General features: G+C 69.3%; 56 protein-coding genes (2 of these 56 only partly in view). 13 read left to right on the top strand and 43 right to left on the bottom strand.

The window, feature by feature from the left end:
• The 3 genes in view from PQI23_RS07430 to PQI23_RS07420 are tightly spaced (each overlapping or abutting the next) and all read left to right on the top strand, a layout consistent with a single transcriptional unit that may run on beyond the window.
• Positions 1–946, top strand: partial view of a magnesium transporter MgtE N-terminal domain-containing protein gene (locus PQI23_RS07430; RefSeq protein WP_339973074.1) — the 3' portion only. It extends 353 nt beyond the left edge of the window; only the last 946 of its 1,299 coding nucleotides appear in the window; its start codon lies off the left edge, out of view; its stop codon occupies positions 944–946.
• Complete coding sequence (locus tag PQI23_RS07425) at positions 943–1,533, top strand: DUF1003 domain-containing protein (RefSeq protein WP_339973072.1); 591 nt, start codon at positions 943–945, stop codon at positions 1,531–1,533. Before PQI23_RS07430 ends, PQI23_RS07425 begins: the two co-directional genes overlap by 4 nt.
• Positions 1,526–2,689, top strand: a complete 1,164-nt coding sequence (locus PQI23_RS07420; protein ID WP_339973070.1) for an Mrp/NBP35 family ATP-binding protein — start codon at positions 1,526–1,528, stop codon at positions 2,687–2,689. Before PQI23_RS07425 ends, PQI23_RS07420 begins: the two co-directional genes overlap by 8 nt.
• On the opposite strand, the gene PQI23_RS07415 is transcribed toward PQI23_RS07420, so the two are convergent.
• Positions 2,676–4,511: a putative bifunctional diguanylate cyclase/phosphodiesterase gene (locus PQI23_RS07415; RefSeq protein ID WP_339973069.1), complete on the bottom strand. Its 1,836-nt coding sequence runs from the start codon at positions 4,509–4,511 to the stop codon at positions 2,676–2,678. The two genes, PQI23_RS07420 and PQI23_RS07415, sit on opposite strands and share 14 nt — an antisense overlap.
• 16 nt (positions 4,512–4,527) lie before the next feature.
• On the bottom strand, positions 4,528–4,902 hold the full coding sequence (locus tag PQI23_RS07410) for a twin-arginine translocase TatA/TatE family subunit (protein ID WP_339973067.1): 375 nt from the start codon (positions 4,900–4,902) through the stop codon (positions 4,528–4,530).
• Between the two features lie 185 nt (positions 4,903–5,087).
• On the opposite strand from PQI23_RS07410, the gene PQI23_RS07405 reads away from it, so the two are divergent.
• The gene (locus tag PQI23_RS07405; protein WP_339973065.1) at positions 5,088–5,753 is read left to right on the top strand and encodes an O-methyltransferase; all 666 of its coding nucleotides are present in this window, start codon (positions 5,088–5,090) and stop codon (positions 5,751–5,753) included.
• Positions 5,754–5,805: 52 nt separating this feature from the next.
• On the opposite strand, the gene PQI23_RS07400 is transcribed toward PQI23_RS07405, so the two are convergent.
• Both PQI23_RS07400 and dapE read right to left on the bottom strand, forming a co-directional pair.
• Complete coding sequence (locus PQI23_RS07400) at positions 5,806–5,976, bottom strand: DUF3117 domain-containing protein (protein ID WP_075201434.1); 171 nt, start codon at positions 5,974–5,976, stop codon at positions 5,806–5,808.
• A gap of 107 nt (positions 5,977–6,083) precedes the next feature.
• Complete coding sequence (gene dapE / locus PQI23_RS07395; RefSeq protein ID WP_445238412.1) at positions 6,084–7,229, bottom strand: succinyl-diaminopimelate desuccinylase; 1,146 nt, start codon at positions 7,227–7,229, stop codon at positions 6,084–6,086.
• A gap of 68 nt (positions 7,230–7,297) precedes the next feature.
• On the opposite strand from dapE, the gene dapD reads away from it, so the two are divergent.
• Entirely contained in the window at positions 7,298–8,254 is a 957-nt protein-coding gene (dapD, locus tag PQI23_RS07390) for a 2,3,4,5-tetrahydropyridine-2,6-dicarboxylate N-succinyltransferase (protein WP_339973059.1), read from the top strand.
• Positions 8,255–8,478: 224 nt separating this feature from the next.
• On the top strand, positions 8,479–9,714 hold the full coding sequence (locus PQI23_RS07385) for an MFS transporter (protein WP_339973057.1): 1,236 nt from the start codon (positions 8,479–8,481) through the stop codon (positions 9,712–9,714).
• A gap of 34 nt (positions 9,715–9,748) precedes the next feature.
• On the opposite strand, the gene PQI23_RS07380 is transcribed toward PQI23_RS07385, so the two are convergent.
• The 14 genes from PQI23_RS07380 to argC form a co-directional block, all read right to left on the bottom strand.
• Positions 9,749–11,383 carry a transporter gene (locus PQI23_RS07380; RefSeq protein WP_339973055.1) on the bottom strand — a complete coding sequence of 545 codons (1,635 nt, stop codon included), beginning with the start codon at positions 11,381–11,383 and terminating at the stop codon, positions 9,749–9,751.
• Entirely contained in the window at positions 11,365–12,135 is a 771-nt protein-coding gene (locus PQI23_RS07375) for an ABC transporter ATP-binding protein (protein ID WP_339973053.1), read from the bottom strand. The genes PQI23_RS07380 and PQI23_RS07375 overlap by 19 nt, the downstream gene beginning before the upstream one ends.
• Before the next feature lie 45 nt (positions 12,136–12,180).
• Complete coding sequence (locus tag PQI23_RS07370) at positions 12,181–13,473, bottom strand: citrate synthase (protein ID WP_339973051.1); 1,293 nt, start codon at positions 13,471–13,473, stop codon at positions 12,181–12,183.
• Positions 13,474–13,634: 161 nt separating this feature from the next.
• A complete protein-coding gene (gene dapC / locus PQI23_RS07365; protein ID WP_339973049.1) occupies positions 13,635–14,750 on the bottom strand; it encodes a succinyldiaminopimelate transaminase in 1,116 nt (371 codons plus the stop codon).
• Positions 14,751–14,757: 7 nt separating this feature from the next.
• Positions 14,758–15,078, bottom strand: coding sequence for a ferredoxin (gene fdxA, locus PQI23_RS07360; RefSeq protein WP_339973047.1), 321 nt, complete (start codon positions 15,076–15,078; stop codon positions 14,758–14,760).
• A gap of 92 nt (positions 15,079–15,170) precedes the next feature.
• Positions 15,171–17,720, bottom strand: coding sequence for a glycoside hydrolase family 65 protein (locus PQI23_RS07355; protein WP_339973045.1), 2,550 nt, complete (start codon positions 17,718–17,720; stop codon positions 15,171–15,173).
• Entirely contained in the window at positions 17,717–18,421 is a 705-nt protein-coding gene (locus PQI23_RS07350) for an HAD family hydrolase (RefSeq protein WP_339973043.1), read from the bottom strand. Before PQI23_RS07350 ends, PQI23_RS07355 begins: the two co-directional genes overlap by 4 nt.
• A 20-nt stretch (positions 18,422–18,441) precedes the next feature.
• Positions 18,442–19,380 (bottom strand): carbohydrate ABC transporter permease, encoded by a 939-nt coding sequence (locus tag PQI23_RS07345; protein ID WP_339973041.1) that lies wholly within the window; start codon positions 19,378–19,380, stop codon positions 18,442–18,444.
• On the bottom strand, positions 19,377–20,726 hold the full coding sequence (locus PQI23_RS07340) for an ABC transporter permease (RefSeq protein ID WP_339973039.1): 1,350 nt from the start codon (positions 20,724–20,726) through the stop codon (positions 19,377–19,379). Before PQI23_RS07340 ends, PQI23_RS07345 begins: the two co-directional genes overlap by 4 nt.
• A 6-nt stretch (positions 20,727–20,732) precedes the next feature.
• A complete protein-coding gene (locus PQI23_RS07335) occupies positions 20,733–22,067 on the bottom strand; it encodes an ABC transporter substrate-binding protein (protein ID WP_339973037.1) in 1,335 nt (444 codons plus the stop codon).
• A 148-nt stretch (positions 22,068–22,215) separates the two neighbouring features.
• Positions 22,216–22,812, bottom strand: a complete 597-nt coding sequence (locus PQI23_RS07330) for a prepilin peptidase (protein WP_339973035.1) — start codon at positions 22,810–22,812, stop codon at positions 22,216–22,218.
• A gap of 32 nt (positions 22,813–22,844) precedes the next feature.
• Complete coding sequence (argB, locus tag PQI23_RS07325; RefSeq protein ID WP_339973033.1) at positions 22,845–23,747, bottom strand: acetylglutamate kinase; 903 nt, start codon at positions 23,745–23,747, stop codon at positions 22,845–22,847.
• A 7-nt stretch (positions 23,748–23,754) separates the two neighbouring features.
• The gene (gene argJ, locus PQI23_RS07320) at positions 23,755–24,912 is read right to left on the bottom strand and encodes a bifunctional glutamate N-acetyltransferase/amino-acid acetyltransferase ArgJ (protein ID WP_339973031.1); all 1,158 of its coding nucleotides are present in this window, start codon (positions 24,910–24,912) and stop codon (positions 23,755–23,757) included.
• On the bottom strand, positions 24,909–25,970 hold the full coding sequence (gene argC / locus PQI23_RS07315; protein WP_339973029.1) for an N-acetyl-gamma-glutamyl-phosphate reductase: 1,062 nt from the start codon (positions 25,968–25,970) through the stop codon (positions 24,909–24,911). Before argC ends, argJ begins: the two co-directional genes overlap by 4 nt.
• A gap of 96 nt (positions 25,971–26,066) precedes the next feature.
• Between argC and PQI23_RS07310 the strand changes: the two genes are divergently transcribed.
• On the top strand, positions 26,067–26,390 hold the full coding sequence (locus PQI23_RS07310; RefSeq protein WP_339973027.1) for a putative quinol monooxygenase: 324 nt from the start codon (positions 26,067–26,069) through the stop codon (positions 26,388–26,390).
• A gap of 28 nt (positions 26,391–26,418) precedes the next feature.
• Here the strand turns inward: PQI23_RS07310 and PQI23_RS07305 are convergent, their stop codons facing one another.
• From PQI23_RS07305 to PQI23_RS07270, 8 genes are all read right to left on the bottom strand, one after another.
• Positions 26,419–27,195 carry an enoyl-CoA hydratase gene (locus PQI23_RS07305; protein ID WP_339973025.1) on the bottom strand — a complete coding sequence of 259 codons (777 nt, stop codon included), beginning with the start codon at positions 27,193–27,195 and terminating at the stop codon, positions 26,419–26,421.
• Positions 27,192–28,331 (bottom strand): bifunctional 2-methylcitrate synthase/citrate synthase, encoded by a 1,140-nt coding sequence (locus tag PQI23_RS07300; protein WP_339973023.1) that lies wholly within the window; start codon positions 28,329–28,331, stop codon positions 27,192–27,194. The genes PQI23_RS07305 and PQI23_RS07300 overlap by 4 nt, the downstream gene beginning before the upstream one ends.
• A 50-nt stretch (positions 28,332–28,381) precedes the next feature.
• Positions 28,382–29,281: a methylisocitrate lyase gene (gene prpB / locus PQI23_RS07295; protein WP_339973022.1), complete on the bottom strand. Its 900-nt coding sequence runs from the start codon at positions 29,279–29,281 to the stop codon at positions 28,382–28,384.
• Positions 29,281–30,819, bottom strand: coding sequence for an MmgE/PrpD family protein (locus PQI23_RS07290; protein ID WP_339973020.1), 1,539 nt, complete (start codon positions 30,817–30,819; stop codon positions 29,281–29,283). The genes prpB and PQI23_RS07290 overlap by 1 nt, the downstream gene beginning before the upstream one ends.
• Positions 30,816–31,496, bottom strand: a complete 681-nt coding sequence (locus PQI23_RS07285; RefSeq protein WP_339973018.1) for a GntR family transcriptional regulator — start codon at positions 31,494–31,496, stop codon at positions 30,816–30,818. The genes PQI23_RS07290 and PQI23_RS07285 overlap by 4 nt, the downstream gene beginning before the upstream one ends.
• Before the next feature lie 73 nt (positions 31,497–31,569).
• Positions 31,570–33,465 carry a YhgE/Pip domain-containing protein gene (locus PQI23_RS07280; RefSeq protein ID WP_339973016.1) on the bottom strand — a complete coding sequence of 632 codons (1,896 nt, stop codon included), beginning with the start codon at positions 33,463–33,465 and terminating at the stop codon, positions 31,570–31,572.
• Positions 33,462–34,163, bottom strand: coding sequence for a hypothetical protein (locus PQI23_RS07275; protein WP_339973014.1), 702 nt, complete (start codon positions 34,161–34,163; stop codon positions 33,462–33,464). The genes PQI23_RS07280 and PQI23_RS07275 overlap by 4 nt, the downstream gene beginning before the upstream one ends.
• Before the next feature lie 89 nt (positions 34,164–34,252).
• Complete coding sequence (locus PQI23_RS07270) at positions 34,253–35,158, bottom strand: VOC family protein (RefSeq protein ID WP_339973012.1); 906 nt, start codon at positions 35,156–35,158, stop codon at positions 34,253–34,255.
• Positions 35,159–35,355: 197 nt separating this feature from the next.
• On the opposite strand from PQI23_RS07270, the gene PQI23_RS07265 reads away from it, so the two are divergent.
• On the top strand, positions 35,356–35,799 hold the full coding sequence (locus tag PQI23_RS07265) for a VOC family protein (protein WP_339973009.1): 444 nt from the start codon (positions 35,356–35,358) through the stop codon (positions 35,797–35,799).
• A 1-nt stretch (position 35,800) separates the two neighbouring features.
• On the opposite strand, the gene PQI23_RS07260 is transcribed toward PQI23_RS07265, so the two are convergent.
• A complete protein-coding gene (locus PQI23_RS07260) occupies positions 35,801–36,541 on the bottom strand; it encodes an SDR family oxidoreductase (RefSeq protein ID WP_339973007.1) in 741 nt (246 codons plus the stop codon).
• A gap of 129 nt (positions 36,542–36,670) precedes the next feature.
• On the opposite strand from PQI23_RS07260, the gene sigJ reads away from it, so the two are divergent.
• Positions 36,671–37,639, top strand: coding sequence for an RNA polymerase sigma factor SigJ (gene sigJ / locus PQI23_RS07255; protein WP_339973005.1), 969 nt, complete (start codon positions 36,671–36,673; stop codon positions 37,637–37,639).
• 51 nt (positions 37,640–37,690) lie between these two features.
• Here the strand turns inward: sigJ and pheT are convergent, their stop codons facing one another.
• The 8 genes from pheT to infC form a co-directional block, all read right to left on the bottom strand.
• Positions 37,691–40,315, bottom strand: a complete 2,625-nt coding sequence (gene pheT / locus PQI23_RS07250) for a phenylalanine--tRNA ligase subunit beta (RefSeq protein WP_339973003.1) — start codon at positions 40,313–40,315, stop codon at positions 37,691–37,693.
• Positions 40,315–41,367, bottom strand: a complete 1,053-nt coding sequence (pheS, locus tag PQI23_RS07245) for a phenylalanine--tRNA ligase subunit alpha (RefSeq protein ID WP_339973001.1) — start codon at positions 41,365–41,367, stop codon at positions 40,315–40,317. Before pheS ends, pheT begins: the two co-directional genes overlap by 1 nt.
• Before the next feature lie 11 nt (positions 41,368–41,378).
• Entirely contained in the window at positions 41,379–43,250 is a 1,872-nt protein-coding gene (locus PQI23_RS07240; protein WP_339972998.1) for a 5-oxoprolinase subunit B/C family protein, read from the bottom strand.
• Positions 43,251–44,006 (bottom strand): LamB/YcsF family protein, encoded by a 756-nt coding sequence (locus PQI23_RS07235; protein ID WP_339972996.1) that lies wholly within the window; start codon positions 44,004–44,006, stop codon positions 43,251–43,253.
• Positions 44,007–44,043: 37 nt separating this feature from the next.
• A complete protein-coding gene (locus tag PQI23_RS07230; protein ID WP_339972994.1) occupies positions 44,044–44,856 on the bottom strand; it encodes a TrmH family RNA methyltransferase in 813 nt (270 codons plus the stop codon).
• A gap of 104 nt (positions 44,857–44,960) precedes the next feature.
• Entirely contained in the window at positions 44,961–45,344 is a 384-nt protein-coding gene (rplT, locus tag PQI23_RS07225) for a 50S ribosomal protein L20 (protein WP_010156663.1), read from the bottom strand.
• A 51-nt stretch (positions 45,345–45,395) separates the two neighbouring features.
• Positions 45,396–45,590: a 50S ribosomal protein L35 gene (gene rpmI / locus PQI23_RS07220; protein ID WP_010156662.1), complete on the bottom strand. Its 195-nt coding sequence runs from the start codon at positions 45,588–45,590 to the stop codon at positions 45,396–45,398.
• A 76-nt stretch (positions 45,591–45,666) separates the two neighbouring features.
• Positions 45,667–46,293 (bottom strand): translation initiation factor IF-3, encoded by a 627-nt coding sequence (gene infC / locus PQI23_RS07215; RefSeq protein WP_339972986.1) that lies wholly within the window; start codon positions 46,291–46,293, stop codon positions 45,667–45,669.
• A 219-nt stretch (positions 46,294–46,512) separates the two neighbouring features.
• Here infC and PQI23_RS07210 point away from each other — a divergent pair, with 219 nt between their 5' ends.
• Genes PQI23_RS07210 through PQI23_RS07200 form a run of 3 tightly spaced genes read left to right on the top strand, consistent with a single transcriptional unit; the run spans position 46,513 to position 47,980 of the window.
• Positions 46,513–46,902: a DUF1844 domain-containing protein gene (locus PQI23_RS07210; protein WP_339972984.1), complete on the top strand. Its 390-nt coding sequence runs from the start codon at positions 46,513–46,515 to the stop codon at positions 46,900–46,902.
• A gap of 9 nt (positions 46,903–46,911) precedes the next feature.
• The gene (locus tag PQI23_RS07205; RefSeq protein WP_339972982.1) at positions 46,912–47,661 is read left to right on the top strand and encodes an AzlC family ABC transporter permease; all 750 of its coding nucleotides are present in this window, start codon (positions 46,912–46,914) and stop codon (positions 47,659–47,661) included.
• Positions 47,654–47,980: a branched-chain amino acid transporter permease gene (locus tag PQI23_RS07200; RefSeq protein WP_339972981.1), complete on the top strand. Its 327-nt coding sequence runs from the start codon at positions 47,654–47,656 to the stop codon at positions 47,978–47,980. The genes PQI23_RS07205 and PQI23_RS07200 overlap by 8 nt, the downstream gene beginning before the upstream one ends.
• Positions 47,981–48,023: 43 nt before the next feature.
• Here the strand turns inward: PQI23_RS07200 and PQI23_RS07195 are convergent, their stop codons facing one another.
• The 6 genes from PQI23_RS07195 to PQI23_RS07170 all read right to left on the bottom strand — a co-directional run bounded on the left by PQI23_RS07195 (position 48,024) and on the right by PQI23_RS07170 (position 52,628).
• Positions 48,024–48,917: an SseB family protein gene (locus PQI23_RS07195; RefSeq protein WP_339972979.1), complete on the bottom strand. Its 894-nt coding sequence runs from the start codon at positions 48,915–48,917 to the stop codon at positions 48,024–48,026.
• Positions 48,918–48,933: 16 nt separating this feature from the next.
• Positions 48,934–49,680 carry a bifunctional 1-(5-phosphoribosyl)-5-((5-phosphoribosylamino)methylideneamino)imidazole-4-carboxamide isomerase/phosphoribosylanthranilate isomerase PriA gene (gene priA / locus PQI23_RS07190; RefSeq protein ID WP_339972977.1) on the bottom strand — a complete coding sequence of 249 codons (747 nt, stop codon included), beginning with the start codon at positions 49,678–49,680 and terminating at the stop codon, positions 48,934–48,936.
• Between the two features lie 109 nt (positions 49,681–49,789).
• Positions 49,790–50,440, bottom strand: a complete 651-nt coding sequence (gene hisH, locus PQI23_RS07185; RefSeq protein WP_339972975.1) for an imidazole glycerol phosphate synthase subunit HisH — start codon at positions 50,438–50,440, stop codon at positions 49,790–49,792.
• A complete protein-coding gene (hisB, locus tag PQI23_RS07180) occupies positions 50,437–51,045 on the bottom strand; it encodes an imidazoleglycerol-phosphate dehydratase HisB (RefSeq protein WP_339972973.1) in 609 nt (202 codons plus the stop codon). Before hisB ends, hisH begins: the two co-directional genes overlap by 4 nt.
• 45 nt (positions 51,046–51,090) lie before the next feature.
• Positions 51,091–52,179: a histidinol-phosphate transaminase gene (locus PQI23_RS07175; protein ID WP_339972971.1), complete on the bottom strand. Its 1,089-nt coding sequence runs from the start codon at positions 52,177–52,179 to the stop codon at positions 51,091–51,093.
• A 44-nt stretch (positions 52,180–52,223) separates the two neighbouring features.
• Complete coding sequence (locus PQI23_RS07170) at positions 52,224–52,628, bottom strand: hypothetical protein (protein ID WP_339972969.1); 405 nt, start codon at positions 52,626–52,628, stop codon at positions 52,224–52,226.
• A gap of 262 nt (positions 52,629–52,890) precedes the next feature.
• Here PQI23_RS07170 and lexA point away from each other — a divergent pair, with 262 nt between their 5' ends.
• Entirely contained in the window at positions 52,891–53,556 is a 666-nt protein-coding gene (gene lexA, locus PQI23_RS07165; RefSeq protein WP_339972967.1) for a transcriptional repressor LexA, read from the top strand.
• 45 nt (positions 53,557–53,601) lie between these two features.
• Here the strand turns inward: lexA and PQI23_RS07160 are convergent, their stop codons facing one another.
• Both PQI23_RS07160 and PQI23_RS07155 read right to left on the bottom strand, forming a co-directional pair.
• Positions 53,602–54,507: a methylenetetrahydrofolate reductase gene (locus tag PQI23_RS07160; RefSeq protein ID WP_339972965.1), complete on the bottom strand. Its 906-nt coding sequence runs from the start codon at positions 54,505–54,507 to the stop codon at positions 53,602–53,604.
• Positions 54,504–55,312, bottom strand: partial view of a hypothetical protein gene (locus PQI23_RS07155; protein ID WP_339972964.1) — the 3' portion only. The gene runs 400 nt beyond the window's last position; 809 of the gene's 1,209 nt are visible here — the last part of the coding sequence; its start codon lies beyond the right edge, outside the window — the gene reads right to left on this strand; it ends in the stop codon at positions 54,504–54,506. Before PQI23_RS07155 ends, PQI23_RS07160 begins: the two co-directional genes overlap by 4 nt.

The raw sequence follows: 55,312 nt of genomic DNA, 5'->3' as shown, positions 1-55,312 counted from the left end.
GATCGAGCGCAGCCGCACGGGCGAGTGGCTCGTGACCGAAGTGTTCGTGCGCCTTCCGAAGCCGGCGGCGCCGTTCAGTCGAGGCGACGCGCGCATCGTGAGCTGGGGCGAGCTGCGTCTTCCCAGTTCCTCGGAGGGGACGCGCACCGCCGAACTGCTCATCCAGACGCTGGTCGATCTCAAGCCCGCCGACCTGGCGGAGGCCCTGCTCGAGCTCCCCCAGCCGCGCATGATCGAGGTGATCGAGGAGCTGCCCGACGAGCGCGTGGCCGATGCGCTCGAGGAGATGAGCGAACAGGATCAGCTCGCGCTGCTCGCGCAGCTGCCGTCCGGCCGCACGGCCGACGTGCTCGACCGCATGGAGGCGGACGATGCGGCCGACCTCATCTCGGCGCTTCCGGCTGCTCAGGGCGCCGAGCTGCTCGACCTCATGGAGCCGGAGGAGGCGGAGGACGTGCGACGGCTCCTCGAGTACGACGCCGATACCGCCGGTGGCCTGATGAGTCCGGCGCCCATCGTGCTCGCAGCCGAGTCGAGCGTCGCCGAAGGGCTCGCGATGATCCGTCGCGCAGAGATCTCGCCGGCGATGGCTTCGGCGGTCTACGTGACCCACCCGCCCTACGAGACGCCGACGGGCGAGTACATCGGTCTCGCGCACTTCCAGCGCATGCTCCGCTTCCCCCCGCACGAGCGCATGGCGTCGCTGCTCGACGCCGAGATCGAGCCGGTGACCGTCCACGCGAGCGCAGCGGAGGTGTCGCGCCGCCTCGCGAGCTACAACCTCGTCGCCCTGCCCGTCGTCGACGAGCAGAACCGCCTCGTCGGGGTGGTGACCGTCGACGACGTACTCGACCACCTGCTCCCCGACGACTGGCGGCACGCCGACGACGACGCCCCGCTCCCCACCGAGAGCGGAACCCCTGCCGGAAGCGGGGTGCGCGGATGAGCCCCTTCCGACGCGGCAGCGGCCTCGACGCCCCGCGTGCGGCGAGCGGGCGGGGCGCCGGGCGCGGGGACGGCCGCTCCGGCAAGAGCGAGCGATTCGGGCGGTGGACGGAGAGCATCGCACGCGGCATGGGGACGCCGTGGTTCCTGTTCGCGCTCACGATCGTCTGCGTCGCCTGGCTGATCTGGAACACCTACGGCCCCGAGCCGTTCCGTTTCGATTCCGCGGCGCTCGGGTTCACTGCGCTCACCCTGATCCTCTCCCTGCAGGCCTCCTACGCAGCGCCCCTCCTGCTGCTCGCGCAGAACCGGCAGGACGACCGCGACCGCGTGCAGATCGAGCAGGATCGCCAGCGCGCCGAGCGCAATCTCGCCGATACGGAGTTCCTCGCTCGCGAGGTCGTCGCGTTGCGGCTCGCTCTGAAGGAGCTTCCCGACCGCGATTTCGTGCGATCCGAGCTCCGATCCCTGCTCGCGGAACTGGCAGAGGATGAGCCCGAGAGCGATGCGGCGCGGGAGCAGGCGCCGCGTGTTCCGACGCGACGCGATCCGGCGCCCGACCGAACCGCGAGCCGGCAGCATGACTGATCGGCCCGCCTCCGGTGCGGAGCGGGCCGTGTGGGATGCCCTCGATCGAGTCTCCGATCCCGAGATCCTCCGCCCGATCACCGAGCTCGGCATGGTGCGCGAAGTGGCCGTCGACCAGGCGGGGCGCGCTGAGGTGTCGATCCTGCTCACCATCGCCGGGTGCCCGGCAGCGCGGCGGATCGAGGCCGACGTGCGGTCAGCGACGGAAGCGGCCCCGGGCGTCACCGAAGCGGAGGTCGTCGTCGGCGTGATGTCGCCCCGGGAGCGGCAGAGCTTCATCGAGCGGGTGCGCGGAGAGCGAGGCTCGCGACCGCAGCAGTTCGGGCCCGACTCCCTCACCCGCGTCATCGCCGTGACGAGCGGAAAGGGAGGCGTCGGCAAGTCGTCGCTCACGGCCGGCCTCGCCGTCGCGCTCGCGCAGCAGGGCCTGTCCGTCGGCCTCATCGACGCCGACGTCTTCGGATTCTCGATCCCGGGCCTGCTCGGCCTGAGCCGAGACGGTCGAACGGAGCAGCCCACGCGCCTGGACGACATGATTCTGCCGCCCGTCGCATACGGCGTGAAGGTCATCTCGATCGGCATGTTCCTCGGGGACGCGGATCCGAGAAGCACCGCGGTGTCGTGGCGCGGGCCGATGCTGCACCGGACGATCGAGCAGTTCCTGCGCGACGTGTGGTTCGGCGACCTCGATGTCCTGCTGCTCGATCTGCCTCCGGGCACGGGGGACATCGCGATCAGCATCGGGCAGCTGCTCCCCCAGGCGGAGGTGCTGGTCGTCACCACGCCGCAGGAGGCCGCCGCCGATGTGGCCGTGCGCAGCGCGCTCGTCGCACGGCAGACCGGTCAGAGCGTGATCGGCGTCGTGGAGAACATGGCGGGTCTTGCGAGGCCGGATGGGAGCGTCCTCGATCTCTTCGGGTCGGGAGGGGGCGCGCTCGTGGCGGAGCGCCTGAGCGACGCCGAGCACGGTGCGGTTGCCCTTCTGGGCAGCGTCCCGCTGAGTCCGGCGTTCCGAGAGGGCGGCGATCGCGGAGCGCCCACCGTTCTCACCGACCCCGCAGACCCCGCGGCCGCCGAGGTGATCCGCATCGCGGCCTCGCTGGCGCAGCACGGCCGCGGGCTCGCCGGTCGGCCGCTCGGACTCACGGTGCGGTAGGCGCCGCCGGCCGTCGCTCGATCGGCTCGGGGCGTCCGAAGAGATACCCCTGGAACGCGTCCACGCCCATCTCGCGCAGGCGTGCGAACTGCTCCTCCGTTTCGACTCCCTCGCCCACGACCTGCAGCCCGAAGATGCGAGCGAGCCGCACGATCGTCTCGGCGACGGCGGCCCCCTGCGCGTCGCCGACGATCGACGACACGAACGAGCGGTCGATCTTCAACTGCTGCACCGGGAGCTGCCGCAGGTAGCTGAGCGACGAGTAGCCGGTGCCGAAGTCGTCGAGCGAGGCGTGCACGCCGTCTGCGCGGAGGCTCTCGAGCAGGGTGGTCGTGCGCGCGAGGTCGCTGTGCAGCATGCTCTCCGTGAGCTCGAGGTGCAGTCGACCCGGAGCGACCCCGTAGCGCGCGATCGCCTCGCGCACGCGCTCCGCGAAATCGCAGGCCTGCAGCTGACGCTCGCTCAGATTCACCGAGAGCGTCAGCTCGGCGGTCGCCTCATCGTCCGCCCACTCCGCGAGCACCCGGCAGGCCTCTTCGAGCACCCAGTCGCCGACCTGCACGATCACGCCGGTCTGCTCGGCGACCGGGATGAACTCGTCGGGGAGTACCACCCCTCGCGCGCCGTGCTGCCACCGGAGCAGCGCTTCCTTTCCGATCACACGACGATCTCGATCGACGATGGGCTGCGCGTAGAGACGCAGCTCGCCGCGCGCGATCCCCGCGCGCAACTCTGAGACCAGCGTCATCCGGTCGTGCACCTCGTCGAGCATGCGCTGCTCGAACCGCTGAGCGCGCCGCTGCCCGCTCTCGCGCTTCGCCCGCTTGCGGGCGATCTCGGAGCACTTGAGGATCTCGCCTGCGTCGCGCGACACGATGCACCGATGCGCATCGGCGCTCTCCGGAATCGCCGTGCCTGGAGCGTCGCCGTACGACGGCGAGGTCCAGAGCACATGCCCGAGACTCACCCCCGCGCTGATGGTGATGCCGGATTCGAGCTCGCTCGCACCGACGAGCGCTTCGAATACCCGATCGATCGTGCGCTGCACCGCTGCTTCTGCGGCAGCGAGGTCCGCGCCGATGTCGGGAAGCAGCACGCCGTACGTGTTCGATCCGATCCTTCCGACGCGGGCCCGGGCCTCGGCGACGCTGCGCAGCCTTCGTCCCGCATCGAGCAGCAGTCGGTCGCCCGCCTCGAACCCGAAGGCGTCGTTCACGACGGAGAGCTGGTCGACGCTCAGCGTGAGGAAGGCCGAGAAGCGCGCGGTCGCCGCGGCACTTCCGGTGACCTCCTCGATCGCTCGCAGCATCGCGGCGCGATTGTCGAGACCGGTGACCGGATCGATGAAGGCGAGGCGTCGCACGGCTGCCTCCGCCTCGTGCCGCTGCGTCTCCTCGGTGCGGAGCGCGACGTAGTTCTTCGGCCGCCCATCGCCTCCGATCAGAGGAATGATCGTGGTGTTCACCCAGTACTCCGACCCGTCTCGGGCGCGATTGCAGATCTCGCTCTGCCACACGCGACCGTCGGAGATCGTGCTCCAGAGATCCGCGAAGAACGCCGGCGGATGGTGACCGGAGTTCACGATGCGGTGCGTGCGCCCCACGAGCTCTTCGCGCGGAAACTGCGAGATCTCGCAGAAGCGGTCGTTGACGTACGTGATGCGGCCGAGTGCATCGGTGACCGCGACGATCGAATGCTCGTTGAGCGCGATCAAGATCTTGTCGTAGGCGTGCTGCGGCCGCGCGAGCCGCTCCTGCATCAGGCGCTGTTCGTTCGAGATTCCCCCGACCGCCTCATTGCGGTCGATCTCGTCGCCGGTCACCCGATGATCCCGTCCATCACGTCGCTTCCTCGTCGAAGTGCAGCACCCGTTCCGAGCCGCCGCCCGCTTCTGGTCTGATCCCTCGTCTCGCCTCGGCCTCTGCCATGCTGGCGCGCCGCGTCGCCGCTCGGGCCTCGCGCTCATCCTCGAGCAGAGCGTCCCTGATGATGCGGCGGGGATCGTACTGGCGAGGATCGAGCTGGCGCCAGTCGACGTCGTCGAACTCGGGCCCCATCTCGTCGCGCAGGCGATCCTTCGCGCCGTCCGCCATGCGCTTCACGTTGCGCACCAGCTCGCCGAGCTTCTGAGCATAGATCGGGAGGCGCTGCGGACCCAGCACGAACATGGCGATCACAAGGATCACCAGGATCTTGTCGATCGTCAGGCCCATGATGGCTATCGTAGCGCTCGCTCGGCGCGGGTGACGTGAAATCGGCACCATGCGCGGCACCGCTTTCCCTGCGATCAGCGTGTGCGATGATGCGTCCGGGCCCGCGGCTCTACGCTGGTGATCTAGGATCGCTCCGCCGCGTCTGCAACTCGGCGCCGCGCAGCGGAACATCACCGGAGGAGATCGTGAGCAAGCTCGAACGCAACTGGCAGTATGCCGAGCAGTACCCCGGCGAAACGGATGCGCTCGTGCGCGCCCGTCGCCTGTCGCTCGAGCTCGGCGTCGAACCCGTCAGCCGTTCGGTCGGCGCGCAGCTCTCCGGCCTGACCGTGCTCGCGCGCGCGCAGGCCATCTGCGAGGTGGGCACCGGGGTCGGCGTCAGCGGCCTCTCGCTGCTGCGACACGCCCCCGATGCGACGCTCACATCCATCGAGATCGAGCCGGAGCATCTGCGAGAGGCGCGCAGCGTGTTCTCGGATGCCGGAATCGTCGCGTCGCGCCTGCGCCTCATCGAGGGCGACGCTCGTCACGTCATGCCGCGGATGAACCTCGCCGCTTACGACCTCGTGCTGCTCGACGCCGAGCCTGCCCAGCTGCTCGAGCATTTCGAGAACGCGCTCGGCATCGTGCGCCCGGGCGGATGCATCGTGGTGCCCGGCGCCTTCGCTCACGGGCGAGTCCCCGATCCGGCGTCCCGCGGTGACGACGTTCAGGCGATGCGCGACCTGCTCGCACTGGTCGCGGAGTCCCCCGCGATCGCACCGATGCTCTCCCCCGCCGGCGATGGGCTGCTGACGCTGGTGCGTCTCGACGGCGACGCGCCGGAAGCAGCGAACCCCCCGCGTCGATAGGCGCAGGGGGTTCGCCCCAGGAATCGGCCGTCACGGCCGAGGAACCGGAGCTTCAGCCGTCGAGAACACCCGCGAGGACGTCGCGCAGCTCCGCGGCCTCCTGATCGTTCACCGACACCACCAGACGTCCGCCGCCCTCGAGCGGTACACGGACCACGATCAAGCGGCTTTCACGCACCGCTTCCATGGGCCCGTCCCCGGTCCTCGGTTTCATTGCAGCCATGACGCCTCCTTGCAGGTTTGATGCACGGATTCCATTTTATCGGTATCCACCCAGGCGAGGCTAATTTCCCGAACGCGTCGTGAGCGGGCCTGAGCGGAATACGACGATCATGCGAGACCGCGGGAGAGCCACGCTCGAAGCGCTGCAGTGCTCGATTCGATCTGCGAGACCGGCACCCGCTCGTCATCCGCATGGGCGAGGAGCGGATCCCCGGGCCCGAAGTTCACCGCTGGAATTCCCAGGGCCGAGAAGCGCGAAACGTCGGTCCACCCGAACTTCGCCTTCGGCTCCCGGCCGACGGCTTCGACGAAGCGCTTCGCCAACGGCGCGTCGAGGCCCGGTCGTGCGCCCGGAGCGAGGTCGGTGATCTCGACCTCGTCCGCGTCCTCGAAGAACGCGCGCACGAACGCGGCCGCCTCTTCGCCGCTGCGACTCGGAGCGAACCGGTAGTTCACCTCGAACGAGCAGTGGTCCGGAATGACGTTTCCGGCGACGCCGCCCTCAATGCGCACGGCGTTCAATCCCTCGCGGTACTCCAGGCCGTCGACCCACACGCGTTCCGGTTCGTACGCGGAGAGACGATCGAGCAGCTCTCCGGCGCGATGGATCGCGTTCACCCCCATCCAGCTCCGCGCGGAATGCGCCCGCTTCCCGCTCATGCTGACGCGCGCACGAAGCGTCCCGTTGCAGCCCCCCTCGATGGTACCGTTCGACGGTTCCCCGAGGATCGCGAAATCAGCCTCGAACAGGCTCGGATGATGGCGCATCGCACGCCCGAGACCGCTGAGGTCGGAAGCGACCTCCTCGTGGTCGTACCAGATCCAGGTCAGGTCGACCGACGGCTCGACCAGCTCGATCGCGAGGGCGAGCTGCACCGCGACACCCGCCTTCATGTCGACCGTCCCGCGGCCCCAGATCATCGGCTCGCCGGAGCGGCCGTCGACCAGGTCGCGGACCGGGAGGTTCTCGTTGATGGGCACGGTATCGAGATGCCCCGCGATGGCGACCCGCCTTTCCCGCCCGAGTTCCGTGCGAGCGATCAGCGTGTCGCCGTCGCGCACCACGCTGAGGTGCGGCGCGTGCGTGCGAAGCGCCGCCTCCACGGCGTCGGCGATCGCTCGCTCGTCACCGGAGACCGATGGGATGTTGCAGAGCTGCCGCGTGAGCTCCACGGGGCCGAGCGCGGGATCGAGCACGGCGCTGACCGCGGAGTCGGAGGAGGGAGGGGGCGTCGGGATCGAATCACTGCTCACCCGAACCACACTATTGCCTGGTCGAGCCGCTCCGCATGCGCGGGCGCCGCGGCGATACGATGGAACCCATGACTGCATCTCGCTCCGCATGGGCCGCCGGTATCGCCACGATCGCGACCGACGGGATCGTTCTCGACGCCTGGTTCCCCGCTCCCGCTCTCGGTTCGCGCCCCGACGACCGCGAGCCCTGGATTGCCCCTGCCGAACTCGCCGGCCTCACCGGAGCGGACGAACTGCGCGGCGTCGAACTGCGCTTCGTGAATGTCGAGATCGATCTCGACAGCGCACCTGCGTCGACCGAAGACGCGTATCTGCGGCTCCATCTGCTCTCCCACTGCCTCGTGCGCCCCAATGCGCTCAACCTCGACGGCATCTTCGGCCAGCTCCCCAACATCGCCTGGACGACCGCGGGCCCGATGCTCCCCGAGGAGTACGCCGCGCGGCTGCCGCAGCTCAAGCGCGCCGGCATCACCGCGGTGGGCGTCGACAAGTTCCCACGACTCACGGACTACGTCGTTCCGGCGGGGGTGCGCATCGCAGACGCCTCGCGCGTCCGCCTCGGCGCGCACCTCGCACCGGGCACGACCGTGATGCACGAGGGGTTCGTGAACTTCAACGCGGGCACCCTCGGCGCGTCGATGGTGGAGGGCCGCATCTCGCAGGGCGTCGTCGTCGGCGATGGCTCTGACATCGGAGGCGGCGCGTCCATCATGGGCACGCTCTCGGGCGGAGGCACCGAGCGCATCTCGGTCGGTGAACGCGCGCTGCTCGGCGCGAACTCGGGCATCGGCATCTCCGTCGGCGACGACTGCGTCGTCGAGGCGGGCCTCTACGTCACCGCCGGCACGAAGGTCGTGCTGCCGCACGGCACCGCGGAGGCCCCCGACACGGCTGTAGAGGTGAAAGCTGTCGAGCTCTCGGGTATTCCGAAGCTGCTCTTCCGTCGGAATTCGCGAACGGGCGCGGTCGAGGTGCTCCCCAGAGAGGGCAGCGGCATCGAGCTCAACGCAGCGCTGCACGCGTAACCCGCTCAGATCGATCGCAGTCAGCCGCGCTCCTCCGCAACGGAGGGGCGCGGCTGCTTCATTTGACCGAGAGCACTACCGGTGCGCACGAGCGGGAACACCCAATCGGCGGAGAACGCTCATGAGGGCGGCCGCGCACGCGCAACACTGGATCGGAGCCCTCGCCCAGTCGCAGGAGACTGCCGCCTGCCCAGCTTCCCTCTCACCACACAACGGAGTGCACCTTGAGAACTTCATCACGCCGATGGATCATCGGTCTGTGCTGGCTCACCGTCATGTTCGACGGATTCGACATCGTCGCCCTCGGCGCCACGATTCCCGTCATGACCAGCGATGCGCATGGTCATCTCGGCGTCACGGTCGAAGATATGACCTTCATCTCCACGATCTCGCTCGTGGGCGTCGGGCTCGGCGCCGCGCTCGTCGGGCCCGTGTCCGATCGCCTGGGCCGCCGTCTCGCGCTGATGCTCTGCATTCTGGTCTTCTCGACCTGCACGCTGCTGTTCCCCCTCATGCCGAGCGTCGCCCTCATGGCCGTCTCGCGACTGGTGGCGGGAATCGGTCTCGGAGGGTGCATGCCGATCGCCCTCACGATCATGCAGGAGACCGCGCCGGGCGGCAGGAGGGCCGGCGCGTCGACCTTCACCATGACCGGCTACCACGTGGGCGCCGTGCTCGCCTCGCTCACCGCCTTCTGGGCGCACGAGCACTGGGCGTGGCTGTTCATCATGGGAGGCGGTCTCGGGCTCGCGACGCTCCCGCTCATGTGGTTCAAGCTGCCGGAGACGCATCACTCTCCGCATCCGCAGGCCTCCGCAGCGCCCGAGCGCCGCTACGGGGTCCGCGACCTCTTCACCGAGGGTCGCGCCCGCGCCACGATCGGGCTCTGGATCGCAGCATTCATGGGCCTGCTCCTCGTATACGGCCTGAACACCTGGATGCCGAAGATCATGGAGCTCGCCGGCTACAACATCTCCAGTTCGCTCATCATGCTCCTCATACTCAACGTGGGTGCGGTCCTCGGACTGCTCATCGGCGGGCGGGTGGGCGATGCGCGCGGCATCAAGGGGACGACGCTGGTCTGGTTCGCCGCTGCGGCTGCGCTCCTCGCGCTGCTCAGCGTCAAGATGACTCAGGTTCTCGCACTCAACCTCGTGATCCTCGTCACGGGCGTCTTCGTGTTCTGCGCACAGGTGCTCGTCTACGCCTTCGTCGGATACACCTACCCGCGGGCGCTCGTCGCCACCGGCATGGGGTTCACGGCCGGCGTCGGTCGGCTCGGCGCGATCGCGGGGCCCTGGATCACCGGTGCACTGGTCTCGGCGGGCCTCGCCTACCCGGGCGGCTTCTACCTGTTCGCGGGCGTCGCCGTGATCGGCCTCCTCGCGGCCGCCATGATTCCGAAGCCGGAACCGACCGTCGCCCGCCCCGCGTCCGAACCCGCGGGAGTCACGCTCTGACGGCGGCCCCCCGCTGCCGCACACATGCGCGTGCTCACGCCTGAGCCGTCACGCGCGCGTACAGCTCCGGCGCCCTCCGATCGAAGATTCTCGCTCCCCACCGGACCCCGCCCCAGCAGGCGGCGATGCCGGACACGACGCCGACGGCGAGAGTGACCCATGCCCAGAGCGGTCGTCCCGTAACCCCCGCCGCGATGGTGCAGGCGATCGTCGGGAGCGCGAGCACCGTCAGCGCACCGTAGGATCCGGCCATACCGACGAGGCTCAGCATCCCCGCGCCCGGCTTCGACGAGAAGGGGTTCTCCCCGGCCTGAGGAACCGGCATGACGAAGATCGCCGAGCAGACGCTCGCAACGCCGAAGCCTCCGAGCGTGATCACGGCCGTCAGGCCCGCCAGCGTCGGCAGCTGATCGAAGCGATCGACGAGCGCTGTCGTCACGACCGCGACGATGACGATGAGCGGCACGGCCACGATCGCATTCGCCCACACGCGTCCGAGACGATCATCGATTCCCCGAACGCCGCGCAGCACGTGGACGCTGAAGGCAGTGCCGTCGTAGGAGACGTCCGTGAAGGTTCCGAGCGAGAGGAGCGCGGCGACGAGCACGGTGGATCCCGGAAGCATGATCGGAAGGCTCGACGATGCCGCGACGAACCCGAACACGATGGGCATGACGAGCACCACGATGAGGCTCTGCAGATACCGCGGATCGCGCAACCAGTAGATGAGCGCTCGCGCCGCGACGGCTCCGCGGGGCGTCGCCGGAAAGCGACCGAGCCACCCCAGGCCGGCTTGTGCGCTCGTGCGGGATCCAGCGCCCGCCGCTCCCCGATTCGCGCGGTAGAGGGCGGCCCAGGCGCAGAACAGGGCGACCGGTGTCGCCAGGGCGATCAGCGCTTTCGCGACCGCCGCGAGTCCGGCTCCGGCCGCGATCTCCGCGGGCACAGCCCAGACGGCGCCGAGCGGTGACCACGACACGCCTTCGGCGAGCGCCGGGAGCCGGTCGGCGATCGAGGCGACGCCCTCGCTGGCGACGGAGATCAACGGGCCGACGAGCACGAGCACGAGCAGCACCAGCGCGCCGATGATCTCTCGGAAGCGACGGTGTCCCGCCGCGCGCGAGAGCGCAGTCACGGTCACCTGGCACGCGAGCACGCACGTGGCCGCGGCGACGGGTGCGAGCGCGACCGCGGCGACCAGCGCAGCCGGCGTTCGGAACCAGGCGATCGAGGTACCCGCGGAGAGGAGCAGAGTCACGATCCCGGGAATGCCGAGCAGACTCGCGATCGAGATGCCGGCGAGCTGCACGGCCGTGCGCATCGGCACCGCCACCAGCCGGGCGGGGTCGAGTGTGCGGTCCATGCCCGTCGAGACGATCGGTGCGAGCGCCCACCCGACGATGAGCCCGGCCCCGGCGAGGATCAGCACCGTTCTCGCGAGCTCCGGGCTTCCGAAGGCGAGGGCGACGAGTCCGATCGACACGAGCCCGAGCACGCCGAGTCCGTAGAGCGCGCCGATGATCGCGCCGACGAGCTGCCAGGGGTGGCGGCGCAGCGTGTTCCACATCACCAGGAACCTCAGCTGCACGAGCGCGCGGATGCGCGGAACCGCCCCAGTGGTTGCGGTCGCGGCGGGCGGCGCGGCCGGCGTCAGGAGCGACTCAGCCACGACGGGCCCTCCACGTGCGCACGCCCGCCGACGAGCTCGACGAAGCGCTCCTCGAGCGTTGATGATCCGCGTACGTCGCTGACGCTGCCGGCTGCGAGCACCCGTCCGCCGGCGATGACCGCGACGTGGTCGCACATGCGCTCGACCAGGTCCATGGAATGACTCGAGACGATCACCGTGCCGCCGCCGCGCACGAAACTCTGCAGAATGTCGCGGATATTGGCTGCCGATACCGGGTCGACGGATTCGAACGGCTCGTCGAGCACGAGCAGCCGCGGCGCGTGCACCAGGGCGCACGCGAGCGCGATCTTCTTCGTCATGCCTGCCGAGTAATCGACGACCAGGGTCTGCGCTGCGGAGTTCAGATCGAGCATCGTGAGGAGGTCGGCCGCGCGCCGCGCCACCGTCTCTCTGTCGAGCCCGCCGAGCAGGCCGGTGTAGGTGATCAACTGCTCGCCGGTCAGACGGTCGAACAGCTTCACGCCGTCGGCAAGCACGCCGACGAGCTGCTTCGCCTCGGTGGGGTTCTCCCACACATCGACGCCGCCGATCCGCACCTGGCCCGCATCCGGCCGAAGCAGTCCCGTCGCCATCGACAGCGTCGTGGTCTTGCCCGCTCCGTTCGGCCCGACGAGCCCGAAGCAGGATCCCGTGGGGATGTCGAGCGATACACCGTTGACGGCGATCTTCTCGCCGAATCGCTTGGCGAGTGCGCGGATCTCGAGGGCGGGCGCGGTCGTGGTCGAGTCCATAGGGCAAGCCTATCGAAGTGCCCCGGCAGGCCGGGAGTCCTCGCCTTAGCGATCGAGGTGGCGTTCCCCGGATCCCACGTAGAGCTGCTGCGGGCGCCCGATCTTCGTCTGGCTGTCCTCGCGAGCCTCGCGCCACTGCGCGATCCAGCCGGGCAGGCGCCCGATCGCGAAGAGCACCGTGAACATGCGAGTCGGGAAGCCCATGGCCTTGTAGATCACGCCCGTGTAGAAATCCACGTTCGGGTAGAGCTTGCGCTCCTTGAAGTAGTCGTCCTCGAGCGCGATCTGCTCGAGTTCCTGGGCGAGACCGAGGAGCGGGTCGTTCACACCGAGCTCTTCGAGCACGCGCGCGGCGCTCTCCTTCACGATGCGGGCGCGCGGGTCGTAGTTCTTGTAGACGCGGTGGCCGAAGCCCATGAGCTTCACCCCGTCCTCCTTGTTCTTGACCTTCTCGACGAAGGTCTCCACGCTCTGACCCGAGTCGCGGATGCGCGCGAGCATGTCGAGCACGGCCTCGTTCGCTCCGCCGTGGAGGGGTCCGGAGAGCGCGTTGATGCCCGCCGAGACGGAGGAGAACATGTTGGCGCCGGTGGATCCCACCAGGCGCACCGTCGACGTCGACGCGTTCTGCTCGTGGTCGGCGTGCAGAATGAGAAGCTTGTCGAGCGCATCGACGAGCACCGGGTTCATGTCGTACTTCTCCGCCTTGTTGCCGAAGTTGAGGCGGAGGAAGTTCTCGACGAAGTTGAGATTGTTATCGGGGTAGAGGAACGCCTGACCGATGGACTTCTTGTGCGCGTACGCGGCGAGCACCGGAAGCTTCGCGAGCAGCCGGATCGTGTTCACCTCTACGAACTCGGGAACCGCGGTGTCGAGCGACGACTCGTAGTACGTCGACATCGTCTGCAGACCGCCCGAGAGCACCGCCATCGGGTGAGCGGTGTGCGGCACGCCCTCGAAGTAGTACCGCATGTCCTCGTGGAGCAGCGTGTGGCGACGGATCTCCTCGTCGAAGGCGCCGAGCTGGTCCGCGGTCGGCAGTTCGCCGTAGATGAGCAGGTAGGCGACCTCGAGGAACGTGGAATGCCGCGCGAGCTCCTCGATCGGGTAGCCGCGATACCGCAGGATGCCCTCGTCACCATCGATGTAGGTGATCTTCGACTTCGTCGACGCGGTGTTCACGAACCCGTAGTCGAGCGCCGTGTGTCCGCTCTGCTTCGTGAAGGTGCTGACGTCGATAGCCGGGTGCCCGTCGACCGCGTCGACGATCGGGAATTCGGCGGAGCCTCCGGGGAAGGTCAGCTTGGCGGTGGCCGGGCCCTGCGTCGATTCGGTCACGTCGTCTCCTCGTGAGGTCTCAATGCTGGCGCTGCGTCGGGTATGACACGGCCATTCCTATCACCCTATCGGCTCTCCGGAGAACCGTGGGCCGCGGCGCGCACGCGCCGCGCTCGGCTCAGAATATCTCGATGTGAAGCGAAATGTCGATTCGGGCGGCGTCACTTCCCGGCGACCGGAGCGCTGCCGATACGGGCCGCGGCGGCAGCGATTTCCGCGTCCGGAGCCGTCAGTGCGAGACGTACGTGGCGCGGTGAGACGTCGCCGTAGAAGTGACCGGGGCCGACGATGATGCCGAGTTCGGCGAACTGCGCCACCGCTTCCCAGGCATCCACCCCCCGCGTCGCCCAGAGGTAGAGGCCCGCTTCACTGCCGTGGATCTCGAATCCGGCGGCCTGGAGCGCGGGCCGCAGCACATCTCGCCGTCGTCGGTAGCGGGCGCGCTGCTCGGCGACGTGCGACTCATCGGCGAGGGCGATCCGCATCGCCGCCTGAACCGGCGCCGGCAGCATCAACCCGGCGTGCTTGCGCACGGTCAGCAGTTGCGCCACCAGGTCGGGGTCGCCCGCGAGGAACGCCGCACGATACCCCGCGAGGTTCGACTGCTTGCTCAACGAATACACGCTGAGCACACCGCGGTGATCGTCGCCGACCACGCGCGGGTCGAGAATGGACGGGATCGGCCGCTCGTCCCAGGGCGCATCCCACCCGAACTCGGCGTAGCACTCGTCTCCCGCGATCACGGCGCCCAGCTCCCGGGCCCGATCCACCGCGGCTCGCAGGGAGTCGACGTCGAGCACCCGGCCATCCGGGTTCGAGGGCGAGTTGATCCAGACCAGCTTCGTGTGCTCGGGCCAGTCCGCCGGCTCGTCGGAGGCGACTGCATCGGCGCCGACCAGCGCCGCTCCCATGGCGTAGCTCGGGTACGCGATCGTCGGGAAGACGACGGCCTCGCCCGCACCGATCCCGAGCAGGAACGGCAGGAGCGCGACGAGCTCTTTCGACCCCACCGTGGGCAGCACCGCTTCCGGCGCGACGGTGACGCCGCGCCGACGTTCGAACCACTCGGCGATGGACTCGCGCAATGCGGCCGAACCAGCCGTCGCCGGATAGGCGTGCGCGTCGGTCGCCGAGGCGAGCGCGTCGCGCACCGCAGCCGGGGTCGGATCCACCGGCGAGCCGACCGAGAGGTTCAGCGCGCCCTCCGGGTGCTGCGCAGCCAGAGCCGCATACGGCTCCATCGCGTCCCAGGGATACTCGGGAAGTGCCTGTCGCATGCGCGCGCTAGTCGGCCTGCGGCGGCAGCGCGGCGATGATCGGATGATCGAAATCGTACGCGCCCGTCTTCGCGGCACCGCCCGGAGAGCCGATCTCGTCGAAGAACTCGACATTGGCCTTGTAATAGTCCGCCCATTCCTCCGGGAGGTCGTCCTCGTAGTAGATCGCCTCGACCGGGCACACCGGTTCGCAGGCTCCGCAGTCGACGCACTCATCCGGATGGATGTAGAGGGACCGTTCGCCCTCGTAGATGCAGTCGACAGGGCACTCGTCCACGCACGCGCGATCTTTCACGTCGACGCACGGAAGAGCGATCACGTACGTCACGGGAACCGCCTTTCGCTCGGGAGGAACCGGGAAGAACCGGCTTCCCCCATCCTACTCGCGCTCGCGGAGGAGAACCGGTCGGCGCGCTGCCGTCAGCCCTCGAACGGACGAGTGGGAATCGATGTCGTGACGACCGGGACCTCGGCGGAGAGTTCGGGGACCACGCCGCTGTCGCCCTCGCGGGGAAGCATGCCTGCCGAGAGGCCGGTGAACGATCCGAGATCCGGCCCCTGATCCGCCAGCGCCACCTCGACGGGCTCTCCGGCGACGATGCGCACGTCCTGCTCCCGCACGCGCACGACGACGGGGCCCTCGCCCTCCAGGAGTTCGAAGCGGATCCGTTCGCGCTCCAGGCGCACCTCGAAGCGCTGCCCCCTCCACTCGAGGCGGAACTCCAGCGACCCCCAGTGATCGGGGAGCCGCGGGTCGAAGGTGAGCTGCCGACCCACATCGCGCATCCCGGCGAAGCCCTGCACCAGCATCATCCACACCCCGCCGGTGGAGGCGATGTGCACGCCGTCGGCCGCGTTCCCGTGGAGGTCGTCGAGATCGACCCGAAGCGCATGATCGAAGTACCGGTAGGCGAGGTCGCGATATCCGACCTCGGCGGCGATGATCGACTGCACGACGGCTGACAGCGTCGAGTCCCCCGTGGTGAGGGCGTCGTAGTAGTCGAAGTCCCGTCGCTTCTCATCCTGCGAGAACTCGTTGCTCGCGAGCAGCAGTGCCAGCACGACGTCCGCCTGCTTGAGCACCTGGAAGCGGTAGATCACCAGCGGATGGAAGTGCAGCAGCAGCGGCTTCTGCTCCGGAGGCGTCGCCGCGAGATCCCAGACCTCGCGGTCGAGGAAGTGCGCGTCCTGCGGGTGGATGCCGAGCTCGGAGGAGTACGGCACGGTCATCCCTTCGGCGGCCCGCTCCCACGCATCGATCTCGTCCGAGGTAAGGCCCAGACGATCGACGAGCACCCCGTAGTGCGTGGGCGCCTCCGCCTGGAGACGGCGGGCCACCTCGACGGCGAACCGGAGGTTGAAGCGCGCCATCACATTGGTGAACAGATTGTCGTTCACGACCGTCGTGTACTCGTCCGGCCCGGTGACGCCGTGGATGTGGAAGCGCTCCACACCCTCGGCATCGCGTCGCCAGAATCCGAGGCTCGCCCAGAGACGCGCCGTCTCCACGGCGATGTCGGAGGCGCCCGAGAGCACGTATTCGAGGTCACCCGTCGCTGCGACGTATCGAGCGAGCGCGTACGTGATGTCGGCGTTGATGTGATAGCCGGCGGTTCCGGCGGCGTAGTACGCGCTCGCCTCCTCGCCGTTGATGGTGCGCCAGGGGAAGAGCGCCCCGTCCTCGTTCAGCATCGCGGCTCGCATCCGCGCCTGCGGCAGCATCCGCTCCCGAGCCCGCAGCGCATTGCGCGCCCACAGCGGCGACGTGTAGGTCAGGAACGGCAGCACGTAGATCTCGGTGTCCCAGAAGTAGTGGCCGCCGTACCCCGAGCCGGTCAGGCCCTTCGCCGCGATACCGCGACCGTCGGCGCGCGCCGATGCCTGCGCGACCTGGAACAGGTTCCAGCGGATCGCCTGCTGCACGCCCGGGTCGGCGTCGACGCGCACGTCGCTCCGCGCCCAGAACGCCTCGAGGTACTCGCGCTGCTTCTCCCAGCGCGCGTCGCGCGGTTCCGCGTTCGCGCTGTTGAGCGAGTGCATGCAGCGGTCGATCATCTCGGAGAGCACCGCGGTCGACGAGTAGTGGTACGCGACCGTCTTCACGACGTGCACGGTGCGCCCCTCTCGCGCGGTGCCCTGATAGACGTGACGCACGCGATCCTGCGACTTGTCGATCCGGTGCCGCCAGTCGCCGCCCTCGTTCGCCTCGCCGTCACCGCCGTCGAAGTGGTGGTCGACCCCGACGCCGAGCGTCATCTGCGAGTCCCGCACGCGATAGGTGAGCACGGAGCGGCCCCCGTCGTGAAGGGTCTGGCCCGGGTCGAGAATGCGATCGGTGAACTGCTCGGCTCGACGGGGATCCGCAGTGCCCTTCCCCCGCGCCGGCGTCTCGGTGTGCACGCGCCCGAGATCCTGCCGATTCACGACGAGGCTGCTGACCGTGAGGTCGGCGTCCGCGTCGAGCACGGTGACGCGCATCTCGACGGTCGCGAGGTGACGAGCGGCGAACGACACCATGCGGCGCGTCTCCACCCGCACGCGCTTGCCGGTCGGCGTCAGCCACAGCAGCGAGCGCGTGAGCGTTCCCGTCTTGAGGTCCAGGATCCGCCGCACATCGAGGATGTCGGAGGACTCCAGATTGAGGCGCTCGTCGTCGACGTAGATGCGAATCGTCTTCGCGTCGGGCACATTGACGATCGTCTGCCCGTGCTCCGCGAACCCGTACGCGTTCTCGGCGTGCCTGATCTGCCAGGTCTCGTGCAGGCCGTTCAAGAACGTGCCGTGGCTGCCGAGGGGCAGCCCCTCCTCGTGGTTGCCGCGCATGCCGAGGTAGCCGTTGCCGAGCGAGAACACCGTCTCGTCCTCGCCCGCGCGAGTCGGGTCGATGCCGCGCACGACGATGCGCCACGGGTCATCGCCGAAATCTCGTCGCAGTTCTTTCAAGGGGCCGTCGAACGACTCCGGGCTCATCCCAGCAACTCCTCAAGATCGGAAACGACGATGTCCGCACCAGCGGCGAGCAGCGCCTCGCGACCGGCGCCGCGGTCGACGCCGACGACGAGACCGAAGTCCCCAGCGCGGCCCGCGGCGACCCCCGATGCGGCGTCTTCGAAGACGACGGTGCGCGCGGGGTCCGCACCGAGCAGTTCCGCGCCGCGCAGGAACGTGTCGGGCGCCGGCTTGCCCGGCAGGCCCTCTCGTGTCGCGACGATGCCGTCGACCACCGCTCGGAAGCGGTCGCTCAAGCCCGCGGCACGGAGCACGGGCTCGGCGTTGCGCGAGCTCGACACCACCGCGAGAGGCGCTGCGCGCTCGGCCAGGTGATCCAGCAATCGCACCGATCCCGGGTACGCCGCGATGCCATCGTGGTCGAGCACCTCGACGAAGGCCGCGTTCTTGCGGTTGCCGACGCCGCGCACCGACGTGAATCCCTCGTCGAGATCCTCCCCCTCGGGCAGCACGACGCCGCGGTCGGTCAGCAGCGCCTCGACACCCGCGAAGCGCGGGCGGCCGTCGAGGAACGCGAAATACTCGCGCCCCTCGTACGGCGCCTCCCCCCGCGACGCGAAGAAGGCGTCGAACGTCTCCTGCCAGGCCCGTTTGTGAAGTTCGACGGTGGGCGTGATCACCCCGTCGAGGTCGAAAAGATACGCGTCGTACCGATCGATCACCCGGTAGTTCCTCTCCGTTGCTACTTTTGCGAGCCGGCCAGAAGCGCCTGCACGAAATACCTCTGGAACGCGAAAAACACTATCAGCGGAACGATCATCGAGAGGAAGGCTCCCGCCGAAAGCACGTCGATGTTCGCTCCGAATTGCCTGAGTTGCGACTGGATCGCCACGGTCAGCGGTTGCGAGTCCTGATTCGTGAAGATGAGGGCCACCAGCATGTCGTTCCACGTCCAGAGGAACTGGAAGATCGCGAGCGATGCGATCGCCGGCAACCCGAGCGGCAGCATGATCTTGAAGAAGATCAACCAGTCGCGCGCGCCGTCGATGCGGGCGGCCTCGAGCAGCTCCTCCGGCACCTGCGAGAAGAAGTTGCGGAGCAGGAAGATCGCGAACGGAAGACCGAACGCCGTGTGGAAGAGGATCACGCCGACCACGCTGCCGAAGATGCCCATCGAGCCGAACAGTCGCGCCAGCGGAATCAGTGCGACCTGCAGCGGGACGGCGAGCAGCACGATCACCGCGATGAACAACCAGTCCCTGCCGGGGAAGCGCATCCAGGCGAACGCGTAGGCGGCCAGCGCGCCGATGATCACCACGAGCAGCGTCGTGGGCACCGTGATCACGATAGTGTTCCAGAACGAGCCGGTGATCGTCGGGTTCGAGAGCAGGTTCGCGTAGTTCTCAAGCGTCAGCTCCGCGGGCTTGGTCAGCACCGTCCACCACCCGCTCGCCGCGTTGTCGCCCGCGGTGCGGAACGACGTGAGCAGCAGCCCGATGGTGGGCACGAGCCAGAAGATCGCGACGATCACCAGCACCGCGTGCACGATGCCGCTGCTCGCGACCCGCGCGATCCGCGATCCGATGCTCTGCCCACGACCCCGAACCGGACCGGGAGGCTTCGTCCCCCCGGTGTCTCCCGGCCCGGTCGGGGTGGTCTTCGTCTGCACGTGCGTGCTCATCGTCCGCGCTCCGCTCTGAATCGGCGTACATTCACGATCATCGAGGGCAGCACGAGAATCAGCAGCAGGATCGCGAGAGCGGATCCGAGCCCCTGGTTGTTGCCGCCGCCGAAGGAGACCGTCCACATCTCCACCGCGATCACGTTCGCCGCGGGTTTCGAGGCGCCCGGCGGGATCACGTACACGAGGTCGAAGATCTTCAGCACGTTGACGATTAGCGTCACGAACACCACCAGCAGCACGGGTGCGAGGAGCGGCGCGGTGATCTTCGAGAAGATCTGCCACTCGTTCGCGCCGTCGGTGCGGGCCGCTTCCTGCAGCGAGCGGTCCATCGCCGAGAGCCCCGACGCGATCATCACCATCGCGAAGCCCGCCCAGATCCAGACGTAGGCGAGGATCACGACGACGTTGATCCACGCAGCGCTCAGCCAGGAGACACCGGCCGCCCCGTCGCCGAAGTTCGAGGCCGGCAGCGCGATGCGATACGACTCGCCCGCCTCGAGCCCATCGATCGTGTAGGTGCCTCCCGCGCCCGTCGTCGCGAAGCCGCGGATCGAGCCGTCGACGTCGACCGCGTCGACCCGCACGCCCTCGAGGCCCGTCTTGCCCGCCTCGAGCTTCCCGTCCGTGCCGCCGCCTCCGCGGATCACATCCAGGAAGACGGTTCCCGAGATCTGCGTGTCGCTCGCCGAACTCGCAGCCGTCGCCTCGCTCACTCCTTCGGGAAGCGAGCTGCGCTTGATCCCGATGAGGGGGAAGTCCTGCGTACCCCCGGCAGCGACCTCCTCCGACGAGGCGATCACACCCTGGTCCGCCGCGATGCCCACGCCCTCGCGGGGCTTCGCACCGGGGTAGCTCGCCTGATCGGAGAACACGCTCTGCACGCTCGTGATCGCCGCGTTCACGACGCCGAGTTGCGGGCTCTCCTGGAACATTCCGCGGAAGATCACGCCGGCGGCGAGCATCGAGATCGCCATCGGCATGAACACGATGAGCCGGAACGCCGTCTTCCAGCCGATCTTGTCGACGAGCACGGCGAGCAGCAGCCCGATGATGGTCACGGTGACGGGAGCCACGACGACCCAGACGAGATTGTTGCGGATGGCGGTGAACGTCGTGTCGTTCGTGAACATCGTGACGTAGTTCTCCCAGCCCACGAAGTCCGAGCCCGAGCGGTCGAAGAACGATCGGATCACGGTGTAGACGATCGGGTACACCACCAGAGCGCCGAGCGCCAGGAGGGCGGGACCGAGGAAGGATCCCACCAGCAACCACTGGCGCAGACGGCCCCGCTGTCGCACGCTCCCGCTGCGGAGCGCGATCGGGACCGTCTGCGTGCGGCTCACTGCCCGCTACCCGTCGTAGGCGGCGGCTGCCGCGTCTTCGAGTCGCTGCGCCGCCCCGTCGACGTCATCGGGGTTCTGGTAGAAGGAGATCATCTCCTGCCAGAAGCCCTGCCCCGGGGTTCCGCCGAACGCGCTCGGCGCCAGGTCCGAGAGATCGAAGCGGAAGGTCTCGGCGCCGGTGAGCGCCTCGGCGATCTGTCGAGAGATGTCGTCGGGGTACAGCGACGTGTCGACGCCGGTGTTCGGCGAGGTGAGGCCGCCGTTCGGCACCCAGACCTCGGCCGCATCCGGGGAGGCGAGGTACGCCATCAGCGCGGTGGTCGCGGGATCCTCGTCGAACTGCACGGCGACGTCGCCGCCGCCGACGACCGCCGGAGCCGAATCGTTGATCGCAGGGAAATCGTAGAACAGGGCGTTCTCGCCGACGGTCGAGGTGCCGTCGGCGGTGATGTTGCCCGCGACGAAGTCGCCCTCGAACACGGTGCCCGCCTGCGGGTCGGCGCCGAAGACCTCGGTCACGCTCGTCGGGAAGTCGCGCTGATCGCCGCCGGACTGCACCAGGTCGCTGCCCCAGAGCTCGCCGAGCACGGTGAGCGCCTCCTTCACGGAGCCGTCGGTCCAGGGGATCTCGTGGTTCGTGAGCTGGTCGTACTTCTCCGGACCGGCGGTGCGGAGATACACGTTCTCGAACCAGTCGGTGAGCGGCCAGCCGACGTCGGCGCCGACCGAGATGCCGGCGTAGCCGGAGTCGGTGATGAGCTCGAGCTGCTCCATGAAGCCGTCCCAGTCCTCCGGAGCCTCGGCGCCCGCCTCGTCGTAGATGTCGGCGTTGTACCAGACGGTCGACTTGTTGGCGGCCTTGAACCAGACGCCGTAGAGCTCGTCGTCGACCGTTCCGAGGTCCACCCAGTCCTCGGAGTAGTTGTCACTCACGGCCTGCTCGACCTCGTCGGCGACCGGCATGATGTCGCCGTTCATCGCGAGGGACTCCATGAGCGCGGGCTGGCCCAGCACTGCCACGTTGGGCGGCGAGCCTCCCTCGAGCTGACCGCTGATGTACGTGGGTCCGTTGTCGCCGAAGCTCGTGTACGAGACCGACGCGCCGGTTCGGCGCTCGAACTCCTCGAGCACGGCTTCGAAGTTCTCCTGCTCGGCGCCCGACCAAGCGGCGGCTACCGTCAGGGACTCCCCCGCGAATTCATCGCCCGCCGGAGCTTCGCTGCTTCCGTCGCCGCCATCGCCTGAGCCGCCGCCTGCGCACGCCGTCAACAGCAGCGCTGCGGCGGCGAGTCCGGTCGTCGCGCGGGTGATCCGTGACCGCGCGAATCGTGTGGTGTGCATGAGTACTCCATCCAACCGATCCGAAGTCGGAGCGGGCCCCTCCCGTTCCGAGGAGCGCCCCGGTGCGCCAGCGCGTCTGGGCCTCCAGTGTGAACCTATCGACTCCTCACCCCGTTCGAAAGGCCTTGCGCCGCTGTGCTCGCAGGGTCTAGATGCACACGATCACGACCCAGGCGGCCGCGAAGAGACAGGGCGCGAAGGGCACGGCCGTGAGGCGCACGGCCGTGAGGGGCGCGTTCGAGACGGGCAGGGCCGCGCGGGGCAGGGCCGCGCGCAGCGCTCGAGCGCCTCGGCACCGACGAACCTGCAGCACGGCGCCCCAGACCGCGGCGACGCCGAAAACGATGACCACCGCCGCGAGGGCGGCCGTCCCCCCTCCCGCGAAGCCGGTCACGGCTCCGATGAGCGGCGCGAGCTTCACGTCTCCGCCGCCGATGCCAGCGGGAGCCCAGCGCCACAGCACCGCGAACCCCGCACCGCAGGCCGCGGCCGCGATCACCGTGTCCAACGCGACGCGCATCGCCGGCCGGTCACCGCTGACGAGCCCCGCGCCGCCGTCGAGGCCGAGCGCCGCGGTGCTCGCGAGCAGCGCGGGGAGCGTCGTGCAGAGGGCCAGCGACACGAGCCGATTCGGCAGGCGGCGTTCGCGAACATCGACGACGGAGAGCAGCACCGTCCAGACCGCGAACAGGGCGAACGCGACGACCGCGCAGACCGTCGCCACTGCTGCCCAACCCGACGGCATCGTCGCTCCTCGTCCGCCGCTCGACCGAGACGCTACGGCGTGACTTCCGTTCCGATGCCGCGCTCCGTGAAGATCTCGAGCAGCACCGAGTGCGGTTCCCGGCCATCGATGATCGCCGCTTTCGAGACGCCGCCGCGCACCGCGTCGAGGCAGGCGTGCATCTTCGGGATCATGCCCGATTCGAGGCTCGGCAGCAGCTCTTCGAGCTCGCCCGCGGTGATCGAGGAGACGAGGGAGTCGCGATCCGGCCAGTCCGCGTAGAGCCCCGCGACGTCCGTGAGAATGACGAGCTTCTCCGCGCCGAGCGCGCTCGCCAGCGCACTCGCCGCCGCGTCGGCGTTCACGTTGAGCGAGTCGCCCGGCCGGTCCACGTCGGGCGCGATCGACGAGACGACGGGAATCAGACCGGCGTCGAGCAGCGCGAGAACGGGTTCGATGCGCACATCGATCACGTCGCCCACGAGCCCCAGATCGACCAGCTCGCCGCCGACCTCGATCGGCGGGCGCCGGCGGCCGACGAACAGCCCGGCGTCCTCCCCCGTCGTTCCCGCCGCGAGCGGCCCGTGCGCATTGATCTGGTCGACGAGCTCGGGGTTCACCTTGCCCGTGAGCACCATGCGCACGACGTCCATGGTCTCGGGAGTCGTCACGCGGTAGCCGCCGCGGAATTCACTCTCGATGCCCAGTCGCGCGAGCATCGCGTTGATCTGCGGGCCCCCGCCGTGCACCACGACCGGGCGGATGCCGGTGTGCCGCAGATAGACGACGTCTTCGGCGAACGCTTCGAGCAGCCGGTCGTCGATCATCGCGTTGCCGCCGAACTTGATCACCATGACGGTGTCGCGGAACTTCTTCAGCCAGGGCAGCGAATCGATGAGCACTTCGGCGCGCGCGGCTGCGTGCTCGTGGTCGAGAGGCCTCTCGGTGACGGACATCGGTCTCCTAGCTCGAGTAGGCGCTGTTCTCGTGCACGTAGTCGTGCGTGAGGTCGTTGGTTCGGATGGTCGCGGCGTGCGAGCCGGAGAACAGATCGATCTCCACGTGCGTGCGGCGGGGCGTGAGATCGCACTCCTCCACCGGCCGGTCGGGCGCGCCCGCGTGGCACAATCGCACGCCGTTGAAGGCGACGTCCACCGCGTAGGGGTCGAACGCGGCCTCCGTGGTGCCGATCGCGGCGAGCACTCGGCCCCAGTTGGGGTCGTTGCCGAAGATCGCCGCCTTGAAGAGGTTGTTGCGGGCGACGGATCGCCCCACCTCGACGGCGTCGGCGACCGACGCGGCTCCGCGCACCTCGATATCGATGTCGTGACTGGAGCCCTCGGCGTCGGCCTGCAGCTGCGCCGCGAGGCTGTCGCAGACGCCCGCGAGCGCAGAGGCGAACTCGGCCTCCTCCGGCGCGATGCCGGAGGCGCCGCTCGCGAGCAGCGTGACCTGGTCGTTGGTCGACATGCAGCCGTCGGAATCGAGGCGGTCGAAGCTCGCGGAGGTCGCAGCGCGCAGCGCGCGGTCGAGCGCGTCGTCGTCGAGCCGCGCGTCGGTCGTGATCACCACCAGCATCGTCGCGAGGCCCGGCGCCAGCATGCCCGCGCCCTTCGCGATCGCTCCGATCGTCCACCCGTCTCCACGATGCACGGCCGTCTTCTCCACGGAGTCGGTCGTGAGGATCGCGCTCGCCGCCGCGGTGTCGTCGGCGGCGAGCGCGCCCACGAGCGCCGGGACTCCGCCGACGATCTTGTCGCGGAAGGCTTGGTCCCCGGTACCGATGAGCCCGGTCGAGCAGACGAGGATCCGCTTCGCGTCGTCCTCCCCGATCTCCTGCGCGACGGCCTCGGCGGTCAGGCGAGTGGTCTCGTACCCGAAGTCGCCGGTGAAGCAATTCGCGCCGCCGGAGTTCAGCACGATCGCGTGCGCCGCACCGCCGGCGATCGCCGCGCGACTCCAGAGGATCGGGTTCGCCTGCGCCCGGTTCGAGGTGAAGACGGCGGCGCTCGCGCGCTCAGGCCCGTCGTTCACGACGAGCGCGAGGTCGGGTTTGCCGGTGCTCTTCAGACCGACGGCGATGCCTGCGGAGCGGAAGCCCTGGGGTGCGGTCACGGTCACGGTGCGACTCCATTCACGGAAAGGCCGGTGCGTTCGGGCAGGCCGAGGGCGATGTTGGCCGACTGGATGGCGGCTCCGGCGGTGCCCTTGGCGAGATTGTCGAGGGCGGCGACGATCACCGCGCGACCGGCGTTCTCATCGACGGTCACGCTGATGAGGCACGTGTTGGCGCCCAGCGTGTCGGCGGTGCGCGGCTGCACTCCCTCGGGAAGCAGCTGGACGAAGGGCTCATCGGCGTAGGCGCGCTCCCAGGCGGCGCGCACGTCCACGGCGGTCGTGCCGGGTGTTACTCGCGCCGTCGTCGTGGCCAGAATGCCCCGGCTCATCGGAACGAGCACCGGCGTGAAGCTGATCGTCGGCTCCTCGCGCGCACCGGCACCGCGGAGCGCCTGGCGAATCTCGGGGATGTGCCGGTGGGACCCGCCGACCGCGTACGGGTTCGCCGTACCCATCAGCTCTGCGCCGAGCAGGTGCGTCTTCGCCGCCTTCCCGGCTCCGGAGGGGCCGACCGCGAGCACCGAGACGATATCCCGCGCCTCGATGACTCCGTCGGCGATGCCGGGAGCGAGCGACAGCGCCACGGTGGAGGCGTTGCATCCCGGTGCCGCGATCCTCGTCGCCCCGACCAGCGCCTCGCGCTGGCGACCGCTCGTGCCGTCCTCGCGCGCGACGATCAGCTCGGGCACGCCGTACGTCCAGGACTCATGGTGCTCGCCGCCGTAGAACGCCGCCCAGTCCTCGGAACTCGTCAGGCGATGGTCGGCGCCGCAGTCGACCGCGAGGCGCACGTTTGCGAGCTTCTCCGTGAGCGCGCCCGATGCGCCGTGCGGCAGGGCGAAGAACACGATGTCGTGACCGTCGAGCACCTCGGGGGTGGTGGCCTGCAGCGTGAGATGCGCGAGCGAGCGGAGGTGCGGCTGCGACTGCACGAGCGGCTGGCCCGCCGTCGAATGACCGGTGACGGTGCGGATCTTGAACTCCGGGTGCTCGCAGAGCAGACGGAGCAGCTCGCCCCCCGCGTATCCGCTGGCTCCCGCAACAGCGACGCTGTATGTCATCGTCTCCCTCTCCCGCGGGCGGCGCGCACGCGTCCCCCTATTCAACCATCCGGCGAAGGGTCCGCTCGCCGCACCCCGCCCGATAGGCTCGACGGCATGTACTTCATCGTCGTCAAATTTCCCGTCAAGCCCGAGAGCGTGGAGCGGTGGCCCGAGATCGTGCGCGAGTTCACGGAAGCAACGCGCGCTGAAGCCGGCAACCTCTGGTTCGACTGGTCGCGGAGCCTCGAGGATCCGAACGAGTTCGTGCTCGTCGAAGCCTTCACCGACGAGGGCGCGGGCCCGCACGTCTCCTCAGCGCACTTCGCGGCCGGTCTCGAGGCGATGCGGCCGCACCTCGTCGCCACCCCGAAGATCATCTCCCGTCAGATCGACGGAGCGGGCTGGGATGCGATGGGAGAGCTCCAGATCGACGCCTAGGCGGTCGGCGCCTCGGGATCCGCCCGCCCTAGCGATGACGGAACTCGGGAGCGCGCTTCTCGGCGAACGCGCGCATCCCCTCCTTCTGGTCCTCGGTGGCGAACGCGGCGGCGAACGCCTGGCGCTCGAAGCGAAGCCCTTCGGCGAGCGGCATCTCCTGAGCAGCCTGCAGCGCATCCTTCGCAGCGTAGACCGCCGGCAGCGACTTCGACGCGATCGTCTCCGCAACCTTCGCGGCTTCTCCGAGCAGGTCGTCAGCGGGCACGACGCGGGAGACGAGCCCTGAGCGCTCCGCCTCCTCCGCGTCCATCATGCGCCCGGTGAGCACGAGATCGGCGGCCTTGGCCTTGCCGATCGCGCGCGGCAGCCGCTGCGAGCCTCCGAAGCCGGGCAGGATCCCGAGGGTGATCTCGGGCTGACCGAACTTCGCGGTGTCGGCGGCGATGATGATGTCGCACATCATCGCGAGTTCGCAGCCGCCGCCGAGCGCGAAGCCTCCGACCGCGGCGATGAGGGGCGTGCGGGTGCGTTCGAAGCCGCCCCAGCCGGGGAACGGGCCGTCGAGGTACATGTCGGCGTAGCCGAGGTTCGCCATCTCCTTGATGTCCGCCCCGGCGGCGAACGCCTTCGCCGATCCGGTGAGCACGATGGCTCCGATCGACGGGTCGTCGTCGAAGCCCTGCACCGCATCGATGAGCTCGCGCACGAGGGTGCCGTTCAACGCGTTGAGCGCTTCGGGTCGGTTGAGGGTGATGGTGGCGACGCGTCCCTGCGTCTCGGCGATGATCGTCGTGTAGTCGCTCATGCCGTCCAGTCTGTCACGTGTCGCTCCGCGAGCCCGTCGTACGCCGACAGCGGCCGGATCAGCGCGTTCGCCTCCGCCTGCTCCATGATGTGCGCGGTCCATCCGGTCACGCGCGCCGCGACGAAGATCGGCGTGAACATCGGAGTGTCGAAGCCGATGAGGTGGTAGGCGGGGCCGGAGGGGTAGTCGAGGTTCGAGTGGATCCCCTTGCGCTCCATGAACTCCTGTTCGAGTGCGTCTGAGAGTTCTGCGAGCTCGGGACGCTCGAAGTGCGCGATGAGCGAGTCGAGCGCGGCGCGCATCGTGGGCACGCGGGAGTCCCCGTTCTTGTAGACGCGATGCCCGAATCCCATGATCTTGCGCTTCTCTGCGAGCGCCGTGTCGAGCCACTTCTCCACACGGTCAGCGGAGCCGATCTCGTCGAAGACGTGCATCACCGCCTCGTTCGCACCGCCGTGGAGCGGCCCCTTGAGTGCGCCGATGGCGCCCACGACTCCCGAGTACAGGTCGGAGAGCGTCGACGTGATCACGCGGCCCGTGAAGGTCGAGGCGTTGAAGGAGTGCTCGGCGTACAGGATCATCGAGCGGTTGAACGCGTCGACGACGACCCCATCGGGCTCCTCCTCGAACGTCATCCAGAGGAAGTTGGCGGAATAGTCGAGATCGTCTCGGGGCTCCACGAGCGGCGCGCCGCGCCGGCGTCGCTGACCGTAGGCGACGATGGCCGGAAGCGCTGCGAACAGTCGTATCGCGCGCTCGAGGTTCTCCTCGGCGCTCCCCGAGGCATCGAGCACCGACCCCGACCCGGCGAGGTCGAGCGCTCCGAGCACGCTGACCGCCGTGCGCACCTCGTCCATGGGATGCACGTCGATCGGCAGCAGATCGATCGCCGCCCGCACCGGAGCCGCGAGCGCGCGGTGCTGCCGCTCCGCTCGGCGGAGGTGCTCCAACTCGGCGGGGCTCGGCAGTTCCCCGTGCCAGAGCAGGTGAGCAACCGCTTCGAACGGCTGGCTCTCCGCGAGCTCCTGCACCGGGTAGCCCCGGTAGAGCAGGCTGTTCGTCTCCGGGTTCACCTTCGAGATCGCGGTCGTATCGACGATGACTCCCGCGAGCCCCTTCTTGATCTCCTGGTTCACGTGATGCGCTCCTTTACGATGAACTGCTGTGGTGGTGAAGAGCTGTCGCCCTACCGTTCGACCGTGAAGTCGAACACGTTCGAGTCGAAGCTGTTGTAGTCCTCGTAATCCACGAGGTCGTACAAGTCGGCGCGGTGCTGCATCTCGTCGAGTTTGCCCGCGAGATGCCCGGCGTCGTTCAGCTCATCGAGCGCGCGCCCGGTCGCACCCATCGCGATCCGCAGCATCGACACGGGCCAGATCACGATATTCACTCCGACGTCGGCGAGTTGCTGAGACGAGAAGAGATCGCTCTTGCCGAACTCGGTCATGTTCGCGAGGATCGGCACGTCGAGGCTCGCGCGCATGGCGGCGAACTCGTCGAGGGTCCGCATCGCTTCGGGGAACACCGCGTCGGCTCCCGCATCGACGAGCGCCTTCGCGCGCTCGATCGCCGCATCGAGTCCGTCGACCGCGCGGATATCGGTGCGCGCCATGATGAGGAAGTTCGGATCGCGCCGAGCATCGGCCGCGGCCCTGATGCGCTTGATGGCCGTGCTCTCATCGACGACGGCTTTGCCATCGAGGTGCCCGCAGCGCTTCGGATTGATCTGGTCTTCGATGTGCGCACCGGCCAGGCCCGCGTCCTCGAGCGTCTGGATCGTGCGCGCCACGTTCATCGGCTCGCCGAATCCGGTGTCGGCGTCCACGATCGCGGGCAGCTCGGTCATGCGTGCGATCTGCTGTGCGCGCCCCGCCACCTCCGTCAGCGTCGTGAGACCGATATCGGGCAGACCGAGATCGGCGGAGAGCACGGCGCCCGAGATGTACACGCCGTCGAAGCCCTTCCGCTCGATGAGGCGGGCCGACAGCGGGTTGAACGCCCCCGGCAGCCTCAGCAGCTCGCCGCTGGCGAGACGTTCTCGGAAGGCGCGCCGTTTCTCATGCGCCGGGGTCTGGGCGTACAGCATCAGAAGAGTCCCTTCGGTGCGGCGTCGAGATCGATGAGGCCGGGTCGCGCGACGATGTTGAGCTCGCGCACCTCGTCGGGGGTGAGTTCGGGAAGCCGCTGCACGAGCTCGAGGAACCGGTCGATCTCGCCGGGTTCGAGCACGGGCTCGGCGAGCAGCCGGAACTTCGCGATGTACTGCTCGCGCGCGAAGGGTCGGGCGCCGAGCGGGTGGGCGTCGGCGACCGCGATCTCCTCGACGACGGTCGTGCCGTCGACGAGCTCGATCTCGACGCGCCCGCCGAACGCCTTCTCGTCCGGGTCCTCGGAGTGGTACCGCCGCGTCCACTCCGCATCCTCCGCGGTGGTCACCTTCTGCCAGAGTGCGACCGTGTCCGCGCGCCCCGCCCGCTCCGGAGTGTAGGAGTCGACGTGATGCCACCCGCCGTCTTGCAGCGCGACGGTGAAGATGTACGGGATGGAGTGATCGAGCGTCTCCCTCGACGCGGTCGGGTCGTACTTCTGCGGATCGCCTGCACCCGAACCGATCACGAAGTGGGTGTGATGGCTCGAATGGAGCACGATGCTTGCTACGTTCTCGGGGTCGGCGAGCTCGGGGTGCGCGCCGTGGAGCCGTCGCGCGAGGTCGATCCACGCCTGCGCCTGGTACTCGGCCGAGTGCTCCTTCGTGTAGCTGTCGAGGATGGCTCTCTTCGCCTCGCCCGCAACGGGCAGGGGCACGTCATAGGCCGCCGACTTCCCGTCGAGCATCCACGCGATCACGCCGTCCTCGCCCTCGTAGATCGGCGCCGGGGAGGTCTGGCCCCGCATGGCGCGGTCGACGGCTTCGACGGCCATCTTGCCGGCGAAGGCGGGGGCGTGCGCCTTCCACGTCGAGATCTCGCCCTTCCGGCTCTGGCGGGTCGCCGTCGTCGTATGCAGCGCTTGCGCGACGGCCTGCGCGATGGTGGCGACGTCGAGTCCGAGGAGGGTGCCGATGCCCGCGGCTGCGGAGGGCCCGAGGTGGGCGACATGATCGATCTTGTGCCGGTGCAGGCAGATCGCCCGCACGAGATCCATCTGGATCTCGTATCCCGTGGCGATGCCGCGCACCAGCGCCTCGCCGTCGGCGCCGACGTGCTGAGCCACGGCGAGGATCGGCGGGATGTTGTCGCCGGGGTGCGAGTACTCGGCCGCCAGGAACGTGTCGTGGTAGTCGAGCTCGCGCACGGCGACGCCGTTCGCCCAGGCCGCCCACTCCGGGCTCGACAGGAGGTCGAGCGGCGCGCTCGACGGCAGCCCGAAGATCGTGCTTCCCGCACCGCCGCGGGAGACGGGGTGCGCGAGCGCCTGCGCTCGCGCCGCGACGATCGGCGCTCGCGTCAGAGACGCTGCGGCGACCGAGGCATTGTCGATGATGCGGTTGATGATCATGTCGACGACGTCGGGGTCGACCGCGACCGGGTCCGCCGCCACCTCGGCGATCTTCCAGGCGAACTGCTGCTCGCGCGGCAGCGCTTCCTCGCTGCGGTGCACACGGACGTGGTGGGTGACGGTCATGCGGAGGCTCTCTCTTCGGTGTCGGCGATGGCTGCGAGGATCGACGCGAGCGCGCGATGCAGGTGGACATGGGTGGCGTGCGCGGCGAGCTCGGGGTCGCCGTCGGCGATGGCTCGGGCGATCAGAGCGTGCTCGCCGGCGGAGGCGACGAGGCGCTCGTGGTGGTCGCGCGCAAGGGCGCGGGCGCGGGCGAGGTGGGTGCGGACGGGCCGGAGCGCCTGCACGAGATAGGAGTTCGCGACGGCGGCGTCGATCGCCGCGTCGAAGCGTGCGATGAGCGCGTAGTACTCGTCGGCGCTCGACGCCGTCGCGTCGGGGTGCGCCGTCTCGAACGCGGATGCGATCTCGGCGAAGGTCGTCCGGTCGCCGCGCTCCGCCGCAAGGCGGGCCGCCGTCTCCTCGAGGGCTCGGCGCGTCTCGAACAGCGCGCGCACGTCCGAGACGTCGAAGCCCGAGACGACGAGCACGCGTGCGGATTGCTGCGTGATCAGCCCGTCGGCGACGAGCCGCCCGATCGCCTCGCGCATCGGCGTGCGGCTGACGCCCCAGCGCAGCGACTGCTCCACTTCGCCGATCGCGGTGCCGGGCGCGAGCGCACCCGTCTGGATCTGCTCGAGCAGCGCCCGGTAGACGCGGTCGCCCGTGCGCTCGCTCCTCGTCGGTGTCGCCGTCGCCATGAGGCTAACGTATCCACTGCGCGGCGCAGCCGCAAGAGATACGCCGACAATCGAGTGCGGCGTATACGAACGCCTAGCCGATCAGACTCGGCTGCAGATCCTTCAGGGTGCGCGAACGCATCGTCTTCGCGACGCCGAGCGCCGCGACCAGCACCGCGATGACGAGCACGAGCGCGAGCTTGAGCGCCTCGCTCGCGGCGTCGGCGAGGTCCCCGCCGTACATGAGCTGCCGCAGACCGTCCACCGCGAACGACATCGGCAGCCAGTGGTGCAGCGTCGCGAGCGACGGCGGAAGCGTCTGCCACGGGAACGTTCCGCCGGCGGTGACGAGCTGCACGACCATGAGTACGAGTCCCAGGAACTGCCCGACGCTCCCCAGCCAGACGTTCAGCGCGAGAATGATCGCCGCGAACGTCGCCGAGGCGAGCGCGATCGTACCGTACGCGGCGACCGGATGCGCGAAGTCGAAGCGGAGCGCGAACGCGACGATCGCGAACAGGGCGAGCATCTGCGTCGCTCCGAGCAGCGCCGGCGTGGCCCACCCGGCGAGGGTCACGCGCAGCGGCGTATGCAGCGCGGTCACGGCGCGGCGCGAAACGGGCTTCAGGATGAGGAAGAGCGCGTAGATGCCGATCCATGCCGCGAGGCTCATGAAGAACGGCGCCAGTCCCGCACCGTAGCTCCCCGCGGATGTGACTCGGCTCGTCTGCACGTCCACCGGGCTCGCGATGTTGTCGGCCTGTGCAGCGCGCAGTTCATCCGAGCTGTCGGGAAGCGCTTCGACGCCCTCGGCGAGGCCGTCGCGCAACTGCCCGGCCCCGTCGGTGAGATCGCCGAGACCGCTCTCCAGGCTGCTCGATCCGTCCACGAGTTGCGCGAGCCCGCCGTCCAGCGCGATCGCGCCGTCGCTCGCGGTCGCGATGCCGTTCGCCAGCTGCGGCGTCGCATCCGCGAGCCGCCGCGACCCGTCGGCCACCTGCTGTGCACCGTTCGCGAGCGTATCGAGCTGCGCACTGGCTCCCTGCACCTGGCCGTTCACGGCCGAGAGGTCGCCCCCCGCGCGGTCCATCGCCGCGCTCACCCGGTCGATCACGGATTGATCGACCTTCGCGTTTGCAAGATCCTGCAGGATCGCCGAGCGATCCTGGGCGAGCGCGTCGAGGGCGCGCTGGCTCGCACCCGCGGCCTCCCTGCCGTACTGCGCCACCCTCGCGTTGCCCGCGGCGACCTGCGCGGCGCCGTCGGCCAAGGTTTCCGTGCTCTGCGGGAGTGAAGCCGTCGCATCTCGCAGCTCGCCGAGGCCGGAGGCCAGCCGCCCCGACCCCTCGGCCGCCTGCTGCGACCCCACGTGCAGCTTCCCCGCGCCGTCGCGCGCCGTCGCCGCGCCGTCGGTCAGCGCGCCTGCCCCGTCGGTCGCCTCGACGAGGGAGCCGCGCACCTGCGAGATGCCGTCGAGCAGCGACTTCGCCGCCTCCCGGTTCACCGATTGCACGACCTGCTTCTGGATGCGCTGCACGGCCTGCTCGCCGATCGTCGTCGCGAGGTAACTGTTCGCGTCGTTCGTCGTGAGCACCACGTCGGCGCGATGGGGGTCGTCGGTCTGCGACGACTGCAGCGCTTCCGAGAAGTCCGCGGGCAGCGTCACCGTGAAGTCGTACACGCCGTTCTCGATGCCGCGCTCCGCGTCCTCCGCGCTCACCCGGTGCCAGTCGAAGCTGCCGTCCTCGATCAGGTTCTCGGCGACCTCGTCGCCGATCACCCGCACGTCGTCGCCCTCGTCCACGCCGGTGTCGGCGACCACGAGCGCGACGGGCACCTGATCGAGCCGGGCGTACGGATCCTGGTTCGCCCACAGGTACAGACCGCCGTAGAGCAACGGCACGCACATGAGCGCGACGAACGCGAGTCGCGCCATCTTCGTCGCCCAGAGACGGGCGAACTCGGCTCGGATCATCTGCGGGATCTTCATGCGCGCTCCTCCTCCGCACCGTTCGCATCGACCGTCTCGACCGCTTCGACCGCCGGCGAACCGGGCCCCTCGCGCAGCGGCATCACCTCGCCGGTCCCCCAGCCCTCGGGATGCGCGGCGATCGCCGCCCGCGCGGCCCGGCCCGCGATCACGAGCACCGCTGCCCCGTCATCGGCGAGTTCGCAGGCGATCCGCCACCAACCCTCGGGCGCGCCGCCGTGCCGGTCGGGCGAGACCAGCACCAGTCCCTCGACGCCGGGACGCTGCAGCGCCAATTCGCAGAGCGCGCGCACCCGCGCTTCCGGGGCGAGATCACCGATCGGCAGCCTCGCGAACTCGCGCATCCCGAGGCGCTCGAGTTCCTGCCGCACCGCGAGCGGACCCCCGAATCTGCCCGCGAACATCAGTTCCTCCGCGACGACGTGAGCGAGCAGCACATCACCGTGGGGTTCGCTCACATCCGGCGCGTCGACGAGGGCGACCCTGCGCCGGAGCGCACGGGAATTCGGCTCGTCGTCGATCGAGACCTCGCCCGAGTCGGGCTTCATGCGGCCGGACACGATGAGGCCGAGCACGGTCGGTCTCTGGGCGGTTTCGGCCTCGACGAACACCGCGGTCCCCGAGTGCATCGCCACGTCGATCGGCGGGAGCGCCCGCCCGCCCGGTCCTTTGCTGACCGCCGTCGCCCGCACCCGCATGAGTTCGTCCCCGCCCTACTCGTTCTCCACCCCTGCGAGTGTAGTCCTCCACTCGCCGAGTGCGCGGGTCGCTGAACGGGCGTTCGGCGTCAGAGCTCGTCGATGACGATTTTGTGCATGCCGAGCAGGTGCTCGAAGGCGTTCGGACGCTTCATCAGCTCGCCCATGTCGGCGGGCACGATCTGCCAGCTCACTCCGAATTCGTCGACCAGCCACCCGCACTGCTCCGCCTCCGGAACGGCGGAGAGCGCGTTCCACAGTCGGTCGATCTCCGCCTGATCCGCGCAGTGCACCTCGAGCGAGACCCCGGAGTCGAACGTGAAGTCCTGCTCGACCCCCGAGTCCATGACGGCGAACATCTGCTCTCCGATGCGGAAGTCGCTGTACATGAGCGCATCCGCGGTCGCCGGGCCGGTCTGCTCCCCGTAGGGGAAGGACCCGACGAGCGCGGCGTTGTCGAACACCTCGATGTAGCGGTCGCGAGCCGCTGCAGCGCGATTCTGCGCCGCTCCCCCGAACATGAGCGACGGCATGACGAATTCCGCGTCCGCATCATCGTCGTCGTTCAAGCTGAGCTGCCAGCTCATGCCGAAGCGATCCTGCACCCACCCGTAGTGGGGGCTGAACGGGTAGGCGTCCAAGGGCATGAGCACCGTGCCGTCTTCACTCAGTCGCTCCCACACCTGGTCGAGAGTTCGGCGCGCCGCCTCCCGCCCGCCGAACGCGGCATCGCCGAACATGAGGAACATCGATATCGACGGGTTCGGTGCGAACTCGTCGCCCGCGTTGATCAGCGTGAGCCGGTAGCCCGACAGGCTGACGGCGACCGTGAGCGGCGCCCCGGCCAGCGGCTTCTGGAAGTCGAGCAGACCGGTCTCGGGGTACCGGGATTCCACCTCTGCGGTGGTGTCGGGGAAGACACTCGCGTAGAAGTCACCCACCTCCTCCGCGTTCCCCTGGCACCAGATGTTCGGCACGATGTACTGGTCGGTCATGACCGTTCCTTTCGCAGGCGAGCGTGGCGGCGCTGCCGGGCGCATTGGTCGCGCGGACGGCGATACGACTGGCCCGTTCTCAGTATCCGTCGCGCTTCCGGGTGCGGCAAGTGTCGAATCGATGACAATCGGTCCATTCGAGGGCACAATGTGAGCAGAGGGGCCGGCCGCAGCCCCGCGAGCTCCGAGGAGTCCTCATGTCGATCAGCTTGAACCCCTACCTCAACTTCCACGGCACCGCCCGCGATGCGCTGGAGTTCTATCACTCCGTGCTGGGCGGCGAGATCCGCCTTATGCAGTACGACGCGATTCCCGGCATGATGGGCGATCCCGCCGAGGCGGAGAAGATCATGCACGGGCAGATCGACACCCTTGACGGGCTCACGATCATGGCCGCCGACTACCCGGCCTCGATGGCGGACGTCGCGGACGCCTCAGCCGCCGGCCACTCCGTGTGCATCTCGGGCGACGACGCCGACCGGATCCGCGCGGTGTGGGAGGGCATCTCTCAGGGCGCGCAGATCCGCGAGCCGTTCGAGACGGCGCCCTGGGGAGACACCTTCGGCATGCTCACGGATCGCTTCGGTGTGCCCTGGATGTTCAGCCTGGCTCCGCAGTCGCAGAACGAACCGGGCGCGTAACTCATCGGGTGCGCAGCCATTCAGCGAACGTCGGGCCCTCGAGCACCGCATCCGCAGGGTCGCTCGGCAGAATTCCGCCATCGCGGAGCGCTCGTCCGAATCTCCCGGGCAACGGAACCTCCAGCACTCCTGCACGGATCCCGCGATGGGCGGCGAGGGCACGCACCATGCGCGACATCCGGTCTTCCCGAGGGCCCGCGAGTTCGGGGGCGAAGCCGGCTGGGGACTCCTCCGCGCATCTGACGAGATGCTCGGAGACCGTGCGCGCGGCGACCGGACGGGTGCGCATCTTCGGCACGACCACGACCGGCCCGTAGCGCATCTGATCGATCATCTGCGCGGCGAACTCGTGGAACTGCGTCGCGCGCAGCACCGTCCACGGCAGCGGTCCATTCGCGACCGCATGCTCCTGCGCTGCCTTTCCGGCGTAGTAGCCGAAGGGCGCGCGGTCCACGCCGACGATCGAGAGCGCCACATGGTGGCGCACGCCCGCCGACCGACCCGCTCCGAGCAGATGCCGCGTCGAGGCCTCGAAGAACGCACGTGCACGCGATTCCGACTGGGTAGTCGTACCCGACACGTCGATCACGGCGTCGATCCCGGTGAGATCGAGGCCAGCGCCAGTGGCGAGATCGACGCCCGCTGCACGCGACAGTACTCGAACTTCGTGTCCGCGCCCTTCTGCCGCAGCGGTGACATGCCGCCCGACCGTGCCGGTGCCTCCGGCGATCGCGATCCTCATGGTGCGCCCTTTCGTTCGAAGCCATGTGCTCTCACCGAAGACGACCGGCCGCGACGGCGGAACGTCTGCGACCGCGCATCCCGGGAGTGTCGTTTGCGTCGGAAGAGCGCCGCGCGATTCACTACTCCCATGCCGTCGACGCCCGAAGCCGCACCCGCGACGTGCGCAATCGACCCATTCGTCGCTGAACGCCCCAGGCTCCTCCGCATCGCCTACCGAATGCTCGGATCCGTGCACGACGCCGAGGACGCCGTGCAGTCCACGGCGGAACGCTGGTACCGACTCGCCGCCGCCGAGCGGGCCGGCGTCGCCCACCCGGCCGCCTGGCTCACGACCGCGGTGTCGCGCGTGTGCCTCTCCCTGCTCTCGACGGCGCATCGCCGCCGCGAGACCTACCCGGGCCCTTGGCTTCCCGAACCGCTGCCCGTCTACGCAGGGGCGTCGGCAGCACCGGACCCGGAGAATCAGGCCGTGGTGCACGACGACGTCGACATGGCGCTCCTCGTTCTGCTCGACGAGCTGAAGCCCGCCGAGCGCGTCGCCTTCGTGCTGCACGACGCATTCGGCATTCCCTTCGCGGAGATCGCGGCGCTGCTCGATCGCTCGGAATCCGCGGCTCGGCAACTCGCGAGCACGGCCCGTGCGCGAGTCCGCGCCCGCGATGCCACGGCGGTTCCAGCGGCAGTCGAGGTCTCCCTCGCTCGGGCATTCGCGGAGGCCTGTCAGGCCGGCGACGTCACGGCCATCGCCTCGGTGCTCGCACCCGACATCGTGGTCGTCGGAGACGGCGGCGGCCTGCGCGGTGTCGCGCGACGCCCCGTGCACGGCGTCGACAACGTCAGCCGCTTCCTGCTCGGCGTACTGCAGAAGTGGAACGGTCGAGCCGAGATGCGACCCGCGACGGTCGGCGGGCGGCCCGCCTTCGTCTTCCGCGCGTCCGACCCAACGGCTCGCCCCCGCGTGATCGGAGTCGCCGCACTCGACATCGGTGCTGACGGGCTGCGAAGCATCTGGATCACGATGAATCCGGACAAGCTCACCCGCTGGGAGCGCGCGGCGGAGGACGCCGATCGGGCGGGGAGCCGATCCGTCGCCTGATCGGGCGCGCGGCTGACCGGACGTGGCCGGAGTCCGCGCGCCCGAACTTCCTCAGTCCCGCAGCCTGGCCTCGAACGCGAGCTCTGCTGCCGACACCCCGGCGAGTTTCGCAGCGGTAGCCTCTTCCGCAGTCAGCGTTCGATCGGCGGCGCGGAAGCGCAGCGCGAACGTGAGCGCCTTGGTGCCCGGCTCGATGCCCGCACCGCGGTAGTCGTCGACGGTCGTCGCACTCTCGAGCAGCTCGCCCGATCCCGCGACGACGACCGCGAGCACATCCCCCGCGGGCACGTCATCGGAGACCACGAGGGTCAGATCCTGCGTCGCAGCGGGATAGGTCGACAGCTGCGCCGTCTCCGGCTGACGCGGTGCCAGCTCGATCAACCGGTCGAGATCGAGCTCGAAGGCGGCCGCCCGACCGGGCAGATGGTTCGCGGCGACGAGCTCGGGCAGCAACTCGCCCGCGACGCCGATCACGACGAGCCCGCCCTCGTCGCCGTCGATGTCCGAGCCATCGCCCGCGACGCGGATCGCGAGCTCGGCGGTGCGTCCCGGGTGGAACGCACGATGGGATCCCTGCGACACGACCAGCTCGGCCGACACTGCTCCGGCGACGGTTCGCGCAGCGTCGATCGCATCTGCCCAGTCGTACGCCCGCGCGGCTTCGCCCACCTGCTTCGCGACGGCGTCCCCGAGCAGCAGCCCGGCGATTCGGCGCGGTTGCCCGGGAATCGAGGCGTTCAGGTCGGCGAGCACCTCCGCGCTCGGTCGTTCTGCGAGCGGCGGCACCGCATCGGTGCCGAGCGGCGAGCCGTCCGCTCGGGGCTCGAACACGAGGCCGAGTTCGACGAGCGCGAGGTCGGTCAGGCCGCGAGAGACATTGCGCTGCGCGGCGACGACGAGCCCCGGCAGGAGGGAGCGACGCAGGAACGGAATCTGGGCGTCGAGCGCGTTCGCGAGCGCGATCGCCTCCACCGGCACCGCGGAGTCCGCCTGGGCCCCAGCCGCATCGGCGCTCGCCGACTCCGTGCCCGCCGCCTCGGCGCCTGCTCCGAACGCCTGCAGTTGCGACCGCGAGACGAACGGGTAGCTCTGCACTTCGTCGAGCCCCGCTGCGGTGACGACATTCGCGACGCGGCGCCGCAGCCGCTGGCTGCGCGTCAGTCCGCGTCCGGCAGGGGCCACCGGCAGCACGGAGGGGATGCGATCGTAACCGACGATGCGCGCCACCTCTTCGACGAGGTCGGCGCCGCGGGTGAGGTCGGATCGCCAGCTGGGCGCGGTGACCACGAGCTCGCCGTTCTCATCCGAGACGATGCGGCAGCCGATCGTCGCGATCGCGCCGCGGATCTCGGCGTCGCTGTAATCCGTGCCGAGCAGGCCGTTGACGCGGGCGACCGGCAGACGCACTTCGGTCGGCTGCCAGTCGGCGACGAGGTCGGAGCCCAGGTCGTCGACGGTGCCGCCTGCCAGCTCGACGAGCAGGTCGACCATGCGCTGCGCAGCTGCGCGGGACACGAGCGGATCGACGCCGCGCTCGAAGCGCTTCGACGCTTCGCTCGGCAGCTTGTGACGCCGAGCGGTGCGCGCGATTGAAACCGGATCGAATGTCGCCGCTTCGATGAGCACGTCGACGGTCGCATCGTCCGCCTTCGTCGATTCGCCGCCCATGACTCCGGCCAACCCGATCGCGCCCGACTCGTCCGCGATGACGAGGTCCTCCACGTGCAGCGCGCGCTTCTGGCCATCCAGAGTGATGAGGGTCTCCCCCTCAGCGGCGCGACGCACCGTGATGCCCCCGGTGAGCTTCGAAAGATCATAGGCGTGCAACGGCTGACCGAGCTCGAGCATCACGTAGTTCGAGATGTCCACCTCGAGGGAGAGCGAGCGGATGCCGGCGAGCTGGAGACGCGCGACCATCCAGGCAGGGGTCGGACGCGCCGGATCGATGCCGCGCACCACTCGGGTCACGAAACCGGTGGCTCCCGCGCGCCCCCGAATCGGCGCGCGGTCGTCGATCGAGACCGGGAATCCGCTGCCGGCCACCGGGGTCACCGCGAGCGCCGGATCGCTGAAGCTCGCGCCCGTCGCGTGCGCGTACTCCCGGCCGACGCCGCGGATGGAGAAAGCGTAGCCGCGATCCGGCGTGACGTTGATCTCCACCGCCGTATCGGAGAGCCCGAGCAGGGCCCGCGCGTCATCGCCGACGGACGGATCGAGACCGAGACGGGAGAGCACGATGATGCCGTCGTGATCCTCGCCGAGCGAGAGTTCGCGCGCCGAGGCGATCATGCCGTCCGAGACGTGCCCGTACGTCTTGCGCGCCGAGATCGCGAAGCCGCCGGGCAGCACCGCACCCGGCAACGACACGACGACCTTGTCGCCCGCGTCGAAGTTGTGCGCGCCGCAGACGATTCCGCGCACGTCCGCGCCGCCGTCTGCAGCCGTCTGCCCCTCCGGAGCGACACGCACCTGGCACCAGTTCACCGTCTTGCCGTTCGAGTGCTCCTCGGGTTCGCGGGAGAGCACTTCGCCGACCACCACGGGGCCGGTCACGTCGAAGCGGCGGATCGACTCCTCTTCGAAGCCCACGCGCACGAGGTCGGCGTGCACCGCCTCGGGGGTGACGTCTTCGGGCAGCGAGACGACCTCGCCGAGCCAGCTGAGCGGAACGCGCATTAGACCAGTCCTCCGAACTGACGGTTGAATCGGACATCGCCCTCGACCATGTCTCGCATGTCGTTGATGTCGTGGCGGAACTGCAGCGTGCGCTCGATGCCCATGCCGAAGGCGAAGCCCTGGTACTCGTCGGGATCGATGCCCGCGGCGGCGAGCAGCTTCGGATCGACCATGCCGCAGCCTCCCCACTCGACCCAGCGCGCGCCGCCCTTGGCGTGGGGCTGCCACACGTCCATCTCCGCCGACGGTTCGGTGAAGGGGAAGAAGTTGGGCCGCAGCCGGATCTCGGCCTCCGCGCCGAACATCTGGCGGGCGAAGTGCTCGAGCGTGCCGCGCAGGTGCGCCATCGTCAGCCCGCGGTCGATCGCGATGCCCTCGATCTGACTGAACACCGGGGTGTGCGTGGCGTCGAGCTCGTCCGTGCGGTACGTACGGCCCGGGGCGACGACGTAGACCGGCAGCTCGCGGTCGAGCAGCGAACGGATCTGCACGGGAGAGGTGTGCGTGCGCAGCACCAGGTGGCGGTCGGCCGGCTCGACGAAGAAGGTGTCCTGCATCGCGCGCGCCGGATGATCGGGGTCGAAGCCGAGCGCGTCGAAGTTGAACCACTCGTGCTCGACCTCGGGGCCCTCCGCGATCTCCCAGCCCATGCCGATGAACACGTCCGAGACCTCGTCCTGCAGCTGCGAGAGCGGGTGCCGGCTCCCGGCCGCACGGCGCACCGGAGCGGCCGTGACGTCGACCGTCTCGGCGATGAGCCGCGCTGCGGCCTCCTGCGCGACGAGCTCGGCCTCTCGCCCCTTGTAGGCGCCCTCGATGCGCCCGCGAGCCTGCCCCATGAGCTTGCCCGTCGCTGCCTTCTCCTCCTTCGGCACCGCACGCATCTGGGCGTTGAGCTGCGCGATCGGCGACCCGTCGCCCGCGTGAGCGGTGCGCGCGGCCTTCAGTGCGGCGACGGAGTCTGCCGCGGCGAATGCGGTGAGCGCGGCTCCGACCGCAGCCTCGGCCGCTTCAGCGGTGATCGGATTCGAGTTCGGGGCGCTGTCTGACACGAGTCCCTATCTTACCGGGAGCCGGTCGCTGCGAGGATCTCTGCGAGCAGCTCGGCGATCGCGGCGCGGTCGGCCTCCTTCCGGTCGCGGTTCTCACCCTCCGCCAGCCGGTCGAGCGCGGCGGCGAGCGCCCCGGGCACGGAGACGGCCACGCGCCTCCCGTCGACCTCGAGCGAGACCCGCACCGTGTCGGGGACCCGGGGTGCGGCGGCGCCGACCGAGACGGCGTGTTCGAGATGCGCGTCATCGGGATCCACCGGCGCGAAGCGCACACTCGCGCCCGGCCGCAGCTGCGCGGCGGCATCCGTGTCGGCGTCGACCACCGTGCCGATCACCGGGTAACCGCCCGTCACCGGGTGGTCGGCGAGGAAGAGCACGGGCTGCCCATCCGGCGGGATCTGGATCGATCCGCGGACGGTCCCTTCGCTCGGAAGCTCGTCATGCCGCGCGCGCTCGAGCGGCGCTCCCTCGAGTCGGAGGCCGACACGATTCGAGGTCGGCGTCACACGCCACTCCTGCGACGTCAGCGCGTCGACGGCCGCGGCGGCGAACCACTCGTCACGGGGCCCGGGGACGAACCGCAGCACGGCCTCGTCCCCGGGCACGTCGTGGCCCGTTCGAGCTTCGTACTGCGCCGGCACGGATGCGCTCGCGTCGCCGATCGCGAGCGCATCGCCGGCTGCGAGGGCCCGCGGGCCGAGGTTCGACAGGCTGTCGTGGCTGGCGCTCCCGAGCACCGGAGGGGCGGAGATGCCGCCTCGTATCGCGAGTACTCCGCGCAGACCGCGCGTCGCCCGCCCGATGCGCAGCGTCTCCCCGCGGTGCACCGTGAAGGCGCACTCCCGGGCCGCGACCGCTCGGCGCGCACCGCGGTCGTCGATGACCTCCGCCTCCGCATCGGTACCCGAGAGCGCCACCGTGATGTCGGTCTCGGCGCGGATCGCAACGGCGGCATTCAGCGTCTCGAGGGCCGCAGCCCCCGCTTCGTTGCCCACGGCGCGATTCGCAGTGCGCAGGGCGCTGCGGTCGGCGGCACCCGAAGCGCTCACGCCGATCGCCGCGTGCCCGGCCCGCCCGGCGTCCTGCACGAGCGTCTGCAGCCCCGGATCGAGCACCGTGAAGGCCGCCGGCCCGCCACTCGGCGGCACTGCACGAGCCGTCTCATCCGCATCCGGCGCGCCCGCATCGCGCGGGACCGAGATCTGCTCGCGAACGGCGCGAAACGTCACCGTATCGCCCGGCGCGAGCAGCGCCGCCGGGTCGCGGCCGGAATCCCAGAGGTGCGCGCTGGTGCGGCCGATCAGCTGCCACCCTCCCGGAGATGCGCCTGGGTAGACCGCGGAGAACTGGCCCGCCAGCCCCACCGAACCCGCCTCGACGCGCTCGCGGGGCGTTCCTCGGCGCGGCACCTCGAGCGCAGCACCGCCCCCGGTGAGATAGACGAAGCCGGGCGCGAATCCGCCGAACGCGGCCGTCCATCGAGCGCCGGTGTGCGCAGCGATCACGCCCGAGACACCCAGACCGGTGCGCTCGCCGACGAACTCGAGGTCAGCGCCGTCGTAGACGACATCGATGACGGCGACACGGGCGGTTTCACCGAGCATCGTCCTCGCGAACGTCCCGATGCCCGCGGGCAGCGCTTCGACCTCCTCCGCGATGCGGCGCGCGCTCGCCCGGTCGGCGCACCTCACGAGCACGGTGCGCGCCGCGGGAACGATGTCGATCACGCCGGGGAAGCGTCGTTCTCGGAGGATCGCCGCGAGCCCGAGCACCGAGTCGAGATCGGGCAGGTCCACGATGCAGGCGCGATCGCCGACGGCGCGCACGAGGAGGGGCGACGGGCGATGCGATGCCCGAGGCCGCACGCGATTCGAGCCGCTCATCTAGACGAAACTCGCGATCTCGATGCCGCGGTCTTCGAGTGCCGCGCGGATCTCGCGCGAGAGACCCACCGCCTCGGGCCGGTCGCCATGGAGGCAGATGCTGTCGGCCTGCACCGCGATCTCGCTGCCGTCGACCGCGACCACGCGCCCGGTCGTCGCGATCCTCACCGCCTGGTCGATCGCCGCGTCGGCCGTGAGCACAGCTCCCGGTGAGGTTCGAGGCGCGAGCGCGCCGTCGGGAGTGTATGCGCGATCGGCGAAGGCCTCCGCATAGGTGGGCATTCCGGCGTCGCGCGCGACCCGTTCGATGACGGAGCCGGGCGGGACCAGCATCGGGAGTCCATCGCCGATCTCTCGTACCGCTCGGGCGACCGCTTCGGCCTGCGGCTCGTGGCGCACGATGGCGTTGTAGAGCGCGCCGTGGGGCTTCACGTATCGCACCGCCGACCCGACGCTTCGGGCGAGCGCCTGCACCGCGCCGATCTGGTAGATGAGCTCATCGGTGAGCTCGCCGGGATCGTACTCGATGAAGCGTCTCCCGAACCCCGCGAGATCGCGGTAGCCGGGGTGCGCGCCGATCGCCGCCCCCGCCCGTGCAGCCGCTGCGCAGGTCTCACGAATGCCGCGCGGGTCGCCGGCGTGGAACCCGCACGCGATATTTGCGCTGGACACCGACGAGAGCACCGCGGCGTCGTCGCCGAAGACGTAGGTGCCGAATGACTCGCCGAGGTCGCAGTTCAGGTCGATGCGCAGCATCCGACCATTCTGACAGGCGTCGACGCCCGGGCGCCCGTCACCGACTCCGCTGGCTGAACGCGGTCTCGTACAGCAGCACGCTCGCGGCGGTCGCAAGATTCAGCGACTCGGCCGCGCCGTAGATCGGGAGCCGCACCGAACCGTCGGCGAGTGCCCGATCGGCCTCGCTCAACCCGCGAGCCTCGTTGCCGAACACCCACGCGACGGGGCCGGCGAGCGCACCCGAAGCACGCATTTCGAGCAGATCCGAGCCGCGAACATCGGCGGCGAGAGCGGAGAGGCCGGCCTCGCGCGCAGCCTCCACCGCCTCGCCGAGGGTCGGCACGACCAGCACGGGAAGGTGGAAGAGCGATCCCGTCGTCGACCGCACGACCTTCGGATGGAACGGATCGATGCTCGCCCCCGCGAAGATCACGGCGTCTGCACCCGCAGCATCGGCGGCGCGCAGCACCGTTCCCGCGTTCCCAGGATCGCGAATCTCGTGCAGGATCGCAACGAGCCGTGCTCCCGAGAGCGCCTCGGCAGCGCTCGCCTCCCAGCTGCGCGCGACGGCGACGACACCCTGGGGGTTGACCGTCTCCGACATCGCCGAGATGACCTCCGGGGTGGCCCGCTCGAGGCGCACTCCCGCGTCGGAGGCGAGACGGTCGATCTCGACCTGCCAGCTCTCACCGCCGAGGGTCGTGTACACGGTCTCCGTCAGCTCCGGACGGTGCGCGAGCAGCTCGCGCACGGCCTGCGGCCCCTCCACCAGGAATCGGCCGTGGAACTGCCGCTCCTTCTTCCGCGCCAACGAGGCGATCCGCCGCACGCGCTCGGACTTGGAGTTGCTGAGGATCTCATCGGCCATGAGTTCAGCCTACTGGCGCGTGGAGACGGCCGATTCGTCTCGTGCCCGGAGACGCGAAGACCCCCGCTTCCTGGGAAGCGGGGGTCTTCGACGGGAAGAACTGCTTACGCGGCCTTCGGAGCCGAGGTGTCCTCGGGCAGAGCCGACTTGGCGACCTCGACGAGCGCGGCGAAGGCAGCGGGCTCATTGGTGGCCAGCTCCGACAGCATGCGGCGGTCGACCTCGACACCCGCGAGGCCGAGGCCCTGGATGAAGCGGTTGTAGGTCAGGCCGTTCGCACGTGCGCCGGCGTTGATGCGCTGGATCCAGAGGCGACGGAAGTCGCCCTTCTTCTTGCGGCGGTCGTTGTACGAGTAGACGAGCGAGTGGATGACCTGCTCTTTGGCCTTGCGGTACAGACGCGAACGCTGACCGCGGTATCCCTCGGCGCGCTCGAGGATGACGCGACGCTTCTTGTGGGCGTTGACGGCCCTTTTGACTCTTGCCATTTCAGTTCTTCCTTAGAAAGTTCTCAGATGAAAGCTATGCGCTCGCGTCGGTCAGTGACCGAGGAGCTTCATGGCCTGCTTGGCGTCGCCCTTGGCGAGCACCTGCTCGGCGTTCAGACGGCGCTTGCGCTTCGAGGCCTTCACCTCGAGGTTGTGGCGCATGCCAGCCTGCTGCTTCATCAGCTTGCCGGAACCGGTGAGCTTGAAGCGCTTCTTGGCCCCCGAGTGGGTCTTCTGCTTGGGCATCGATTTCTCCTTGTTGTGTGCGAGCCTCACGGCCGCGGATTGCGGGGCGGCGCTGCGCTCGGCAGCGCACCGCAGTTCATTCGCCGTCCGACTCCGTGCTGGTGGACTTGTCGGCCCGGCGAGTGGCCTTCTCCTCGGCGCGACGGGCGTTCAACTCCGCCTTCGCCTCGGACTTGTTCTTGAGCGGAGCGACGACCATCACCATGTTGCGGCCGTCGATGCGCGGGTTCGACTCGACGACGCCGTACTCGGCGATGTCCTCCGAGAACTGCTGGAGCAGGCGCACGCCCATCTCGGGCCGCGACTGCTCGCGCCCGCGGAACAGGATCATCGCCTTGACCTTGTCGCCCTGCGACAGGAAGCCGACGGCGCGCTTCGTCTTGGTCTCGTAGTCGTGCGTGTCGATCTTCAGCCGGAAGCGCACCTCTTTGAGCACGGTGTTCGCCTGGTTACGGCGGGCTTCCTTCTGCTTCTGAGCTGCCTCGTACTTGAACTTCCCGAAGTCCATGATCTTGGCAACGGGAGGCTTCGAGTTGGGGGCAACCTCGACGAGATCGAGATCGGCGTCCACAGCCATGCGGAGCGCAGTCTCGATCGGCACGACACCGACCTGCTCGCCACTGGGTCCTACCAGTCGCACCTCGGGGACGCGGATTCTGTCATTCGTACGGGGATCGCTGATCGCCGGCTCCTCTGATCTCATTGGTGGGCGCTCCGGTACGGAGCCACGGAGCATCGAGATCAGGATCGCGCACGCGCCATCCCACACCCTTGTGCAGCTGCCGAGTGATCGGCGGGGTGTCAACTACCCGGTAACCTTGAAACGGTGCCGGGTGGGAGAATCTCCACTTCCGTGATCTCGGCAGAACACCGAGAACCGGATCAATCGTAGCACAACTACCGCAGGAGCAGACAGGATCTCATGAGCGAGCACACCCCAGATCAGCCCGACGCCTCCGCGGCCGCGGCGGGTTCAGAGCATGCCGACATCTCGCAGGCCACGCGCGACATCGCCGACGTCGCCGCCGTCGAGGTGATCACCACCGCCGCCGTGCACCTCTTGAGTGCTGCCGCCGTGAAGGTCGGGCTCGCCGACGACCCGGACACTCAGATCGACCTCGACGAAGCGCGCAAGCTGATCAACGCGCTGGCCGGGCTCATCACAGCAGGAGCGCCCGAGGTGAGCGACATGCATGCTCGCAGCCTGCGGGACGGGCTGCGCTCGGTGCAGCTCGCATTCCGCGAGGCCTCGGTGATCCCCGATCCCATCGGGCAGGGCCCGGGTGAGAAGTACACCGGTCCGGTGAACTAGGGGGCCGACGTGCCCCACCCGCCCGAGCACGCACCCGTTCCGCACGCTCCCCGCCCGTCGCGGCGCGCTGAGGTCGCCGCAGGTCTCGGCGATTCACTGGGCGTGGGCATCGGCATTCTGCCGCTCGGCGTCGCGCTCGGAGTGCTCGTCGTGCAGGCGGGGCTCCCCTGGTGGCTCGCTCCGGCACTCTCGATCGGCATCTTCGCCGGTTCCGTGGAGCTACTCCTCGTCAGCATGATCGCCGCGGCGACGCCGCTCGTCACGATCGCGATCACCGTCTTCGCCGTGAACTTCAGGCATGTGTTCTACGCGTTCTCGTTCCCGATTTCACGAGTGACTCGCGGGCTGCCGCGCGCATACTCGGTCTACGCGATGATCGATGAGGCGTATGCGACGTACGTGCTCATGGACCGCGAGCGGCTCTCGTCCGCTCGCATGGTGTCGGGGCAACTCGCGATGCAGACCTATTGGGTCGTCGGAGGCCTGCTCGGCGTCGCGCTCGCGACTGCGCTTCCGGAGCCGATCGAGGGGTTCGAGTTCGCGCTCGTCGCGCTCTTCGTCGTCATGACGCTCGATGCGGTGCGAAGCCGACGCGAGCTCCCATCCGCGCTGCTCGCGGCGGCGGCGGCAGCAGTCGCGATCGTCGCCGCTCCCGGCAACGCGCTGCTCGTCGCGCTGCTGATCTTCACGGCGCTGCTCGCCGGCCGCTATGCGGTGACACGCGCACGGCCGGCACGAGAGGATTCCGACGATGCCTGATCTCGGCTACCTGCTCGCGGCCGTCGCACTCGGGTCTGTCGTCACCATCGCGCTGCGCGCGCTGCCGTTCGCCATTCTGAAGCCATTGCGTCGCTCCAAGTTCGTCGCCGCGCTCGGACGGTGGATGCCGGCAGGGATCCTCCTCATCCTCGCGGTCGTCATCCTCCGCGACGAGTTCGTTGCGCGTACCGGCCACTGGTGGGCCGTGATCGCGGCGACGGCGGTCACCGTCGTGGTGCACCTCGTGGGCCGTCGGCGCGCCGTGCTCAGCGTGGCTGCGGGCACCACCTGCTACATCGTGCTGATCAACCTCGTCTGAGCTCGTCTGCTCTCCGGGCGCCGCTCCCGCGGGGCGCACGTCGTCACGCCGCCGAGACCGGCCGCAGGGTGAGCGAGTCGACGCGATCCGCCACGACATCCGAGGCGGCGATGCGGCCCTGCAGCGCCTGCAGTACGTCGCCGTGCGTGTCGCGGTCGTCCCCCGCGATGCGCAGCAGCACGGTCACCTCGGGCTGCAACAGGCGATTCTCGAGCTCCCCGGGCGCGGTCCAGAGGGCTTCGATGCGCGGATCGGCCGCACCGATCCTCCGGAACTCCTCCTGCACGGCCGCGTCGGCCCATGCGGGGAGCACGCGCTCCCCGAGCGCGAGCGCCTCGAGCGCCGTGCGGCGCACGCCGAATTCGCATTCCGACGTGCCCGGATCGATGATGATGAGTTCGGCTCCGTCCCCCGCCGCGGCCAGCGCCGCCTGGGACCCGCGCACGGGAATGGGCCTCGCCTCCGGGTTCCAGTGCCGCAGCGTGTCCACTGAGCTGAACATGGGAAGCACACGCCGGCCGTCGGGCGCCGCGACCGCGACGATCGAGAGCTCCTGCGACTTCTCCACCGTGCGCCCGTCCGGAGTCTGCCCGAGCGCGCCCGCCTCCGCGAGCATCGGCACCAGGAAGCGCTCCGCTGCGAACCCTGCGATCGCGTCCGCCTGCGCCTCGGCGGCCCTGCCCACGGCGCTCCAGTACTCCTCCGCCCCCGCAGCCGCCTGAGCCGCTCGCGCCGCATCCCTGACCGAGCGGACGAGCATCGCGACCCGTTCCGAGGCGCGGCCGTCATCCCCTGCGAACGCGGTGTCGTGGTGATCGAACGTGCGCCCGGCCCACGGAAAACCCGCGGAGTCGGAGGAACCGCCTGCGTGGAGGCTCTCGGGAACGCCCGTACTCCGCGGAGCGTCGCCGGTCGACGGAAGCTTCTTGATCGCCATGACTGCGGCGCCCCGCCTACCGCCCCGCGACGTCGAGCGCAGCGGGCAGCGAGAACGCTCCGTCGTACAGCGCCTTCCCGACGATCGCGCCCTCGAGCCCGTCGTCCACGAGCTCCCGCAGTGCGGCGAGATCATCGAGACTCGACACGCCGCCCGATGCGATGACGGGTCGGTTCGTTCGAGCGCACACCTGGCCGAGCAGCTCGATGTTCGGGCCGCGCAGGGTACCGTCCTTCGTGACGTCCGTGACGACGTAGCGCGGGCAGCCGGCCGCCTCGAGGCGGTCGAGCACGTCCCAGAGGTTGCCGCCCTCCTCGGTCCACCCGCGAGCCGCAAGGGTTTCGCCCCGCACATCCAGGCCCACGGCGATGCGATCGCCGAAACGGGCGATGACGGCCTCGGTCCACTCCGGGTTCTCGAGCGCGGCAGTGCCGAGATTGACTCGCGTCGCTCCCATCTCGAGCGCGGCTTCGAGCGACGCGTCGTCGCGGATGCCGCCCGAGAACTCGATCTTCACGTTTCCGGAGCGCTTGATGATCTTCCGGGCGACGGAGACGTTGCTCCCCCGGCCGAACGCGGCGTCCAGGTCGACGAGATGAATCCACTCCGCGCCCTGATCGATCCAGTCGAGCGCGGCGTCGACGGGGCTGCCGTAGTTCGTCTCGGTGCCGGCTTCGCCCTGGGTGAGACGCACCGCCTTGCCGTCGACCATGTCGATCGCCGGAAGCAGCTGCAGCTTCGGACGTTCGGCGAGTTCGCTCATGAGTGGTGTCTCCTTCTCGGGGTGCGGTTCGGGTATTCGCGACACGGTCTTCAGGGGCGCCGCCGTGCCGAAGACGCGGTGTCTCCGACGCTCGAGGGCACGGCGGGGCTTACAGGGTCTCGATCCAGTTGCGCAGCAGCCGGATCCCTGCATCGCCCGATTTCTCCGGGTGGAACTGGGTCGCGCTCAGCGGTCCGTTCTCCACCGCTGCGATGAAGCGCTCGCCGTGCTCGGCCCAGGTCACGAGCGGCCGGGTCACCGCAGTGCGCCCCTCGATGGACCACTCGGTCGCAGCATTGCTGTGCACGAAGTAGAAGCGCTCGCGCTCGAGACCGGCGAAGAGCCGTGAACCCTGCGGCACGTCGACGGTGTTCCACCCCATGTGCGGGAGCACGGGAGCATCGATCTCGCGCACGGTGCCCGGCCACTGACCCAGACCCTCGGTTTCGACGCCGCGCTCGATGCCGTGGGCGAACATGACCTGCTCGCCGACGCAGATGCCGAGCACGGGCCGCCCCCCGGCGAGCCGACGATCGATGAGTTCATCCCCGCGCACCGCTCGCAGCTGGCGCATCACAGCGTCGAACGCTCCGACGCCGGGAACGAGGAGTCCGTCCGCATCCATCACGGCAGCGGGATCCCGGGTCAGCTCGACATCGGCTCCGGCGTGGACGAGCGCTTTGACCGCCGAGTGCACATTGCCCGACCCATAATCGAGCACGACGACCTTCTTGCGCGGGGAACTCGCGGCTTCGCTCACAACGCGCCCTTCGTCGACGGCACACCGGAGACGAGCGGGTCGAGCGCTTTCGCCACGCGGAAGGCGCGCGCGAATGCCTTGAACTCCGCCTCTGCGATGTGGTGGGGGTCGCGCCCCTCCACCAGCTTCAGGTGCACGGTGAGCCGGGCGTTCAAGGTGAGCGCTTCGAAGAAGTGCCGCACCATCGAGCCCGTGAAGTGGCCGCCGATGAGGTGCAGTTCGTACCCTGCCGGCTCCCCGGAGTGCACGAGGTACGGCCGGCCGGAGATATCGACGACCGCCTGTGCGAGCGCCTCGTCGAGGGGCACCAGTGCATCGCCGTACCGCGAGATTCCCGACTTGTCGCCGAGCGCCTCGAGAATGGCCTGACCGAGCAGAATGCCCGTGTCCTCGACCGTGTGGTGGACGTCGATGTGCACGTCGCCGACGGCTTTCACCGTGAGGTCCGTCAGGGAGTGGCGGGCGAACGCCGTGAGCATGTGATCGAAGAACGGCGCCCCGGTCTCGATCTGCGAGGTACCGGAACCGTCGAGGTCGACGCTCACACTGATCTGCGACTCGCTGGTCGAGCGCTCGAGCGAGGCGGTGCGGGGTGCTGCAGTCATGGTCACCAGTCTATCGGCGTCGAGGGAGGCCACGGGGCAGCCGGATCACGCGCGGGCGCCGCCCGGGCCGAGCGAGGCGATCGCGTCGATCACAGCGCTCGTCTCCGCCTCGGTTCCCGCGGTGATGCGCAGGTGCCCCGGGATGCTGAGGTTGCGGATGAGGATCCCACGCGCTCGCAGCTCCTCGAACGTCGCGGCGGGATCGGCGAACCCCCCGACGAGCAGGAAGTTCGCTCCGGAGGGGTGCACGCGGTAGCCGAGCTCGGAGAGGGCGCGCGCGAGGCGATCCCGCTGCGCGCTGATGTCGGCGACGGTCGCGAGCATCGCGTCGGCGTGGCGGATCGCAGCGGTCGCCGCCGCCTGCGTGAGTGCGGAGAGGTGGTACGGGAGCCGAACCAGCCGCAGCGCGTCGATCACGGCCGGGTCGGCGGCGAGGTACCCGAGGCGCACGCCCGCGAACGCGAACGCTTTGCTCATCGTGCGGGAGACGATCAGGCGATGCCGACCGGGAAGCAGCGCAACCGCGCTCTCCCGCTCCGTATCGAACTCCTGGTACGCCTCGTCGATGACGAGCATGCCGTCGAACGCGTCATAGGCGGCGAGGATCACCTCGCGGTCGAGCGTCGAACCCGTCGGGTTGTTGGGGCCGCAGAGAATCGCGACGTCCGGCGTGTGCTCGCGGAGCGCGTGCACCACTCCCTCGGGAGTGAGCGCGTAATCGACCGGGCGTTCGACGCCGATCCACTCGGTATCCGTGCCGGCGGCGAGCAGCGGGTACATGGAATAGGTCGGCGTGAAGCTCAGCAGAGATCGGCCCGGGCCCGCGAATGCTTGCAGCACCTGCTGGAGCACCTCGTTCGAACCGTTCGCAGCCCACAGCTGCTCAGCCGACAGTCCGTGACCGAGATACCCGGCGAGCGCAGCGCGCAACTCGACGAACTCACGATCGGGGTACCGGTTCACTCCCGTGACCGCTCGAGCGAGGGACTGCACGATGTCGATCGCGACGTGCTCCGGAATGGGATGCGTGTTCTCGTTGACGTTCAAGCTCACCCGAACCGCGTCCTGAGGCGCGCCGTAGGGCTGCTGACCCACGAGGTTGTCACGAAGTGGAAGATCGCTCAAGCTAGTCACCCCGATAGTTTAGGGCCGCGCAGAGGCCCTCCCGGCTGACGCGCTCACGCACCCACTTCGTCGCCCGATACCACCAACGGGTTGTCGGAGTACCGCAGCGGAACCGCGATCGCCTCCCCGGCCTGCACTGACGAATCCTCGAGCTGGTTCAGCTGAACAATCTCGGTGATGAGGTCTCGCGGGTCCGCAGTCGGGTCGAGATCGGACGCGAGCGACCACAGCGAGCTCCCCGGCTGCACCACCACGTACTCGAACTGCTCGCCGTTCGGGCCCTCGCCGGAGGCCATCGCTTCCGGAGCGGCGAGCGAGGCGAAGAGAGCGAGCGCCCCGGCCGCGAGCACCGTGAGGAACGCCCCCAGAACGATACGACCACGCCGAGTCAGACGGAGCTTGCCCGAGACATCGCTCGACCCCTGCACTTGCTGACCCAGAACCGCTGCTGCACGCATGTCGACTTCCCTTCCTGATGCGATGAGGGCCGACCGAGGCCGGCGCCGAACATCTGTTTCGAATATATATTCGATGATTCGAAACCGCAACCGTTCGTTCGAAGATATGTTTCGATGTTTTCCCGCGACACTCGAACATACGTTTGCCGGTGTTCGAGCAGTACGGCTATGGTTTCGATCAACGGGATCACTGAATCAGCACCCACCGACATTCATGGATCGCGCCCCCTCCGCATCGCCCTCTGGGCCAGAAAGGACAGCGATGAGCGACGTAGCCGCGCCCCGATCCGCGAAGCCGCTGAGCGAGAAGCAGCAGGCCATCCTCGAGTGCATCGCGCGTTCGGTGGAGAGCCGCGGGTATCCCCCGAGCATGCGCGAGATCGGCGACGCGGTCGGTCTCTCCTCGCTCTCGAGCGTCACGCACCAGCTCAGTCGGCTGGAGCTGGGCGGGTACATCAGGCGCGACTCGAATCGCCCACGAGCCCTCGAGATCCTGGTCGAACTGGCATCGACTTCGGCCGCACTCGCGGAGGAGCCCGTGCAGCGCCCGGAGGAGGCGGCGTACGTTCCTCTGGTCGGCCAGATTGCAGCCGGCGTTCCCATCACCGCCGATCAGCAGATCGAGGAGGTCGTGCCGCTCCCCCGCACCCTCGTCGGCGACGGCCAGCTCTTCATGCTGCGCGTCGTCGGCGACTCGATGGTCGACGCGGCCATCTGCGACGGGGATTTCGTCGTGATCCGGCAGCAGCGAGAGGCGGAGAACGGAGACATCGTGGCGGCGATGCTCGATGGGGAGGCGACGGTCAAGGTCTTCCGGCGTCGAGACGGCCACACCTGGCTCCTGCCGCGCAACAGCGCGTTCGAGCCGATTCTCGGCGACCATGCCGAGGTGCTCGGCCGGGTCGTCGCTGTGTTCCGGTCGGTCTGAGGCTCAGCCCGCACCGACTGCGCGCGCACGGCGCCGGGCGCCTGCCTAGACGACCGGGTCAGGGGTGAGCAAGCCTAGCTCCCGCAGCACGGCGAGCACTTGCTCGTGCCGATTGAACGTATAGAGGTGCACCGACGGCGCACCTCCGTCGAGCAGCTCCCGCGCGAGGGCGACGGTATGCTCGACACCCAGCTCGGGTGCGTACCCGCCCTCTGCGTCCAGTGCGCGAGCGAGCTCTGAAGGAGCGGGTCGGCCCGCGAGCGAGGCGACCTTTCTGAGTTGCGCGCTCGTCGATACCGGCATGAGTCCGGGGAGCACCGGCATGGTGAGCCCCGCCCTCCGCGCGTCGTCGACGAACGAGAGGTACTCCTCGGCTCGGAAGAACAGCTGCGAGATTGCGAGATTCGCACCGGCCTCCTGCTTCGCGACGAGCCAGTCGATATCCTCGGCCCGCGAGCGCGAGAGCGGATGGCCGTTCGGGTACGCAGCCACCGCGGTGCGTCCGACACTCGTCAGCGCGGGTCGCTCGGCCCGGGCCTGCGCGACCAGTCGCACCAGCTCCAGCGAACTCATCGAGCCTGCGACTCGAGCGTCGCTCTCGTCGAGCCCGCGAGGCGGATCGCCCCGGAGCGCGAGAAAGTCGTGCACGCCGGCGTCCATGATCGCGTGTATCGCGGCTCGCACGGCCTCAGAGCTCTCCGCGACCGTCGTCAGGTGCGCCAGAGGCAGCGCATCGGTGTGGTCGCGGAGGTACGCGACCAGATCGAGCGAGGCGTCGCGGTTCGATCCGTTCGCACCGTAGGTGACCGAGATGAAGTCGGGATCGGCGGCGGAGAGATGCTGCACGGCGTGGCCGAGGGCGAGGGCGGCCGCGCCCGAGCGCGCCGGAAACACCTCGAACGAGAAGCGGGCGCGCGTCGCCGCGCGGGCGGGGAGCAGGAACGAGTTCATGCGCCGCTCAGCTCCTGCTGCGCGAGACGCGTGCCGCGCACGCGTGCGGCGATCTTCGCGAACGCCACGTCGCGAGCGAAGTCGGGCGATCCGTGCTTCGGTTTCTCGTCGATGAGGTACGGGGAGAACCCGCAGTCGTCCGTCGAGCCGAGTAGCTCGACCGGGATGAACCGTGCCGCGCGCACCAGCTGATCCCGCACCTCCGCCGCGGTCTCGAGCTTCGGGCTGGTCGGGTCGGTGACGCCGAGCAGCACGCGCGGCGGCGCCGCCGATGTGCGCGCGCGCTGCCGCAGCTGACGCCCCACGAGTCGAGCCACGCGATCCGGCTCCTTCTCGCTTGCGGCCTGCACGAGGAAGTATCCGGCCTCGATCTGGAAGAGCTCGGGGATCAGCGCGGCGTAGTCGACATCGGCGCTGTGCGCCGAGTCGTGGTCGTTGCCGGGGCACGTATGGACGCCCACTGCGGAGCGGTGCTCGGGGGTGAGCTCCGCGAGCACGCGGTTGATGAGATCGATGAATCCGCTCAGCGCCTCCGGGCCCGCCCAGGGAGCGCGCAGATCGCGGCGCAGCGCGAGCCGCCCCTCCGTGAAATCGATGCTGACGCGGGAGGCGCCGGCGGCGAAGCTGCGCCGGATATCCTCGGCGCACCCGGCTACGACGTCGTCGAGGAACGCATCGCGGGAGTAGTCGCCCAGTCCCTCCGCGGGCACCATGAGCGACAGCATCGACGGCGAGACGACCGCCTGCTTCAGCGGCAGACGGGTGAGCGGCCGTGCGGCCGCGACGTCGTCCGCCGCCCACGAGC

Origin of the sequence: Leucobacter sp. USCH14 (assembly GCF_037619215.1) — a bacterium.
Classification (GTDB): Bacteria; Actinomycetota; Actinomycetes; order Actinomycetales; family Microbacteriaceae; genus Leucobacter.
This window is presented reverse-complemented; position numbering and strand designations above follow the sequence as displayed.

What these genes read in the sequence shown, in the direction of transcription:
- PQI23_RS07425 (WP_339973072.1), top strand. Translation starts at nt 943, where the DNA reads ATGAGCCCCTTCCGACGCGGCAGCGGCCTCGACGCCCCGCGTGCGGCG.
- PQI23_RS07420 (WP_339973070.1), top strand. Translation starts at nt 1,526, where the DNA reads ATGACTGATCGGCCCGCCTCCGGTGCGGAGCGGGCCGTGTGGGATGCC.
- PQI23_RS07410 (WP_339973067.1), bottom strand. Translation starts at nt 4,902, where the DNA reads ATGGGCCTGACGATCGACAAGATCCTGGTGATCCTTGTGATCGCCATG.
- PQI23_RS07400 (WP_075201434.1), bottom strand. Translation starts at nt 5,976, where the DNA reads ATGGCTGCAATGAAACCGAGGACCGGGGACGGGCCCATGGAAGCGGTG.
- dapD (WP_339973059.1), top strand. Translation starts at nt 7,298, where the DNA reads ATGACTGCATCTCGCTCCGCATGGGCCGCCGGTATCGCCACGATCGCG.
- PQI23_RS07375 (WP_339973053.1), bottom strand. Translation starts at nt 12,135, where the DNA reads ATGGACTCGACCACGACCGCGCCCGCCCTCGAGATCCGCGCACTCGCC.
- dapC (WP_339973049.1), bottom strand. Translation starts at nt 14,750, where the DNA reads ATGCGACAGGCACTTCCCGAGTATCCCTGGGACGCGATGGAGCCGTAT.
- PQI23_RS07355 (WP_339973045.1), bottom strand. Translation starts at nt 17,720, where the DNA reads ATGAGCCCGGAGTCGTTCGACGGCCCCTTGAAAGAACTGCGACGAGAT.
- PQI23_RS07345 (WP_339973041.1), bottom strand. Translation starts at nt 19,380, where the DNA reads ATGAGCACGCACGTGCAGACGAAGACCACCCCGACCGGGCCGGGAGAC.
- PQI23_RS07335 (WP_339973037.1), bottom strand. Translation starts at nt 22,067, where the DNA reads ATGCACACCACACGATTCGCGCGGTCACGGATCACCCGCGCGACGACC.
- PQI23_RS07330 (WP_339973035.1), bottom strand. Translation starts at nt 22,812, where the DNA reads ATGCCGTCGGGTTGGGCAGCAGTGGCGACGGTCTGCGCGGTCGTCGCG.
- argB (WP_339973033.1), bottom strand. Translation starts at nt 23,747, where the DNA reads ATGTCCGTCACCGAGAGGCCTCTCGACCACGAGCACGCAGCCGCGCGC.
- argC (WP_339973029.1), bottom strand. Translation starts at nt 25,970, where the DNA reads ATGACATACAGCGTCGCTGTTGCGGGAGCCAGCGGATACGCGGGGGGC.
- PQI23_RS07310 (WP_339973027.1), top strand. Translation starts at nt 26,067, where the DNA reads ATGTACTTCATCGTCGTCAAATTTCCCGTCAAGCCCGAGAGCGTGGAG.
- PQI23_RS07305 (WP_339973025.1), bottom strand. Translation starts at nt 27,195, where the DNA reads ATGAGCGACTACACGACGATCATCGCCGAGACGCAGGGACGCGTCGCC.
- prpB (WP_339973022.1), bottom strand. Translation starts at nt 29,281, where the DNA reads ATGCTGTACGCCCAGACCCCGGCGCATGAGAAACGGCGCGCCTTCCGA.
- PQI23_RS07290 (WP_339973020.1), bottom strand. Translation starts at nt 30,819, where the DNA reads ATGACCGTCACCCACCACGTCCGTGTGCACCGCAGCGAGGAAGCGCTG.
- PQI23_RS07285 (WP_339973018.1), bottom strand. Translation starts at nt 31,496, where the DNA reads ATGGCGACGGCGACACCGACGAGGAGCGAGCGCACGGGCGACCGCGTC.
- PQI23_RS07280 (WP_339973016.1), bottom strand. Translation starts at nt 33,465, where the DNA reads ATGAAGATCCCGCAGATGATCCGAGCCGAGTTCGCCCGTCTCTGGGCG.
- PQI23_RS07275 (WP_339973014.1), bottom strand. Translation starts at nt 34,163, where the DNA reads ATGCGGGTGCGGGCGACGGCGGTCAGCAAAGGACCGGGCGGGCGGGCG.
- PQI23_RS07270 (WP_339973012.1), bottom strand. Translation starts at nt 35,158, where the DNA reads ATGACCGACCAGTACATCGTGCCGAACATCTGGTGCCAGGGGAACGCG.
- PQI23_RS07265 (WP_339973009.1), top strand. Translation starts at nt 35,356, where the DNA reads ATGTCGATCAGCTTGAACCCCTACCTCAACTTCCACGGCACCGCCCGC.
- PQI23_RS07260 (WP_339973007.1), bottom strand. Translation starts at nt 36,541, where the DNA reads ATGAGGATCGCGATCGCCGGAGGCACCGGCACGGTCGGGCGGCATGTC.
- sigJ (WP_339973005.1), top strand. Translation starts at nt 36,671, where the DNA reads ATGCCGTCGACGCCCGAAGCCGCACCCGCGACGTGCGCAATCGACCCA.
- pheT (WP_339973003.1), bottom strand. Translation starts at nt 40,315, where the DNA reads ATGCGCGTTCCGCTCAGCTGGCTCGGCGAGGTCGTCTCGCTGCCCGAA.
- PQI23_RS07240 (WP_339972998.1), bottom strand. Translation starts at nt 43,250, where the DNA reads ATGAGCGGCTCGAATCGCGTGCGGCCTCGGGCATCGCATCGCCCGTCG.
- PQI23_RS07235 (WP_339972996.1), bottom strand. Translation starts at nt 44,006, where the DNA reads ATGCTGCGCATCGACCTGAACTGCGACCTCGGCGAGTCATTCGGCACC.
- PQI23_RS07230 (WP_339972994.1), bottom strand. Translation starts at nt 44,856, where the DNA reads ATGGCCGATGAGATCCTCAGCAACTCCAAGTCCGAGCGCGTGCGGCGG.
- rplT (WP_010156663.1), bottom strand. Translation starts at nt 45,344, where the DNA reads ATGGCAAGAGTCAAAAGGGCCGTCAACGCCCACAAGAAGCGTCGCGTC.
- rpmI (WP_010156662.1), bottom strand. Translation starts at nt 45,590, where the DNA reads ATGCCCAAGCAGAAGACCCACTCGGGGGCCAAGAAGCGCTTCAAGCTC.
- infC (WP_339972986.1), bottom strand. Translation starts at nt 46,293, where the DNA reads ATGAGATCAGAGGAGCCGGCGATCAGCGATCCCCGTACGAATGACAGA.
- PQI23_RS07210 (WP_339972984.1), top strand. Translation starts at nt 46,513, where the DNA reads ATGAGCGAGCACACCCCAGATCAGCCCGACGCCTCCGCGGCCGCGGCG.
- PQI23_RS07200 (WP_339972981.1), top strand. Translation starts at nt 47,654, where the DNA reads ATGCCTGATCTCGGCTACCTGCTCGCGGCCGTCGCACTCGGGTCTGTC.
- PQI23_RS07195 (WP_339972979.1), bottom strand. Translation starts at nt 48,917, where the DNA reads ATGGCGATCAAGAAGCTTCCGTCGACCGGCGACGCTCCGCGGAGTACG.
- priA (WP_339972977.1), bottom strand. Translation starts at nt 49,680, where the DNA reads ATGAGCGAACTCGCCGAACGTCCGAAGCTGCAGCTGCTTCCGGCGATC.
- hisB (WP_339972973.1), bottom strand. Translation starts at nt 51,045, where the DNA reads ATGACTGCAGCACCCCGCACCGCCTCGCTCGAGCGCTCGACCAGCGAG.
- PQI23_RS07170 (WP_339972969.1), bottom strand. Translation starts at nt 52,628, where the DNA reads ATGCGTGCAGCAGCGGTTCTGGGTCAGCAAGTGCAGGGGTCGAGCGAT.
- lexA (WP_339972967.1), top strand. Translation starts at nt 52,891, where the DNA reads ATGAGCGACGTAGCCGCGCCCCGATCCGCGAAGCCGCTGAGCGAGAAG.
- PQI23_RS07160 (WP_339972965.1), bottom strand. Translation starts at nt 54,507, where the DNA reads ATGAACTCGTTCCTGCTCCCCGCCCGCGCGGCGACGCGCGCCCGCTTC.